Source organism: Rothia sp. SD9660Na, from assembly GCF_030064065.1.
Classification (GTDB): domain Bacteria; phylum Actinomycetota; class Actinomycetes; order Actinomycetales; family Micrococcaceae; genus Rothia.
Genome location: NZ_CP125946.1, coordinates 1,200,608 through 1,258,278, shown reverse-complemented (window position 1 = coordinate 1,258,278; position 57,671 = coordinate 1,200,608). Strand labels below are relative to the sequence as shown.

Annotated in this window: 53 protein-coding genes (2 of these 53 running past the window's edge); 24 read left to right on the top strand and 29 right to left on the bottom strand. The window is 59.2% G+C overall.

What is annotated here, in order from left to right:
* The 13 genes from arc to QM007_RS06060 all read left to right on the top strand — a co-directional run.
* A protein-coding gene (gene arc, locus QM007_RS06120; protein WP_283489153.1) for a proteasome ATPase crosses the window boundary here: on the top strand, positions 1 to 1,018 show its 3' portion. It extends 668 nt beyond the left edge of the window; 1,018 of the gene's 1,686 nt are visible here — the last part of the coding sequence; the start codon falls outside the window, past its left edge; the stop codon is at positions 1,016 to 1,018.
* A gap of 2 nt (positions 1,019 to 1,020) precedes the next feature.
* Positions 1,021 to 2,613 carry a depupylase/deamidase Dop gene (gene dop, locus QM007_RS06115; RefSeq protein WP_283489152.1) on the top strand — a complete coding sequence of 531 codons (1,593 nt, stop codon included), beginning with the start codon at positions 1,021 to 1,023 and terminating at the stop codon, positions 2,611 to 2,613.
* Positions 2,614 to 2,652: 39 nt separating this feature from the next.
* Positions 2,653 to 2,850 carry a ubiquitin-like protein Pup gene (locus QM007_RS06110; RefSeq protein ID WP_283489151.1) on the top strand — a complete coding sequence of 66 codons (198 nt, stop codon included), beginning with the start codon at positions 2,653 to 2,655 and terminating at the stop codon, positions 2,848 to 2,850.
* Positions 2,851 to 2,901: 51 nt separating this feature from the next.
* Positions 2,902 to 4,338, top strand: coding sequence for a Pup--protein ligase (pafA, locus tag QM007_RS06105; RefSeq protein ID WP_283489150.1), 1,437 nt, complete (start codon positions 2,902 to 2,904; stop codon positions 4,336 to 4,338).
* 105 nt (positions 4,339 to 4,443) lie between these two features.
* Positions 4,444 to 5,418: an FKBP-type peptidyl-prolyl cis-trans isomerase gene (locus QM007_RS06100; RefSeq protein ID WP_283489149.1), complete on the top strand. Its 975-nt coding sequence runs from the start codon at positions 4,444 to 4,446 to the stop codon at positions 5,416 to 5,418.
* Positions 5,419 to 5,456: 38 nt separating this feature from the next.
* On the top strand, positions 5,457 to 5,858 hold the full coding sequence (locus tag QM007_RS06095) for an FKBP-type peptidyl-prolyl cis-trans isomerase (RefSeq protein ID WP_237185669.1): 402 nt from the start codon (positions 5,457 to 5,459) through the stop codon (positions 5,856 to 5,858).
* 72 nt (positions 5,859 to 5,930) lie between these two features.
* Positions 5,931 to 7,880, top strand: a complete 1,950-nt coding sequence (locus QM007_RS06090) for a helix-turn-helix transcriptional regulator (protein WP_283489148.1) — start codon at positions 5,931 to 5,933, stop codon at positions 7,878 to 7,880.
* 146 nt (positions 7,881 to 8,026) lie between these two features.
* A complete protein-coding gene (locus QM007_RS06085) occupies positions 8,027 to 8,341 on the top strand; it encodes a hypothetical protein (protein ID WP_283489147.1) in 315 nt (104 codons plus the stop codon).
* Between the two features lie 5 nt (positions 8,342 to 8,346).
* Positions 8,347 to 8,601 carry a Sec-independent protein translocase subunit TatA gene (gene tatA, locus QM007_RS06080; protein WP_283489146.1) on the top strand — a complete coding sequence of 85 codons (255 nt, stop codon included), beginning with the start codon at positions 8,347 to 8,349 and terminating at the stop codon, positions 8,599 to 8,601.
* A 101-nt stretch (positions 8,602 to 8,702) separates the two neighbouring features.
* Positions 8,703 to 9,551 carry a twin-arginine translocase subunit TatC gene (gene tatC / locus QM007_RS06075; RefSeq protein WP_283489145.1) on the top strand — a complete coding sequence of 283 codons (849 nt, stop codon included), beginning with the start codon at positions 8,703 to 8,705 and terminating at the stop codon, positions 9,549 to 9,551.
* A gap of 107 nt (positions 9,552 to 9,658) precedes the next feature.
* Positions 9,659 to 12,499: a DEAD/DEAH box helicase gene (locus QM007_RS06070; RefSeq protein WP_283489144.1), complete on the top strand. Its 2,841-nt coding sequence runs from the start codon at positions 9,659 to 9,661 to the stop codon at positions 12,497 to 12,499.
* Positions 12,500 to 12,533: 34 nt separating this feature from the next.
* Positions 12,534 to 13,583, top strand: coding sequence for a hypothetical protein (locus QM007_RS06065; protein ID WP_283489143.1), 1,050 nt, complete (start codon positions 12,534 to 12,536; stop codon positions 13,581 to 13,583).
* Between the two features lie 114 nt (positions 13,584 to 13,697).
* Positions 13,698 to 14,432, top strand: a complete 735-nt coding sequence (locus QM007_RS06060) for a polyprenol monophosphomannose synthase (protein WP_283489142.1) — start codon at positions 13,698 to 13,700, stop codon at positions 14,430 to 14,432.
* 64 nt (positions 14,433 to 14,496) lie between these two features.
* Here the strand turns inward: QM007_RS06060 and QM007_RS06055 are convergent, their stop codons facing one another.
* The 3 genes from QM007_RS06055 to QM007_RS06045 all read right to left on the bottom strand — a co-directional run bounded on the left by QM007_RS06055 (position 14,497) and on the right by QM007_RS06045 (position 16,542).
* Complete coding sequence (locus QM007_RS06055; protein WP_135011868.1) at positions 14,497 to 14,835, bottom strand: RNA polymerase-binding protein RbpA; 339 nt, start codon at positions 14,833 to 14,835, stop codon at positions 14,497 to 14,499.
* Positions 14,836 to 14,928: 93 nt separating this feature from the next.
* Positions 14,929 to 16,053 carry an SPFH domain-containing protein gene (locus QM007_RS06050; RefSeq protein WP_283489141.1) on the bottom strand — a complete coding sequence of 375 codons (1,125 nt, stop codon included), beginning with the start codon at positions 16,051 to 16,053 and terminating at the stop codon, positions 14,929 to 14,931.
* A gap of 30 nt (positions 16,054 to 16,083) precedes the next feature.
* Complete coding sequence (locus tag QM007_RS06045) at positions 16,084 to 16,542, bottom strand: NfeD family protein (RefSeq protein WP_283489140.1); 459 nt, start codon at positions 16,540 to 16,542, stop codon at positions 16,084 to 16,086.
* Between the two features lie 228 nt (positions 16,543 to 16,770).
* Between QM007_RS06045 and QM007_RS06040 the strand changes: the two genes are divergently transcribed.
* Positions 16,771 to 17,154 (top strand): DUF3054 domain-containing protein, encoded by a 384-nt coding sequence (locus QM007_RS06040; protein ID WP_283489139.1) that lies wholly within the window; start codon positions 16,771 to 16,773, stop codon positions 17,152 to 17,154.
* 67 nt (positions 17,155 to 17,221) lie between these two features.
* On the opposite strand, the gene trpD is transcribed toward QM007_RS06040, so the two are convergent.
* Entirely contained in the window at positions 17,222 to 18,262 is a 1,041-nt protein-coding gene (trpD, locus tag QM007_RS06035; protein ID WP_283489138.1) for an anthranilate phosphoribosyltransferase, read from the bottom strand.
* A gap of 238 nt (positions 18,263 to 18,500) precedes the next feature.
* Here trpD and ctaE point away from each other — a divergent pair, with 238 nt between their 5' ends.
* Genes ctaE through qcrB form a run of 4 tightly spaced genes read left to right on the top strand, consistent with a single transcriptional unit; the run spans position 18,501 to position 22,791 of the window.
* Positions 18,501 to 19,139, top strand: coding sequence for an aa3-type cytochrome oxidase subunit III (gene ctaE / locus QM007_RS06030; RefSeq protein ID WP_185172915.1), 639 nt, complete (start codon positions 18,501 to 18,503; stop codon positions 19,137 to 19,139).
* A 52-nt stretch (positions 19,140 to 19,191) separates the two neighbouring features.
* Complete coding sequence (gene qcrC, locus QM007_RS06025; RefSeq protein ID WP_237193731.1) at positions 19,192 to 19,986, top strand: cytochrome bc1 complex diheme cytochrome c subunit; 795 nt, start codon at positions 19,192 to 19,194, stop codon at positions 19,984 to 19,986.
* A 49-nt stretch (positions 19,987 to 20,035) separates the two neighbouring features.
* Positions 20,036 to 21,127 carry a cytochrome bc1 complex Rieske iron-sulfur subunit gene (gene qcrA / locus QM007_RS06020; RefSeq protein WP_283489137.1) on the top strand — a complete coding sequence of 364 codons (1,092 nt, stop codon included), beginning with the start codon at positions 20,036 to 20,038 and terminating at the stop codon, positions 21,125 to 21,127.
* Positions 21,127 to 22,791, top strand: coding sequence for a cytochrome bc1 complex cytochrome b subunit (qcrB, locus tag QM007_RS06015; protein ID WP_283489136.1), 1,665 nt, complete (start codon positions 21,127 to 21,129; stop codon positions 22,789 to 22,791). The genes qcrA and qcrB overlap by 1 nt, the downstream gene beginning before the upstream one ends.
* 825 nt (positions 22,792 to 23,616) lie before the next feature.
* Here the strand turns inward: qcrB and QM007_RS06010 are convergent.
* The 5 genes from QM007_RS06010 to QM007_RS05990 all read right to left on the bottom strand — a co-directional run bounded on the left by QM007_RS06010 (position 23,617) and on the right by QM007_RS05990 (position 28,678).
* The gene (locus QM007_RS06010) at positions 23,617 to 24,018 is read right to left on the bottom strand and encodes a cytochrome c oxidase subunit 4 (RefSeq protein WP_283489135.1); all 402 of its coding nucleotides are present in this window, start codon (positions 24,016 to 24,018) and stop codon (positions 23,617 to 23,619) included.
* Between the two features lie 9 nt (positions 24,019 to 24,027).
* Positions 24,028 to 25,728 (bottom strand): aa3-type cytochrome oxidase subunit I, encoded by a 1,701-nt coding sequence (gene ctaD, locus QM007_RS06005; RefSeq protein WP_283489134.1) that lies wholly within the window; start codon positions 25,726 to 25,728, stop codon positions 24,028 to 24,030.
* A 10-nt stretch (positions 25,729 to 25,738) separates the two neighbouring features.
* The gene (gene ctaC, locus QM007_RS06000) at positions 25,739 to 26,608 is read right to left on the bottom strand and encodes an aa3-type cytochrome oxidase subunit II (RefSeq protein ID WP_283489133.1); all 870 of its coding nucleotides are present in this window, start codon (positions 26,606 to 26,608) and stop codon (positions 25,739 to 25,741) included.
* A gap of 233 nt (positions 26,609 to 26,841) precedes the next feature.
* Positions 26,842 to 27,198 carry a HesB/IscA family protein gene (locus tag QM007_RS05995; RefSeq protein ID WP_283489132.1) on the bottom strand — a complete coding sequence of 119 codons (357 nt, stop codon included), beginning with the start codon at positions 27,196 to 27,198 and terminating at the stop codon, positions 26,842 to 26,844.
* 85 nt (positions 27,199 to 27,283) lie between these two features.
* Positions 27,284 to 28,678, bottom strand: coding sequence for a M20/M25/M40 family metallo-hydrolase (locus QM007_RS05990; protein ID WP_283489131.1), 1,395 nt, complete (start codon positions 28,676 to 28,678; stop codon positions 27,284 to 27,286).
* Between the two features lie 100 nt (positions 28,679 to 28,778).
* Here QM007_RS05990 and QM007_RS05985 point away from each other — a divergent pair, with 100 nt between their 5' ends.
* The gene (locus tag QM007_RS05985; protein ID WP_283489130.1) at positions 28,779 to 29,348 is read left to right on the top strand and encodes a DUF3043 domain-containing protein; all 570 of its coding nucleotides are present in this window, start codon (positions 28,779 to 28,781) and stop codon (positions 29,346 to 29,348) included.
* Between the two features lie 104 nt (positions 29,349 to 29,452).
* On the opposite strand, the gene QM007_RS05980 is transcribed toward QM007_RS05985, so the two are convergent.
* From QM007_RS05980 to hrcA, 12 genes are all read right to left on the bottom strand, one after another.
* Positions 29,453 to 30,538 carry a quinone-dependent dihydroorotate dehydrogenase gene (locus tag QM007_RS05980; protein ID WP_283489129.1) on the bottom strand — a complete coding sequence of 362 codons (1,086 nt, stop codon included), beginning with the start codon at positions 30,536 to 30,538 and terminating at the stop codon, positions 29,453 to 29,455.
* Between the two features lie 46 nt (positions 30,539 to 30,584).
* Positions 30,585 to 31,364, bottom strand: coding sequence for an isoprenyl transferase (locus QM007_RS05975; protein ID WP_283489128.1), 780 nt, complete (start codon positions 31,362 to 31,364; stop codon positions 30,585 to 30,587).
* A gap of 3 nt (positions 31,365 to 31,367) precedes the next feature.
* On the bottom strand, positions 31,368 to 32,135 hold the full coding sequence (recO, locus tag QM007_RS05970) for a DNA repair protein RecO (RefSeq protein WP_283489127.1): 768 nt from the start codon (positions 32,133 to 32,135) through the stop codon (positions 31,368 to 31,370).
* Between the two features lie 111 nt (positions 32,136 to 32,246).
* Entirely contained in the window at positions 32,247 to 33,989 is a 1,743-nt protein-coding gene (leuA, locus tag QM007_RS05965) for a 2-isopropylmalate synthase (RefSeq protein WP_283489126.1), read from the bottom strand.
* A 209-nt stretch (positions 33,990 to 34,198) separates the two neighbouring features.
* Positions 34,199 to 35,614, bottom strand: coding sequence for an LCP family protein (locus tag QM007_RS05960; protein WP_283489125.1), 1,416 nt, complete (start codon positions 35,612 to 35,614; stop codon positions 34,199 to 34,201).
* 154 nt (positions 35,615 to 35,768) lie between these two features.
* Positions 35,769 to 36,851: a GTPase Era gene (locus tag QM007_RS05955; protein WP_283489124.1), complete on the bottom strand. Its 1,083-nt coding sequence runs from the start codon at positions 36,849 to 36,851 to the stop codon at positions 35,769 to 35,771.
* A 39-nt stretch (positions 36,852 to 36,890) separates the two neighbouring features.
* Positions 36,891 to 38,168: a hemolysin family protein gene (locus QM007_RS05950; protein WP_283489123.1), complete on the bottom strand. Its 1,278-nt coding sequence runs from the start codon at positions 38,166 to 38,168 to the stop codon at positions 36,891 to 36,893.
* 3 nt (positions 38,169 to 38,171) lie between these two features.
* Positions 38,172 to 38,672 carry an rRNA maturation RNase YbeY gene (gene ybeY, locus QM007_RS05945; protein ID WP_502949098.1) on the bottom strand — a complete coding sequence of 167 codons (501 nt, stop codon included), beginning with the start codon at positions 38,670 to 38,672 and terminating at the stop codon, positions 38,172 to 38,174.
* Positions 38,673 to 38,682: 10 nt separating this feature from the next.
* Complete coding sequence (locus QM007_RS05940; protein ID WP_283489121.1) at positions 38,683 to 39,783, bottom strand: PhoH family protein; 1,101 nt, start codon at positions 39,781 to 39,783, stop codon at positions 38,683 to 38,685.
* A gap of 82 nt (positions 39,784 to 39,865) precedes the next feature.
* Positions 39,866 to 40,624 (bottom strand): 16S rRNA (uracil(1498)-N(3))-methyltransferase, encoded by a 759-nt coding sequence (locus tag QM007_RS05935; RefSeq protein ID WP_283489120.1) that lies wholly within the window; start codon positions 40,622 to 40,624, stop codon positions 39,866 to 39,868.
* 9 nt (positions 40,625 to 40,633) lie between these two features.
* Positions 40,634 to 41,764 (bottom strand): molecular chaperone DnaJ, encoded by a 1,131-nt coding sequence (gene dnaJ / locus QM007_RS05930; protein ID WP_283489119.1) that lies wholly within the window; start codon positions 41,762 to 41,764, stop codon positions 40,634 to 40,636.
* 46 nt (positions 41,765 to 41,810) lie between these two features.
* Positions 41,811 to 42,803, bottom strand: a complete 993-nt coding sequence (gene hrcA, locus QM007_RS05925; RefSeq protein WP_283489118.1) for a heat-inducible transcriptional repressor HrcA — start codon at positions 42,801 to 42,803, stop codon at positions 41,811 to 41,813.
* 177 nt (positions 42,804 to 42,980) lie between these two features.
* Here hrcA and QM007_RS05920 point away from each other — a divergent pair, with 177 nt between their 5' ends.
* Positions 42,981 to 43,838 carry a DUF3097 family protein gene (locus tag QM007_RS05920; RefSeq protein ID WP_283491011.1) on the top strand — a complete coding sequence of 286 codons (858 nt, stop codon included), beginning with the start codon at positions 42,981 to 42,983 and terminating at the stop codon, positions 43,836 to 43,838.
* 158 nt (positions 43,839 to 43,996) lie between these two features.
* On the top strand, positions 43,997 to 44,413 hold the full coding sequence (locus QM007_RS05915) for a DUF4870 domain-containing protein (protein ID WP_283489117.1): 417 nt from the start codon (positions 43,997 to 43,999) through the stop codon (positions 44,411 to 44,413).
* Between the two features lie 88 nt (positions 44,414 to 44,501).
* Here QM007_RS05915 and hemW read toward each other — a convergent pair whose 3' ends face one another.
* Positions 44,502 to 45,752: a radical SAM family heme chaperone HemW gene (hemW, locus tag QM007_RS05910; protein ID WP_283489116.1), complete on the bottom strand. Its 1,251-nt coding sequence runs from the start codon at positions 45,750 to 45,752 to the stop codon at positions 44,502 to 44,504.
* Entirely contained in the window at positions 45,752 to 47,608 is a 1,857-nt protein-coding gene (gene lepA, locus QM007_RS05905) for a translation elongation factor 4 (protein ID WP_283489115.1), read from the bottom strand. Before lepA ends, hemW begins: the two co-directional genes overlap by 1 nt.
* A 143-nt stretch (positions 47,609 to 47,751) precedes the next feature.
* Here lepA and QM007_RS05900 point away from each other — a divergent pair, with 143 nt between their 5' ends.
* Together QM007_RS05900 and rpsT are read left to right on the top strand one after the other, a co-directional pair.
* Positions 47,752 to 48,345 carry a type II toxin-antitoxin system PemK/MazF family toxin gene (locus QM007_RS05900; RefSeq protein WP_283491010.1) on the top strand — a complete coding sequence of 198 codons (594 nt, stop codon included), beginning with the start codon at positions 47,752 to 47,754 and terminating at the stop codon, positions 48,343 to 48,345.
* A 322-nt stretch (positions 48,346 to 48,667) separates the two neighbouring features.
* Positions 48,668 to 48,931 (top strand): 30S ribosomal protein S20, encoded by a 264-nt coding sequence (gene rpsT / locus QM007_RS05895; RefSeq protein ID WP_185172890.1) that lies wholly within the window; start codon positions 48,668 to 48,670, stop codon positions 48,929 to 48,931.
* Positions 48,932 to 49,033: 102 nt separating this feature from the next.
* Here the strand turns inward: rpsT and holA are convergent, their stop codons facing one another.
* From holA to leuS, 6 genes are all read right to left on the bottom strand, one after another.
* On the bottom strand, positions 49,034 to 50,041 hold the full coding sequence (gene holA / locus QM007_RS05890; RefSeq protein ID WP_283489114.1) for a DNA polymerase III subunit delta: 1,008 nt from the start codon (positions 50,039 to 50,041) through the stop codon (positions 49,034 to 49,036).
* A gap of 54 nt (positions 50,042 to 50,095) precedes the next feature.
* Entirely contained in the window at positions 50,096 to 51,025 is a 930-nt protein-coding gene (locus QM007_RS05885) for a ComEC/Rec2 family competence protein (protein WP_283489113.1), read from the bottom strand.
* Positions 51,022 to 52,371, bottom strand: a complete 1,350-nt coding sequence (locus tag QM007_RS05880) for a ComEC/Rec2 family competence protein (protein WP_283489112.1) — start codon at positions 52,369 to 52,371, stop codon at positions 51,022 to 51,024. The genes QM007_RS05885 and QM007_RS05880 overlap by 4 nt, the downstream gene beginning before the upstream one ends.
* Before the next feature lie 239 nt (positions 52,372 to 52,610).
* Complete coding sequence (locus QM007_RS05875; protein ID WP_283489111.1) at positions 52,611 to 53,072, bottom strand: helix-hairpin-helix domain-containing protein; 462 nt, start codon at positions 53,070 to 53,072, stop codon at positions 52,611 to 52,613.
* 651 nt (positions 53,073 to 53,723) lie between these two features.
* Positions 53,724 to 54,632, bottom strand: coding sequence for a DegV family protein (locus QM007_RS05870; protein ID WP_283489110.1), 909 nt, complete (start codon positions 54,630 to 54,632; stop codon positions 53,724 to 53,726).
* 126 nt (positions 54,633 to 54,758) lie between these two features.
* Complete coding sequence (leuS, locus tag QM007_RS05865) at positions 54,759 to 57,254, bottom strand: leucine--tRNA ligase (protein ID WP_502949047.1); 2,496 nt, start codon at positions 57,252 to 57,254, stop codon at positions 54,759 to 54,761.
* Between the two features lie 176 nt (positions 57,255 to 57,430).
* Between leuS and QM007_RS05860 the strand changes: the two genes are divergently transcribed.
* Positions 57,431 to 57,671, top strand: partial view of an alpha/beta fold hydrolase gene (locus tag QM007_RS05860; protein WP_283489109.1) — the 5' end (the start) only. 677 nt of this gene lie beyond the right edge of the window; the window shows 241 of its 918 coding nt (coding positions 1-241); its start codon is at positions 57,431 to 57,433; the stop codon falls past the right edge of the window.

The window sequence follows — 57,671 nt, the reverse complement described above, 5'->3', positions numbered from 1 at the left end:
CGGTGGTCTGGGTGACCAGATTGACCTGATTAGGGACGCCGTTGAGCTGCCTTTCTTGCACCCCGATATTTACCGCCAGTACCGCCTGACCCCGCCCAAGGGTATCTTGCTGTATGGCCCTCCCGGCAACGGTAAGACCCTGATTGCTAAGGCTGTGGCTAACTCTCTGGCTGCGCGGGCTGCGGAGCGCTCTGAGAATGGTAAAAAGACCGGCTACTTCTTGAACATCAAGGGCCCGGAGTTGCTGGATAAGTATGTGGGTGAGACCGAGCGTCAGATTCGCGATATCTTCTCTGCTGCCCGCGACAAGGCACGAGCGGGCCACCCCGTGGTGGTTTTCTTTGACGAGATGGAGTCGCTCTTCCGCACCCGCGGTTCGGGTCGGTCTTCGGATGTAGAAACCACCATCGTGCCCCAGCTTCTGGCTGAAATTGACGGGGTTGAGAGTCTGGATAACGTCATTGTGATTGGTGCGACCAACCGCGAAGACATGATTGACCCGGCTGTGTTGCGCCCGGGGCGTTTGGACGTGAAAATTCGTATTAACCGCCCCAACCGGGCTGGCGCTGCCGAAATTTTCGGGCTGTACCTCACCGAGGATTTGCCCATCAGTCAGGCTGAGGTGGCAAGAGCTGGGTCCCAGCAGCAGGCGGTTGCCAGCATGATTGAGACGGTCATTGACCACCTCTTCTCCGCTGAGCCGGCGAACCGCTATATCAGCGTTGACCTAGAGAACGGCGTGAGCCGCTGGCTCTTCAGGGGCGATTTCCTCTCGGGCGCCGTAATCCGCAATATCGTCGATCAGGCGAAGAAGCTGGCGATTAAGTCCTACCTGTCTACCGGGGCTGAGGGCATCAGCACCGAGCACCTGCTTGAGGCCGTGCGCGCAGAATTTGAAGACCAGGTCGAAGTGCCCCAGGCCAGCGAAATTGAGGACGTCCTCTCCACCCTCAACATTCGTCTGCGCGTTCTCAACGCAGCCCCGGCTCGTGCCGTCGATACCGGAGCGGGGGTCTAGCGATGACTGTTCGCCGTATTATGGGGGCCGAGACCGAGTACGGGGTGCACGCCCCGGCAAAGCCCCACGCCAACCCCACGGTACTCTCTGCCTTTGTGGTTAACACCTACGACACCCTTTTCAAGCAGGAGCTCTCAGCTGCCCTTGAGACCCGCTGGGAGTACGGTTCAGAAGCACCGCTAGCCGATGCCCGCGGTTTTGACATGCCGCGCGAGCAGGCCCACCCCACCCAGCTAACCGATACCGCCCACGTGCTTACCAGCGAAGACATCGCAGCAGAAGCCCTGAGCGAGGCCGGGCATTTTGCTGAGCGTATCGACTGGGACGCGGTCACCATGAACTCGATTCTGCCCAACGGGGCCCGTTTCTACGTGGATCATGCCCACCCCGAGTACTCCTCGCCCGAGGTGACTAACCCGCGCGACGCCGTCCTCTGGGATGCGGCAGGCGACCACATCGCCGCACAAACCGTAGCCACCATTGAAAAGGTGACCGCTAGCCAGAGCTCGGCTATGCCCGCGGTCAACCTCTACAAGAACAATACGGACGGTAAGGGCCAGTCTTACGGTTCCCACGAGAACTATCTGGTGCCCCGCACCGTCGATTTTGAGTACCTGGCAGCTAGCCTGCTGCCCTTCTTCGCGACCCGCCAGGTCATGGTGGGGGCAGGACGGCTGGGCTTGGGCACTTCCGGGGAGCAGGCAGGTTTTCAGATATCCCAGCGCGCTGACTTCTTTGAGCGCACCGTCGGGCTGGAAACCACCGTCCGCCGCCCGCTGATTAACACCCGCGACGAGCCCCACGCCGACAGCAACCGCTACCGCCGCCTGCACGTGATCACCGGCGACGCTAACTTATCGCACACCTCCAACCTGCTCAAGTTCGGCACCATGTCCCTGGTGCTGAACCTCATCGAGGCCAAGACCGCTCCCACCATCAAACTGGCTGATCCTGTTGCTGCCATGCACACGGTCAGCCACGACCTGACCCTGAGCGCCCAGCTGCCTCTCGCGGACGGGGGCAGCATGAGCGCCCTGCAGATTCAGCGGGCCTACCTCGAGGCTGCCATTGCGCTAGAGACCAATCCCGATGAGGCAACCGCTGAGATTCTGCAGCTCTGGGGCGAGGTGCTAGAGGCCCTGGCAGATAACCCCCTGTCCCTGGCCGACCGCCTGGACTGGGCTGCCAAGTACGCCCTACTGAAGGGCTACGTTGACCGGGGCCTGAGCTGGGATAACCCCAAGCTGGCCGCCATCGACCTGCAGTATTCGGACGTCCGCCCCGGCAAGGGCCTCTACCACAAGCTGGTAGCCCTGGGTCGCATGAAGACCCTCTTCAGCCCCGAAGACATCGCCCGGGCAGCAGCCGAACCACCGCGCGATACCCGCGCCTACTTACGGGGTAAGCTCATCACCACCTGGCCCGATGAGGTCGTGGGAGCCAACTGGGACACCCTCTCGGTACGCAACCCGCTTTCCATCGACCTGCATCGCCTGACCATGGATAACCCCGAGCACTTTACCGCCGAAATCGTTGAACCCCACCTGGGGCTAGAGCACGCAGACCAGCTTTTTGCCCTACTGTCCGGCCAGTAGCACAGCTAGCCCTCATACCCCCACAGAAAGAGAGACATCATGGACCGCATCCAGCGCCAGAACACCACTTCAACCACCTCCCAGCAGGTAGAAGAGGTAGCCATCGCCCAGCAGAACACCGAGGTGAACGAGCAGGCAGTATCAGACATCGATGACCTGCTGGCAGAAATTGACGGCGTGCTCGAAGAAAACGCCGAAGACTTCGTCAAGGGCTTCGTCCAAAAGGGCGGCCAGTAGGCCCAGCCCCCACCAGCAGCCAGCATTCGCTCTAACGCCTAAGGAAGACCCGTGGAACGCAGAATATTCGGCATCGAAACCGAGTTCGGCATCAGATACATCCCGAAAGGGCTTGGCCCCCTGGCCCCAGAAGAAGCCGCCCGCAAGCTCTTCAAGCCGGTGGTAGACACCTGGCGTTCCTCCAACGTCTTCCTGCCCAACGGCGGGCGACTCTACCTCGATGTGGGGTCCCACCCCGAATACGCCACGGCCGAGACCGCCTCGGTCCGCGATGCCCTGATTCAGGACAAGGCGGGGGAGTACCTGCTCAATGACCTGGTCAACCAGGCAGAAGATTCCCTCGAAACAGAGGGCTATCAGGGGCAGATCTTCCTCTTCAAAAACAATGTTGACTCGGCGGGCAACTCTTTCGGATCCCACGAGAACTACATGCTAGAGCGCAAGGTGGAGTTCTCCCGCCTGGTCCGCTCCCTCATTCCTTTCCTGATTACCCGCCAAATTGTGGTGGGGGCGGGTAAGGTACACCCGGCAGGCCCCCCGCAGTGGGGCGGACGTCCGCTCGGGGCAGAGGGGCAGCCCAGCTTCTCCTTCTCCCAGCGCGCCGACTACATCTGGGAAGGGTCTTCCACCGCCACCACCCGGGCCCGCCCCATCATCAACACCCGCGATGAGCCCCACGCCGATGCCTCCCTCTATCGTCGCATGCATGTGATCAACGGGGATTCCAACATGTCTCAGGCCACCACCTTGCTTAAGCTCGGTGCCACAGATCTGGTTCTGCGCATGCTTGAGGACTACTACCCCCTTGAGAACTTCGAAATCAAAGACACAGCCACCGCCCTGCGCGTCATCTCCCACGACCTGACCGGCACAGCCACCTTCCCCCTGGCGGACGGCCGCCGTGAAGCCAATGCCCTTACCCTGCAACGCCACTACCACAGTGCCGCCTGCCGGTACGTGGAAGAAAAGGGGGCCCACCATAAGGACGTACCCTACATTCTGGATCTCTGGGGCCGGGTCCTGGACGCGGTGGAAAGCGGCGATACCTCCCGTATCGATACCGAAATCGACTGGGCCATCAAAAAGAAGCTGCTTGATACCTACATCGCCCGCGGGGCCAGCGGCTACGACGACCCCAAAATCCAGCAGCTTGATTTGGCTTACCACGATATCGACCCTACCCGCGGTGTCTTTGGCCTGCTGACTCGCAAGGGCCTGGTCAAGAACCTGGTCAGCCACGATGAGATTGCCCACGCCACCGTACATCCGCCTGCCACCCGGGCGGCCTTACGCGGTCGCTTCATCAGTGCCGCCCGTAAGGCAGGGGAGCCCTTTACTGTGGATTGGGTCCACCTCAAGCTCAACAACCAGCCCCACCTGACCGTCATGTGCAAGGACCCCTTCGCCACCGAAAGTACCGCCATGGACGACCTGCTGGCAACCCTCAACCTCGGGCCGGGCGATACCTGGTCCCCGCCCTTTATTTAGGCTATAGGGCGAATTACCAGACCCCACCCAGCTCTATCCGCTAGTATGTACGCGGTGAAGAAAAGCGTTCTGCTGAAGAGCGCAACCTCAAGGAAAGTGAAACCAGTGAAGAAAAAGTCAGCCCTTTTCGCATCCAGCGGCGCCGTGCTCGCCCTCGTCCTGTCTGCCTGCGGCGGCTCCGGTAGCGGCAGCAGCCTCTCAGATGTCGACTACTCCATGAACGGGGCAACCGCAGAACCCTCGGTTTCCTTCGCAACCCCCTTCGCAGCCAACGGCACCGAAGCCTACAAGATTGAGGACGGCAACGGCGCCACCATCGAAGACGGCGACAGCCTGCTCGTTGACGCTACCGTCTTCAACGGGGCCGATGGCACCTCCCTGGGCACCACCTACACCGACGCACCCATGATTATCCCCGTGGGCGAAGATCTGAAGAACGCTGCCCCCGAGCTCTACGACATTCTGATCGGCTCAAAGGTCGGTATGTCCTTCTCTTACTCCACCAATATCGATACCGCCTCCACCTCAACCGCTGAGGCAACCCCCACCGTTTCAGCAGGCACCGCCACCAACGTTGAGGTCTACACCGTCTCCGGTAAGCTGCTCAAGAGCGCTGAAGGCACCGAGAACGAGAAGAAGTCATCCGCCCTGGAAAGCTTCTCCCTGGCCGATGACGGCACCGCCACCCTGACCCTGTCAGCAGACCGCGGCGATGCCCCCACCGAGCTTTACACCGAAGACCTCATCACTGGCACCGGTGCAACTGTGAGTGAATCCGATACCCTCTACGTCAACTATGTTGGCGTGACCTGGTCAGATGGCGCCCAGTTCGACGGCAACTTCGGCGCTACCCCCACCGCCCTCTCCCTGAACGGCGTCATTGAGGGCTGGAAGCAGGGCCTGGCCGGTAAGACCGTCGGTTCCCGCGTCCTGCTGGTCATCCCCAGCGAGCTGGCCTACGGTGAGGACGCCGCCACCAGCGGTGCCCCCGAAGGCGCCCTGGTCTTCGTGGTAGACATCCTGGGCTCCTCACCCACCCGCACCGCTGCAGCATCAGCTAGCGCCTCAGCCAGCGAATAAGGCCTCTGTTATCACTCGATTAGAAAAGGTAAAACCTCATGTCATTTGGTCAGCGTAATCTCGACCGTAGCAAGCCCGAAATCGACTTCCCCGAAGGTGGCACCCCCGAAGAGCTCATTATCATCGATGAGATTGAGGGTGCTGGTGAGGTCGTTGAGGCTGGCGATACCGTGTCAGCCCACTACGTGGGTGTAGCTTTCTCCACCGGTGAAGAGTTTGACTCTTCCTGGGGTCGCGGTGAGCCCCTGCGTTTCCAGGTCGGTGTCGGTATGGTGATCCGCGGCTGGGACGAGGGCCTGCTAGGTATGAAGGTGGGCGGCCGCCGTCGTCTGGAGATTCCCAGCGAGATGGCTTACGGTTCCCGCGGTGCCGGTTCTGCTATTGGCCCTAACGAATCACTGATTTTCGTGGTTGACTTGGTAGACGTCATCAAGCGTTAATTCTCGCTGTGGGCCTGTTCCTGAGCGTGTTTGGCCCCCGGTTCGATAGAGCCGGGGGCTATCTTTATGTATGTGACTTCTAAAGCTGTTGAACGTGCTGCTGCCTTACTTGATGTGCTCTCGTCTGCCCCTTGGGGGCTGGACCGGGATGCTGTGCGCCAGCGGGTGCCGGGCTATGACCAGGCGGCGACCGATGCTGCGTTTGAGCGTATGTTTGAGCGCGATAAGCAGGTTTTGCGGGCCCTGGGCGTTGAGCTGGTAGCTGAGCGGGCTGATCGTTCTCGGCTGGGTTATGTGTATCGGCTTGAGGCTAGGTCGCAGGCGGTGGCTGATTTTTCTGCCTTGGACGTGGTGGTGCTGAGCCACTGTGCGCGAGCCTGGGAGGGTACCGAGGTGGAGCGGTTGGCTCGTGCTGCCCTGCTCAAGGTGGGGGCGAGTATGGGCCAGCGTCTGGGTGGTGAGCTGGGGGAGCCTGCCCGGTTTACCACGGTTCCCGGGGTTGCTGAGTGCCTGGCGGCGGTGGCTGAGGGTAAGGGTGTGAGTTTTCGCTATGCCGGTAGGGACGAGGTGCGCGCGGTTGCCTGCTGGGGCCTGGGTTTGCGTTTTGGTCACTGGTACTTGGTGGGCTGGGATCGGGCCCGTCAGGGGCGGCGTATTTTTAGGCTTGATCGGGCAGTGGGTTTGTCTGTTTTGGCTGTTGAGGGGCCGCAGCCCCCTGCCTCTTTTTCGATGGTGCGGGAGTTGGCCGCGCTTGAACCTGAGCAGGTTCCGCAGGTAGCTACCGTGCCCCTGCTGCCCGGGAAGGGGGTGGACGGGGTGCAGCTGGCTCCGTCCTACGGGGTGGTGGAGTCTGCCCTGCAGGCGATGAAGGGCGGACGCACCCACCGGCTTCCGGAGGGCACGTCGGCTCTTGGTGTGGTAGGGGACTACCAGCAAAAGGTCGCTGATGAAGAGGAAAGGCTTCGGCAGGTTTTGCGGGCTTGGCATGCCCCGGTAGCCGATATTGTTCTTCCTGAACGGACTAAGGCCTGGAAGCCCGTAGCTGCTCAGCGGGCCCGTGAAAGTGCTTCTGACCAGCTCATGAGGCTTCTGCTCATGGTGTCCCTGATTGAGAGTACCGGGGGCCTGCCCCTTGCTACCCTGGCAGATTTCTTTTCAACGACGGAGCAGAAGGCTCGTACCCAGCTGGAAGGCTTAGCCAGCAGTGTTGGGTTTGAGTCCTTGGATCTAGACATTGACTCGGCTGGGTTTGTGACCCTGCGGGGGCAGCAGGTGTTGACCCGCGGTGTGTCACTGACTGCAACCGAGGCCCTGGTGCTGAGCCTAGCTCTTGACCTATCGGCCAGCCTCGATACGGAGTCCTTTTACAGCCACCTGCGCCAGAAGGTATGGGCCTCGGTTGCTGGGGAGACTGCCCCCGGCCTTGCTCCCATGCCTGAGCGGGTGGGCGTCTACCGGGCTGACCTTGACCCAATGATTCAGCGGGCTCTCGACGACAAGATACCGCTCGAAATTACCTACCGTTCCCACCGCTCAGTGACCCACCGCGTGCTTGAACCACTGGCTCTCATCGTTGATAACGGGCCCCGCTACCTGCAAGCCTGGTGTCGCTTGAGCAGGCAGGTGCGGCACTTTAGGCTTGACCAGATCTTGAGTATGGCCCCGGTCGAGGGTGATAGCTTCACTCAGCAGGTGCTGACTGGCCTTGAGGCGGGGGAGGACGCGTCCGCCCCCGTTAGCCCTCGCAGCTGGCTCACCCAGCTGACCAGCGGCCAGGTAGCTGCCGAGACCATGATTCTGGCTGTGGCTAAAAGCCTGCCGGTAGCCCAGCGCGAAAAAACCCACAGTACCCTCTACCGCTACGCCCTTGAAACAGCCGAAGAAAACGGTGTGACCTTCTACAAAATACCTGTCGCCCACACCGCCTGGGCCCTTCACCTGCTCATTGACCTGGGCCCGACCGTCCGCCTGCTCACCCCTGCCTATCTGCGGCAAGACCTACTAGAGCTACTGGGTGACTAGGGGGCACAAACAACTGACCCGCACATTACACACCCACATCCCAGCAGAATCGGTGCAAGCCCACAGCAAAATATTCTCAAAACTAAAGCCGCTTGGGATATATAATTGTCACTATGCCTTGGTGGTTTTGGATAGTTTTGTGGACCGTGCTCGTAGTGAGCTCGCTCTGCCTGCTAGCCTGGCTGCTATACCGCGTCTTCCGCAAAGCCTTAGGGGCACTCGATGCCGCCCAAGACTGGGAGTCCAGCATTACAGATGCACTTGGGCAGGCTAGCCACGCCCAGCCCCTCAGAGAAGAACCTCAACCGGCTCTTTTCACCCCGGTAGGAACCGCCTACGCAGACTACATCCAGGGCAAAAACACTCGAACGCTCGACCGAGCCCGCCGCCGCTCACAGCGCCGCGACGAACTCGGACAGCCCCAACTCGTCGGAGACCTCAAACGTCTTCAAGAAAGGTGACGCTCGTGCTCGGTAACCTCGGACCCGTCCATCTCATCATCCTCCTTGTCATCATCATCCTGCTCTTTGGTGCCCCCAAGCTCCCCGGCATGGCCCGCAGCCTCGGCCAGTCCATGCGTATCTTCAAGTCAGAAGTTGACGGCCTGAAGAACGACTCCAAGAAGAACAACGAAGCAAACGGTGGTACCAACGGCTCAGTCGTTTCCGGTGAGGTTATCAACAACCCCACCACCGACCAGAACAAGGGCTCACAGAACTAAGTTCTCGCCCCTAGAGCGTTCGTGAGTTAACCGCCCGACCCGTGCCCTGGCCACCCAGGGCACGGGTTTATGGGCTCCCAGAGTTTCAGTAGAAGGCACCTATGGCTAAATCAACCAGCCGAAAGAATAACCCCCAGGCCACCATGGCCCTCGGCGAGCACTTTCGCGAATTCCGCAACCGCCTGATTAAAGCGGCTGTTGCTACCTTTATCTGCGCTATCGGCGGCTTCTTCCTCTACGAGCCCTTCATGGAGGCCATCAGCGCCCCGGTCTACGCCATCAACACCGAAGCTGGCCGCACCGCTGCCCTGAACTACTCCACCGCAACATCTCCCTTCGACCAGATGGTGCGTATCTCCCTCTACATCGGTCTGGTCATTGCAAGCCCCGTCTGGCTCTACCAGCTCTGGGCCTTCATCACCCCGGCCCTCTACCGTAAGGAAAAGCTCTACACCCTGGGCTTCACCTTCACCGCCATCCCCATGTTCCTCTTCGGAACCGGCCTGGCCTGGTGGGTGCTGCCCACCGCCGTCCGCACCCTGACCATGTTCAGCCCCGACGGTGCCACCAACCTCTTTACCGCCGACGTCTACGTCAGCTTTGTGGTCAAATTCCTGTTGGTCTTCGGCATCGCCTTTGTGTTGCCCGTCATTCTGGTAGGTCTTAACTTCATCGGCCTGATTAGGGGTAAAACTATTCTGAAATCTTGGCGCTGGGTTGTTGTTCTTGTTGCCCTACTCGCTGCTATGGCTGCACCAGGTAACGACATTATGTCCATGCTCTACCTCATGGTTCCCCTGATTTTCTTCTTCTTTGTCGCTATAGGTATCGCTATGCTCAACGACAAGCGCCGCGACCGTCGCAACGCCAAATTGGCAGAAGGCCTTACTGACGACGAGCTCAACCGAGCCACCAGCCTCGAAGAACTCGACCAGCTCGGTCGCTCCTAAACTTATCCGTCCCGGCAGGCCGTGCCGGGGCGGTTTTTTGTTCGCGCTGGAACGAAAGCTAACTGCGGGGTGCCCCTGGCCGAAATCTACCGCCTAAGATTAGACGTATGGCTAGCTACGCTGAACAGTACCTGCGCGCCAAAGAACGCGCCACCTTCTCAAAGACCGCCCTCTACCGCTTTGAGCAGACCCTGAGCTTTGACCTGGATGACTTCCAGCGCCGGGCCTGCACCTCGGTTGAGGAAGACAGGGGAGTGCTGGTCGCTGCCCCCACAGGGGCGGGCAAGACAATCGTGGGGGAGTTCGCTATCTATCTGGCCCTCTCCCAGGGCAAAAAGGCCTTCTACACTACGCCTATTAAGGCTCTGAGTAACCAGAAGTACAACGACCTGGTGGCAGCCTACGGTGAGGACGCCGTGGGGCTGCTGACCGGCGATACCTCCATTAACTCCGAAGCCCCCGTGGTCGTGATGACCACCGAGGTTCTCCGCAACATGCTCTATGCAGACTCCGCCACTCTGGCCAATCTGGGCTATGTGGTGATGGACGAGGTACATTACCTAGCTGACCGCTCCCGCGGGGCGGTGTGGGAAGAGTGCATTATTCACCTGCCTGAATCGATCTCTGTTATCGCCCTATCGGCCACTATCTCTAACGCCGAGGAGTTCGGTGCCTGGCTCGATACCGTGCGCGGGCAGACCGACATTATCGTTTCTGAACATCGCCCGGTTCCCCTCTGGCAGCACGTGATGGTGGGCCGCCACCTCATGGACCTTTTCGCAGGCGACACCACCGTAGAGGACGCCGCAGCCGCCACCGACCTGCCCGAGGTCAACCCGGAGCTGGTGCGGGTAGGACGCCGCCCCCGCCCTTCTCGGGGCCCGGGCGGTAAGTCCTTCTCCCGCCTGGGCAAGGGCAAACGCAGTCGTAACCAGGGCTATCAGTCCCAGGTCTATGATCGCGAGCGCCGCAGCGGCGTGGACGAGGCGAGCGCCCCCGTCCGCCCCCAGCGCATTAGCCGCCCAGAGATGATTCGCTCCCTCGATAAGGCGGGCCTGTTGCCCGGTATTTGTTTTATTTTCTCGCGGGTGGGCTGCGATGCTGCGGTGTCGCAGTGTATCGATGCCGATATTCGCCTAACAACCGAGGCTGAGGCCCAGGCTATTCGGGCCTATGTCGCTGAGGCTACCGCTAGCCTTGAGACCAGTGACCTGGCGGTGCTGGGTTTTTACGAGTGGCGTGAGGGCCTGATGCGGGGTGTAGCGGCCCACCATGCGGGCCTGCTGCCGGTCTTCAAGGAGGTTGTTGAGACCCTCTTCTCGGAGGGGCTCATTCGCATGGTCTTTGCGACCGAGACCCTGGCGCTGGGTATCAATATGCCGGCCCGGTCGGTGGTGCTAGAGAAGCTGACCAAATTCAACGGTGAGACCCACGTGGATATCACGCCGGGGGAGTACACCCAGTTGACCGGACGCGCGGGCCGCCGCGGTATCGACATTGAGGGGCACGCTGTGGTCATGTGGCGCCCCGGTCTAGAGCCCCAGCAGGTAGCGGGCCTAGCCTCGAAGCGTACTTACCCCCTCAACTCCTCTTTCAAGCCCACCTACAATATGAGCGCCAACCTGATTGCCCAGTTTGGCACTGAGCGCACCAAGAAGATTCTGGAAAGTTCCTTTGCCCAGTTCCAGGCCGATAAGTCGGTGGTGGGGGTAGCTTCTCGGGTGAGGAAGAACGAAAAGGCTCTAGCAGGTTTTGAAGAGGCGATGACTTGCCATCTGGGTGACTTTACCGAGTACGCACGTATCCGCCGAGATCTTTCTGACCTTGAGAAAAAGGCCGAGAAGGGCCGTAGTCGTTTGCGGCAGTCTCAGGCGGTGGCGTCCGTCCTTGATCTGCTGCCCGGCGATATTATCGAGATTCCCCGAGGCCGTAATGCGGGCCCCGCCGTGGTGCTGGCCAGGGCCGAGTCTCTGGACGACCCTCGGCCGTCCATTCTGACGATGGCGGCGCAGCTGCGCCGCCTTGACCCCCGCGACCTTGACGGGCCTGTTCTGCCGGTTTCAAAGATTAAGGTGTCAAAGAAGTTCACCGGTAGGACTCCCAAGGATCGCCGGGACATGGCCTCTCGTATGCGTGAGGCCCTCTATCAGGGGCTCCCTGCCCGCTCGGGATCTCAGAAGAAGTACTTTAACGAGCGCGAGCGCGGGGACGAACAGAAGATTGAAGAGCTGCGCCGGGCCCTGCGCAGCCACCCCTGCCACGGGTGCTCTGACCGCGAGAATCATGCCCGGTGGGCTGAGCGCTGGTACCGACTGTCGCGCGATACAGATGGTCTGCGACGTCAGATTGAGCGCCGCACTAACACTATCGCCCAGGTCTTTGAGCGCATCACCCAGCTACTGGCTAGCTACGGTTACGTTGAGACGGTGGAGGGGCGTCGTGTGCTCACCGCCCGAGGTGTCTCCTTGCGTCGGGTTTACGGTGAAAAGGACCTGCTGACCTCCCTCTGCCTCGAAGACGGTTTCTTGCAGGGCCTTGACCCAGCTTCTACTGCTGCGGTGGTTTCAGCCCTGGTCTATGAGGCTAAACGCGATGAGTTGGGTCTGCTGTCTCGCTACCCTGGTCACGGGGTTGAGGGGGCGCTGATGACCGTGCTGAAGCACTGGAGCAAGCTTAACGACGCCGAAAAACTCCACCGGCTACCGCAGACCGCCTCGCCTGATTTCGGCATGGTCTGGCCCGTCTATAAATGGGCGGGGGGCAAGAGCCTCGCCCAGGCTATCGATAGTACCGACCTGGCCGCTGGCGACTTCGTGCGCTGGACCAAGCAGGTCATCGACAGCCTTGATCAGATTGCCCACGTGGCTTCGTCTGACCCCCAGCTGCGCACCCAGTGCGAGGCCGCTATCAACCTGCTGCGCCGTGGCGTGGTAGCAACCCAGCTTTAGTCTGTTTTACTGTCAGTATTGTGAAAGGACGGCAATGATGCCCGCAACTGTCATGCTCGATGGCTCTGTCTACAGCCCCGCTGACCCCTTTGCTACCGCCCTGGTCATGAACGAGGGGCAGGTGGAGTGGGTGGGGCAGGACGCCGGTGCCCGCTCCATCGCGGATTCCTCCATGACCGTGCAGGAGCTGGGCGGACGCCTGGTCACCCCCAGCTTTGCTCTGGCGGCGGCTTCTACAACTGGGGCGGACGCTCCCGCCCTGCTCGATGAGTTAGCGGCAGCTGGCTACGGTTATGCCCGCCTGCTGCTCACTGATTTCGCGCAGGAGCTCCCGGCAGCTCACCCTGCGGTAGCTGCTGACTACTACCTTCCCGTAGGCAGCCTTGAGGGGAGCAGGGAGCTGTCTGCGGGCGTCCGCGGAATCTTTGTCTCATCCCCGGGAGAGCTCAACCCGCAGGTTCTGGCGTCCCTGGCTGAGCAGCGTCTGCAACTGATGCTGGTGGTCACCGATGAGTCTCAGGTAGGGGAGTACCTGGCAGTGCTGGAGCCTCTGGATAGCCTCACTCGTTTACATATCAGCCCCAGCCTAGAGGGTCTCACCGAGCTAGCCCAAAGCGACCTGGAACAAGCTAAAAACCTACAGGTCGCCCTCGGTTTCTCAGGCGACTTCGACCGCTCCGGTGAAGCCTTTGGCCGGGCCCTGGCTGCGGGGGCTGCAGTTACCCTAGGGTCAGACCCCGGTGCCCGGCCCTCACGGTTGGGCTGGGAGCTGGTGAATTCCGCCGTTAACCCCGCTCAGACAGAACAGGCCGTGTCGGCTCGCGCCGCTTTTTCCGCTTGCACCCGCGCTGTCTACCGGGCGGCGTCCGCCCCTAACCCCTTCACCGGCCAGCTCGTGCCCGGAGCCCCCGCCCACTGCGCCCTCTGGACCATCACCGAACTCATCGTGCAGACCCCCGACAGCCGCATCGCAGCCTGGAGCACCGACCCGCGCGCCCGAACCCCTCTGCTCCCTGTCCTGGCCCCCGATGTACCCCACCCCGACCTGGTCAGCCTGTACCGCAGCGGCCACAAAGTGGGCTAGGCGTCACCTCAGACCCAGGCCCGCGATACACGCTCGGGCACCTGCACCCTATATAATGAAAAACTGGTTTACACCCCGTCCCACGATTCGGATGGGCCATGACAAGGAGACCGCATGCGAGTACTAACCGTAATCCCTACCTACAATGAGAAGGAAAACCTTCCCATTGTAGTAGAGCGCCTGCGAGCAGCCGTACCCGACTGCGACATCCTCGTTGTCGACGACAACAGCCCCGACGGCACCGGCCAGCTTGCCGGCTCCATGGCAGCAGAAGACAGCCACATCAACGTTCTCCACCGCACCGTCAAGGACGGATTAGGTGGCGCCTACCTGGCAGGCTTTGACTGGGGCCTAGAAGCTGGCTACGACGTGCTCGTTGAGATGGACGCCGACTGTTCCCACCAGCCCGAACAGCTGCCCCTGCTCCTGCAGGCTATCGAAAGTGGAGCCGACCTGGCTATAGGTTCCCGTTACGTATCCGGCGGCAAAACCAAGAACTGGCCCCTGCACCGCCAGATCCTTTCCCGCGGCGCCAACCTTTATACCCGCCTGATTCTGGGCACCAAGGTCAAAGACATCACCGCTGGCTACCGCGCCTACCGCCGCGAAGCCCTGCAGAAGCTCAACCTCGAAGGCATCGACTCCAAGGGCTATGTCTTCCAAGTCGATTTGGCCTGGCGCTCCGAGCAGGCCGGCCTGAAAATTGTAGAAGTACCCATCACCTTTGTAGAGCGTGAAATCGGCAGCTCCAAGATGGACGGCAACATCATCGTTGACTCCATGACCAAGGTAACCCGCTGGGGCCTGACCGCCCGAGCAGAGCGCGTCCGCTCCCTGATTAAGAAGTAATAGAAGTTAATAGACCAAGGGCCCCGCCAGTTATCTGGCGGGGCCCTTTACTTTCGGGGCTAGCCTAGAGGGCGTGACGCTCCCGGTAAATCTCAAGACGCTGCTGCAGGGTCTCTTCAAGTTCTTCTACGCTACGGCGCTCCAGGAGCATGTCCCAGTGGGTACGAACGGGCTTTTCAGCGTTCTCTTCGACCTTGCCGTCGCCAGAAACCAGGAAGGCTTCCTTGCCGGACTTGGCGGTCCAGGTTGCGGGAATCTCAGCTTCCTGCGCGAAGGTAACGAAGACTCGTTCACCGTCTTCGGTGCGGTATTCCACACGCTGGCGGGGAGCCGGCTCCACGCCTGATTCGGTTTCCATTGACTGTGAACCCAGGCGCATACCGCGCAGGCTGCGATCGCTCATTTTCTTCCTCCATTAACGGTGACTGAAGTGCTTGCAGGTCTGTAACTGCTCAAAGGCGGGTAAACCGTGCAGGCCAAATACCCATTATAACCCTTAGGTGCCAGGGGTGTGGGGGTCTGTGCCCTCAGCTGATTCGCTGGTAGGGAGCTCGCCCTCCTGAGGGATTTCAACGCCGCTGTCGAGCTTGTCGAGGTTGGGGTTGAGGTCTTCAGGGGTCACGCGGATCACCGGGGTGTCAACCAGGGGAGAGGACGGGGGAGTCGCAGGGGTAGATTCCTCCTCGGTCTCCGGTGCGCCCTCGTTACCCAGGGGTGAGAAGGCGTTACCGATACCGCGCAGAGCATCACCCAGCTCGGTAGGAATGAACCAGAGCTTGTTAGCATCGCCTTCGGCTAGCTTGGGTAGGGTCTGCAGGTACTGGTAGGTCAGCAGCTTCTGGCTGGGGTTCGAGGCGTGGATAGCATGGAAGACCTTCTGGATAGCCTGGGCTTCACCGTCAGCGCGCAGGATAGCTGCCTTAGCGTCACCCTCAGCGGTTAGAATCTGGGACTGCTTTTCACCTTCAGCTCGTAGAATCGCAGCACGGGAGTCACCTTCGGCGGTTAGAATCTGGGACTGCTTCTGGCCTTCTGCTGTCAGAATTGCGGCTCGGCGGTCACGCTCTGCTCGCATCTGCTTTTCCATGGAGTCTTGGATGGAGTGCGGGGGCTGAATTTCCTTGATGTCGACGCGGGAGACGCGGATGCCCCAGCGGCCGGTGGTGCTGTCGAGAACCCCTCGTAGCTCGCTGTTGATCTGGTCGCGGGAGATCAGGGTTTCTTCCAGGTTGAGACCACCGACAACGTTGCGCAGGGTGGCGCTGGTTAGCTCGTCTACTGCCTGGATGTAGTTGGTGATTTCGTAGGTTGCTGCCTTGGGGTCAGTCACCTGGAAATAGACCACGGTATCGATACCGACGACCAGGTTATCTTCGGTGATAACGGACTGGGCGGGGAAAGACACGACCTGTTCACGCAGGTCAATGAGGGGCAGGACGCGGTCGATAAAGGGAACGGTGACGTGGAAGCCGGGGTTGAGGGTGGTGTGGTACTTACCCAGACGTTCGACGATGCCAGCACGGGCCTGGGGAATAATGCGCACAGCCTTAAGTAGGGTGATGAGCACCAAGAGGACGAGGGCTGTCAGCAGGATAGTTGTGGTGATGGTTGAAGCTGTCATAGGTTACGACCTTAATCTTTAAGTTAAAGGTTATTTTTTGGTGTGAGGGGCTAGGTAGGCGGTTGCACCGCGAATAGCGACCACGGTTGCAGTTGATCCTTCGGGCAGAACTAGCTGGTTGCTTTCAGGGCGGGCCGTCCAGGTATCACCGGCGATACGGGCAAGACCGGCTTGCTCGGTGACTGTCTGGGTAATAAGAGCGTCCTGGCCAACCAGTCCATCGGAGTTCATTGCGATATTGGGTGAGCTTTGATGGAAACGCTTGATAAGCGGCGGGCGGAGCCCCAAGAGAAGGGCGATACTAACAATCGCAAAGAGAACAACCTGCCCAACGAAAGAATCGAGGAAGGTGGTGCTCAGTGTTGCCGACAGGGCAGCTAGGGCCATCATCAGAAAGACGAAGTCGAGCATCAAAATCTCGATAATGGCTAGAACAATCGCGGCGGTGAGCCAGAAAGCCCAGAGGTTCTGAGCGAACCAATCAATCATGTGTACCTCCCACAGGTCGATGTGTGTTGGTACTTATCTATTCTCCCTGATGCTGTTTCGCTGTGCTAGTCATTACGTGAGATATAAGGAGATTTGACCATCTCAGCAAGGTTTTCTATAAAGCCGATAATATACATTATGTAAAGTAGAGCTAAAAATGCTCCCCCTAGACGCTCTTGACTAGACCCGCAACTGCTGAGCTTGGCACTCCTGCGTTAGAGTAAAACTATGCTCAGTTCAGTTGATTCAGGTAAATATTTTTCCCAGCCCATCCGTGCCCTGGGTGACCTGGCCCTCGTCCTTCTTTTTATTACTATCGGGCTCATCAGCCACCAGGAACCGCTGTCCCAGCTGTTAGCCACCGCCGCACCTTTCTTGCTGGCTGCCTGTGCTGGCCATATTGGTGTGTGGGCCGTGAGTTCCAGGCGGCAGCTTCCCCTTTTGCTCGAAGGTTTTATGATGTGGGCCAGCACCTTGATGCTTGGACTAGGCCTGCGCCTCTCCTTTGGTGATACTGCCGCAACTGCTTTTGTTCTTGTCTCAGCTTTTACCCTCCTGGTTTTCCTGATGGGCTGGCGTCTTGTCCTTTGGTTTGTGCGCCGCAGGGCCTAAATTTCTCGATGTAGACAGTCTTTAAAAGGTGTGGCCCCAGACTTTCTGGGGCCACACCTTTTTGTTGTTATTTACTGTTGCTGTAAGCGATCCAACATTCAAGCACATCCTTAGCTTTACCTGATTCCACTGAATGGCGAGCGTCCTGTAGGGCTTCCTCAAAGCGCTCTGCGAAAGGCCTGTTGTTGACCGGGCGGTAGGCTGTCAAGCCTGCTGCGGCATTCAGCAAAACCGCGTTGAGGATTGGACCGGGAGCCCCGTCAAGAACCTGGTGAACGACCTGCGCGTTATGCTGGGCGTCTCCCCCGCGTAGATCGTCCAGACTGGCGCATTCAATACCAAAATCGGTGGGGGTTAGTGAATGGTGCTCAACTCCCCCATTGAAGGTTTCCCAAACTTGCGACTCACCGGTAATGGTGATTTCATCCAGGCCGTCATTCCCGTGGAAAATCAGAGCATGGTCGCCGCGGGAAGCGAAAACGGCGGCAATTTTCTCGGCCATCTCGGGGTCTGCTACACCGATAGCTGAAGCCCGGACCCGAGCGGGGTTGGTCATGGGGCCGAGATAATTGAAGGCTGTAGGTACGCCAATGGAGCGGCGGGCAGGCGCTACGTGCCGCATTGAGGGGTGGAAGACCTGGGCGAACAGGAAGGTGATACCAGCAGCATCCACAGCACCTGCCACATCTTTAATGTTTAGGTTTAGATTTATGCCTAGCTCAGCCAGTACATCTGCACTTCCACTTGATGATGAAGAGGCTCTGTTGCCGTGCTTGATGACGGGCACGCCCGCCCCCGCAATTACCAGTGAGGCCATAGTGGAAATATTGACGGTATTTTGCTGGTCCCCCCCGGTGCCCACAATGTCTACAGCATCTCGGGTGACTTCTATGCGTTCTGCCTTGTCAAGCATGCCTTGTGCTAGCGCAGCAAGCTCTTCAGGGGTTTCACCTTTAACATGAAGTCCAACCAGGAAAGCTCCGATAATAGCTTCCGGGGTTGAACCCGCCATGATGTCTTGCATGGCCCAGTTAATCTGGTCTGACGAAAGGTCCCGCTGGGCTACGAGCTGATTGAGAATGAGTTTCCACGTGATGGTGCCTGTCATGGCTCACATTCTACGGTTCTTTTAGCCCCCGAGCGAGCTCGTGAGACGGATGCCCGCTGGGACTTTCCACACCAGGGTGGCTGGTCGTTGGGTTACGCAAGTTTTACACACAACGTGTCGCCAAGCCTGTGCTAAAAACCCCTAGATTAGGGGGAAGATATGCAGGATTTACAACACACCTCCTAGCAAACCCCCTTACCTATTGGTTCACGGGCACTTTTACAGACATAATGTCTATGTGACAACTGCAACCCATACCCCAAGTAAGTCGGCACATGCCGCTCTGAATCGACCCAACCAGGTGTCTGTCGGCACCGTCGTTTGGCTTGCCTCAGAGCTCATGTTCTTCGCCGGCCTGTTCGCAATGTACTTCACTCTGCGCGCTTCTCGCCCCGACATTTGGGCTGAGAACACCCCGCTGCTTGAAGTCCCTCTCGCTCTCGCCAACACCATCGTGCTGGTGCTGAGCTCTGTTACCTGCCAGTTTGGTGTTTTCAAGGCTGAACAGCTCAAGCCCCGTCGCACCGGTTCCCTCTTCAATGTCCGTGAATGGGGCATGGTTGAGTGGTTCCTGCTCACCTTCATCATGGGTGCGTTCTTCGTATCCGTCCAGGCTTACGAATACGCAAACCTTGTAGCTGAAGGTATGACTATCGCCTCAAGTGCTTACGGCTCAGCTTTCTACATCACCACCGGTTTCCACGCACTCCACGTAACCGGCGGCCTGATCGCCTTCCTGCTGATCATCGGTCGTGCCTATGTTGCTAAGCGTTTCGGTCATTACGAAGCAACCTCAGCAATCGTTGTTTCTTACTACTGGCACTTCGTAGACGTCGTCTGGATCGCCCTGTTCCTTATCGTCTACTTCCTCAAGTAACCGGTAACCGCTAAAAGTAAACCAACTAGCACACACACAAAGGAACAACGACGTGAAGGCACTTTCTCAAAAGCGACGTCATCCGCTCGCAGCTCTCGTGTTGCTTGCCCTTGCCCTCCTCCTATCTGGTGGCCTCTACGCAGTTGCCACGGCTACTAACGAGGCTCAAGCCGCTACAAGCACCACCTACACTGCAGAAGACATCTCAGAAGGCCAGAAACTCTTTCTGGCCAACTGTGCAACCTGCCACGGTACTAACGCAGAAGGCTCAGTAGACGGCCCCTCACTGATCGGTGTTGGTGCAGCTGCTGTTGACTTCCAGGTAGGCACCGGCCGTATGCCCATGCAGATGCAGGGCGTTCAGGCTCAGCTGAAGCCCGGCCAGTTCAACGATGAGCAGACTAAGCAGCTCGCAGCCTACGTTGCATCACTCGGTGCAGGCCCCACCATCCCCGAAGAAGAGTACCTCGATGTTTCCAAGGGTGATGCAGCCAACGGTGCAAAGGTATTCCTCGCAAACTGCGCTATGTGCCACAACGCTGCTGGCGTTGGTGGTGCTCTGACCCGCGGTAAGTTTGCTCCTACCCTGATGGGCGTTTCAGAAAAGCACATCTACGAGGCTATGGAAACTGGCCCGCAGAACATGCCTGTCTTTAACGACGCAAACATCACCCCCGAAGAAAAGCGCGATGTCATTACCTACCTGAAGTCCCAGGAAGTTAACGCATCTGTTGGTGGTTTCAAGCTTGGCTCACTCGGCCCCGTGTCTGAAGGTCTTCTGATCTGGACCCTCGGCCTGGTCATCGTCATTGCATTCACCCTCTGGCTGACTTCACGAGCTGCATAAGCTCACGCACACACATAAATTTCGTACCAAGGAAGATTTGAGGCAACACATGGGAAACCATAGTGACGGCGCACATGAAAAGGTTGCCGTAGTTACCTCTCAAGAGGCAAGTCAGGAGAAGTTCACTAACCCCGGACTTCCCCCGCATGCTCCCCGACTCACCGACGTCGATTCCAAAAAAGCTAAGGGTGCCGAGCGACAGGTAGTTCTGCTATTCGTCATCTCCATGCTGGGCTCCCTGCTTTTCTGGATTGGTTACTTCGGTGTAGAGGTAAGCGGCAACTTCTACGATGTCATGAACCCCGAAGCAAACAACATGCTTCGTCTGCAGAACCTTCTGCTGGGTCTCGGCATCGCTTTTGCCATGTTCGGTATCGGTATCGGTATCGTCCACTGGGCACGCTCACTCATGCCCGACCACGAAATGGTCGAAGAGCGTCACGCGGTTACTTCTGAAGAGGACCGCGCAGAGGCTCAGGAAATCGTTGAAACCATCATCGAAGAATCAGGCATCAAGCGTCGCCCGCTTCTTCGTAACACCCTCATCGGTTCCGTCATCCTCGCTCCCCTGACCTTCGTCACCCTGTTCCGTGACCTGGGCCCCGCAGACCCCTCAGTACTCAAGTACACCCTGTGGGACGAAGGCGTCCGCCTCGTGCGCGACCCCTCCGGCACCCCCATCAAGGCTGCCGACGTTACTCTGGGTTCTGCCTACCACGTCCTGCCCGAAACCCTCTCTAGCCTGACCCACGAGAACGGCTACCTCGAGGAAAAGGCCAAGGCCGTTGTACTGCTCATGCGTCTGGATCCCGCTGACATCAAGAAGGTCACCCCCGGTCGCGAAAACTGGAACGTTGACGGCATCTACGCCTACTCCAAGGTTTGTACCCACGTAGGCTGCCCCATCGCTCTGTACGAGCAGCGCACCCACCACCTGCTCTGCCCCTGCCACCAGTCAACCTTTGACGCGGCAGAAGAGTGCAAGGTTATCTTCGGCCCCGCAGGTCACGCCCTGCCCCAGCTGCCCATCGCAGTTGACTCCGAAGGCTACCTGATCGCCCAGAGTGACTTCCACGAACCCGTTGGCCCCGGCTACTGGGAGCGTGCAAAGCACATCAAGGAAATGGCAGGTGAAGCATAATGTCGACTTCAATGCAGTCTGATTACAAGGCAAAGACCTCAACCGGTCGTATCGCCCACTACGTTGATCAGCGTGTTGGTGCTTCAGGCATCATCAAGGAATTCGGTCGCAAAATCTTCCCAGACCACTGGTCTTTCATGTTCGGTGAAGTTGCGCTCTACAGCCTGGTTATCCTGATTATCTCAGGTACCTTCCTGACCTTCTTCTTCAACCCCACCATGGTGTCGGTAACCTACGACGGTTCCTACGTCCCCATGAAGGGCACCCACATGTCTGCCGCTTACGCCTCTACCCTGGACATCTCCTTCGACGTCCGTGGTGGTCTGCTCATGCGTCAGATTCACCACTGGGCAGCTCTGATGTTCATGATGGCCATGACCGTGCACATGCTGCGCGTCTTCTTCACCGGCGCCTTCCGCCGTCCTCGTGAACTGAACTGGGTTGTTGGTTGCACCCTGCTCATCATCGGTATCCTGGCTGGTTTCACCGGCTACTCACTGCCCGATGACGTGCTCTCAGGTAACGGTCTGCGCATTATTGACGGTATTTTCAAGTCAATCCCGCTGGTTGGTACCTACATCTCGCTCTTCTTCTTCGGCGGCGAGTTCCCCGGTACCGCTGTGATTGGTCGCCTCTACACCCTGCACATCATGATTATCCCCGCGATGCTTCTGCTGCTCGTGGCTATTCACATGTTCATGGTTGTACTGCACAAGCACACCCAGTACCCCGGCCCTGGCCGCACCGAGAACAACGTCGTTGGCTTCCCCGTAGGCCCCGTCTACGCAGCCAAGGCTGGCGGTTTCTTCTTCATCGTGTTCGGTATCATCGCCTTCCTCGGCGCAACCTTTACCATCAACGCGATTTGGAACTACGGCCCCTACGACCCCTCACCGGTACAGGCCGGTACCCAGCCTGACTGGTACGTAGGCTTCGGCGACGGCGCCCTGCGTCTGTGGCCCGGCGTCTGGCCCTGGCCCTGGGAATTCGAGTTCCTCGGTGGCACCTGGGTTCTGAGCGTCCTTCTCCCCTTCGCTCTGATGGCTGGCTCAGTCATGATGGCCATGGTCTTCTGGCCCTGGATCGAGCAGTGGGTAACCAAGGATAACCGCGTCCACAATATCCTGGATCGCCCCCGCAACGCCCCCTTCCGTACCGGTGTGGGTGTAGCAGGCATCATTGGCTACGCAGCGCTGATGATTGCGGCAAGCTCCGACCTGATCGCAACTCACTTCCACGTATCGCTGAACGACGTTGCCTACTGGCTCCGCTTTACCTTCGTATTCGGTCCCCTCATTGGCTTCTTCATCACCCAGCGCATCTGCCTGGCTCTGCAGCGTAAGGACCGTGAGCTCGTACTGCACGGTATCGAAACCGGTAAGGTCGTCCAGCTCCCCCACGGTGAGTTCATCGAGGTTCACAAACCTCTCGATGAATACCGCCGCTACGAGCTGGTCTCCTTCGAGTCACCCGAGCCCATCCCGGCTCAGCCCAACAAGAAGGGCAAGATTGGCCTGATCGAGAAGACCCGCGCAGGTCTCTCAAAGATCTGGTTCGAAGACCGCGTAGTTGCCGTAACTCCCGCTGAGCTCGAAGCAGCTCACCATGAGCACCACGGTGTACATGAGGTTGACGGCCACAAGGCTGACTCAATCGAAAAATAACATACGGTTGTAGTAACAGTGTGGGGCACCCCTAACGGGGTGCCCCACACGTGTTTTAACGGGCTAACGCTAAGTTATCCATAACCTGGCCAATCTTCGCCTCTACGGGCTTCCTACGCCTTGCAAGCGCCAAAGACTAGTCGGTGGGCGGGTTTGGGGCTGTTGCCCTGCACGGCTATGACAGTTCTGAAATAAGTAGCGCACTCCCGAGGCTGCGTGTGCGGGGCCCGCTCTGCGCAAGAAGCAGGGGGATAAGCTGGCTCTCCCCTAGCTCAAGGGAGGCCTTATCCTTTGAACGAACTGCTTTTCTGTATATCGAGGGTGCAGGCCAAAGCGCGCCGTTTCAACCGGGGGTCGTGTCGCCGAGCGCCCGCCACAAGGAATGGCCTCCCAGCTCAAAGAGCCATGTTGGCGGGCGCTCTTGGCTGGTAACCACATCAGTTAAAGATTCTTTAAGCGGTTCGGCGTGTCGCACCCCTAGGGTGGGCTGGCAGGGTCAGGCTGGCTCTGTGCCGTCCTGTGCCGTCCTGTGCCGTCCTGTGCCGTCCTGTGCCGTCCTGTGCCGTCCTGTGCCGTCCTGTGCCGTCCTGTGCCGTCCTGTGCCGTCCTGTGCCGTCCTGTGCCGTCCTGTGCCGTCCTGTGCCGTCCTGTGCCGTCCTGTGCCGTCCTGTGCCGTCCTGTGCCGTCCTGTGCCGTCCTGTGCCGTCCTGTGCCGTCCTGTGCCGTCCTATCACACTCCCCTCAGTGCTCTAGAAACGGCACAAAAAAGGGTGGGGCCCCTATCCGAGAGGATAGGGGCCCCACCCTTTGAGCCAGGTAAGACTTTTAGTGGGCGTGGTCGCCGCGGTTGTATTCGTAAACCCAACCCAGAACAGCTGCTGCTGCGAAGGGGATGGCGATGAGTACAATCCACCAGTCGATAGCCAGACCTACAACAACGATGGTGCAAGCAGCACCGATGAAGAGGGGCCACCATGACCACGGTGAGTAGAAGCCGTAGTCGCCAGCGCCATCAGCGATTTCACCTTCGAGGTTCTCGTAAGGCATGTCGGGGTGCTTCTTGTCGGTGAAGTTCAGGAAGTACCAGAGGAAGAGACACATCACGGCGGTAGCCAGAATCGCGGGGAAACCGGCCCACTCGGTGAAGTCAGTCATCAGACCGTAGACGATGCCAACGGGAATCAGGAAGACGCCGATGAAACCGAAAATCTTAGCAAGAAGTTTCACAGTGGCCTCCTAGCGTGCAGTTGCCTGGCGGGCTGCTGCAGCGATGTCGTTGTTGGTGGACAGTTCAGGGTGGTGCAGGTCAAGTGCAGGACGCTCTGAACGGATACGGGGCAGGGCGGTGAAGTTGTGACGCGGGGGCGGGCAAGAAGTTGCCCATTCCAGTGAGCCACCGAAGCCCCAGGGGTCATCAACCTCAACACGCTTACCGTTGCGGGCGGTGGTGTAGACGTTCCAGAACCAGGGAATCATGGAGATTGCCAGAATCATGGAGCCTACGGTTGAGAGCTGGTTCATCCAGGTGAAGCCATCTTCAGGCATGTAGTCTGCGTAGCGGCGGGGCATGCCGTCGACACCGAGCCAGTGCTGGATGAGGAAGGTCATGTGGAAGCCGATGAAGAGCAGCCAGAAGTGAATCTTGCCCAGGCGCTCGTTCAGCATCTTGCCGGTGAACTTGGGCCACCAGAAGTAGAGTGCTGCGAACATACCAAAGACGAGGGTACCGAAGATGACGTAGTGGAAGTGAGCGACCACGAAGTAGGAATCTGACAGGTGGAAGTCTAGCGGCGGGGTTGCCAGGATAATACCGGTAATACCACCGAAGAGGAAGGTAATCAGGAAGCCGATAACCCAGAGCATGGGGGTCTCAAAGGTGATGGACCCCTGCCACATGGTACCGATCCAGTTGAAGAACTTCACGCCGGTAGGAATACCGATCAGCATGGTCATGAAGGAGAAGAAGGGCAGCATGACCGCGCCGGTAACGTACATGTGGTGTGCCCAAACAGTAACTGACAGAGCCGCAATAGCGATGGTTGCAAAAATCAGACCCTTGTAACCGAAAATCGGCTTACGTGAGAAGACGGGGATGATTTCTGAAACGATGCCGAAGAAGGGCAGAGCCAGAACGTAAACCTCGGGGTGACCGAAGAACCAGAAGAGGTGCTGCCAGAGGACGGCGCCACCGTTTTCGGGGTCAAAGATGTGGCCACCGAGACGGCGATCCATACCGAGGGCGAACAGGGCGGACGCCAGCGGCGGGAAGATCATGATGATCAGGATTGCGGTAATCAGGGTGGTCCAGGTGAAGACCGACATACGCCACATGGTCATGCCGGGGGCGCGCATGCAGAGGATGGTGGTCAGGAAGTTAACGCCACCCATGATGGTGCCGAAGCCCTGAAGAGCCAGGCCGAAGATCCAGAGGTCACCGCCGACAGAGGGGCTGTAGGTGGTGCTGTTCAAGGGGGCATATGCGAACCAGCCGAAGGACGCTGCACCCTGGGGGGTGAGGAAGCCAGCGATGGCTACCAGTGAGCCGAACAGGAAGAACCAGAAGGCCAGGGAGTTCAGGCGGGGGAAGGCAACGTCGGGTGCACCAATCTGCAGGGGTACCAGGACGTTAGCGAAACCGGTGAACAGCGGGGTACCAAACATGAGCAGCATCAGGGTGCCGTGCATGGTGAAGAGCTGGTTGAACTGTTCCTTGGTTTCGAGGAACTGCATACCGGGGGTGAAGAGCTCCAGGCGCATAAGCAGAGCCATGACACCGGCAAAGCAGAAGAAAATAAACGCGGCGATCAGGTACATGTACCCGATGGTCTTGTGGTCGGTGGAAGTCAGCCAATTGACGATGATTCGTCCCTTGGACTTAGGAACCACCCGCGGGACAACGCTACCGGTTGTCTCAGCTGAATACTCAAGAGTAGTCACGGGTTACCTCTTAGTTGTTGGTGTTCATGTTGGGGTTACGGTTGTACTCGTCACCCAGACGGCCAATGTTGCCTTCATCTTCCAGTGACTGGATGTAGGCGTCGTAGTCTTCCTGGCTGACAACTTCAACGTTGAAGAGCATCTCTGAGTGGTACTCACCGCAGAGTTCGGCGCACTTACCCTGGTAGCGAGCGGGCTCGGAACCGGTGGTGAAGTACATGTGGTTGGTCATGCCGGGAATGGTGTCGCGCTTCTCAAGGAAGGCGGGAATCCAGAAGGAGTGGATGACGTCACGGGACTTGAGCTGCAGGTCTACGGTTGAGTTGACCGGCAGGTAGAGGGTGGGGAGGGTTTCCTCAACGCCTACGTTGCCTTCTTTGTCGAGGCGAGCCTGGACGCCGGCAAAGTAGACGTTTTCGTCGAGGTAGTTGAAGTCCCATGCCCACTGCTTACCGTAAACCTCGATGGTGACATCGGCGGTTTCAGACTTGGGAGCGGTGATGTCGCGCTCGGCACGGTCTGAGAAGGTGAAGAAGCTGACGATCAGGATGATCGGGATAGCGGTGTAGAAAATTTCCAGCGGAGCGTGGTAGCTCACCTGGCGGGGGTAGCCGGTTTCGTACTTGCGACGGCGGTAGGCGATGATGCACCAAAGCATGAGGCCCCAGGTCACAAGACCCACAGCCAACGCGGCGATCCATGTACCAATCCAGAGGTCCATGATGGTATCGGCGTTATCGGTTACACCACGCTGAGTGGGCAGCCAGCCCACTGATGCCTGTTCTGAACAACCGGTCAAGAGCAGCGCTGAAACGGCTGTGGCAGCGGCTACTGCCTTGCCCTTAAGCCCCTTGCTGCTGGTTCGATGCTGCGAACTCACAGACGGCCCTTCCTGTAGCGATGTGCGTGTCACCTGGTGCTGTGTGTGGACAGCATTAACCCAGGTGTTAATTCTTTCAATACGAGCTTACCCTCAAACGGGCGTTTCTGGTGACAACCTGTCAACGAACTGACGTGTCATTACATAAGTATTTCATGTTTGGGTGGGCTGAAACAGAAAAGTGGGGGTATGCCGGAGCATACCCCCACTTCTGAAGCGGGCTGGACGGACGCTTAGTGGAAGGAATCTCCACAGGCGCAGGAGCCCTGGGCATTGGGGTTATCGATGGAGAACCCCTGCTTCTGAATGGTGTCTTCGAAGTCGATGGTTGAGCCGTCCAGGTAGGGAACACTCATGCGGTCAACGATGACTTCTACGCCGTCGAAGTCACGGACGGCGTCGCCGTCGAGCACGCGCTCATCGAAGTAGAGCTGGTAAATCAGGCCTGAACAACCGCCGGGCTGGACGGCGATGCGTAGGCGCAGGTCGGTGCGTCCTTCCTGCTCAAGCAGGGAACGAACCTTACCGGCTGCAACCTCGGTGAGGTTAACGCCGTGAGTGGGGAGATCTTCAAGTACTGCCTCAGACATAAGCAATCCTTTCGTGGGGTGTTTTGATGTCAATCTTACGCCACTTGGGTGCGGGGCGCGAGATGTTCGCAATCAAGTGAATTCCCTAGTTGGCGGTGTGAGCTGCCGCCAGCATGAGGGCTTCAGCCAGGATTGCCTTTTGGAAGTCGGGGATAAACAGAGACTCATTGGCGCTGTGGGCACGGGTGTCGGGGTCTTCGATGCCGGTAATCAGAATGTGGGCCTCGGGGTAGACCTCGGTAAGGGTCGCAATGAAGGGAATGGACCCGCCCATGCCGGTGGTGACAGGCTCAACCCCCCAGGCCTCCCCCAGCGCCGCCAGGGCTAGCTGGGCGCCGCTGCCAGAAAGGTCGGCCTGGTAGGGCTGACCGGAGTCTTCGGCATGGTAAGTCACCTCTGCCCCGTGATGGTTGTGGCGGGCAAAGTGCTCGGCAAGTGCCTGGTGGGCCGCAGCGGGATCCTGGCCGGGAGCCAGACGGACGCTGATGCGCGCCTTGGCTGTAGCAGCAATAGTATTTGAGGACTCGGCAACCGAGGTGATGTCCATGCCGATGACAGAGATAGCGGGTTGGGACCAGAGGCGGGAGGAAATGGAACCCTGACCTGCCAGTTTCATGCTGTCGAGAATGCCAGAATCAGTGCGGAAATCAGCCTCAGGGTATTCAACGTCAGGTTCAGGTGCAGTAACCAAACCTTCAACTACAACTGAACCTTGAGTATCATGCAGGGTGGCTAGTAGCTGGATAAGGACGGTATTGGCGTCCAACAGGGGCCCGCCGAACATGCCGGAGTGAACCGAGTGGCTGCTCACACGTACAGAAATATCACCGCTCGCTACACCACGCAGGCCCGCGGTAAGGGCCGGTACGCCGGTTTTCCAGTTAGCCGAGTCTGCTACAACGATGTAGTCGCCAGCAAGCTTGTCGCGGTAGGTATGCAGGAAGCTATCAAAGCTGGGGGAACCGGCCTCTTCCTCACCCTCGATAAAGAGGGTAACGCCAACCTTAAAGTCGTCGCCCAGTACTTCACGCGCAGCCTTATAAGCGGCCAGATGGGCGATGACGCCGGCCTTGTCGTCCGCAGCTCCGCGGCCGTAGAGACGATCGCCCTTACGAGTGGCGACAAAAGGCTTGGTCTCCCAGAGGGAGCGGTCGCCAGCTGGCTGTACATCGTGGTGGGCATACAGCAAGAAGGTGGGGAAACCAGGCGCAGCCGGTGAGTGGGCTACGACCGCAGGCATACCCTGCTGGCCTTCCCCGTAGGTTGCTGAGAGAATCTCAACGCTTTCAAAACCGGCTTCCTCTGCCAGGCTCTTCACCTTTTCAGCACTGCGCTGTACTTCGGTAAGATCAAAAGACTCCCAGGCGACAGAAGGGATCGCCACGAGCTCAGCTAGATGTTCAAGCTGAGCTTCAAAGTTCTCCTCGATGTAGGTTGCTAGAGCCGGGCGGGCAGAAAAATCAAAATCGTGTGTTGTCATACATCTCAGAATACGCTCTGACTGTATATCTACGCACGAACTTGGTTATTCTTAAGGAGTGTTTGGTCGTAATAAGAAATCATCAGAAAATGCTGGTTCTGTGGTTGCCGACGCTACCCCGGTAGCAAGCGAAACCCCTGAAACCACCCAGCCGGGGTACACCGCGCCCAAGGGGCGTCCTACTCCCTCCCGTAAAGAACGTGAAGCTGCCCGCCGCACTCCCCTGGTTCCCGCAGACCGTAAGGCTGCAAAGGATGCCCAGCGTGAAGCTGACCGTGAGTTCCGGGCAAAGCAGCAGCAGGCCCTGCAAACCGGCGATGAGCGCTACCTGCCCGCCAACGATCGTGGCCCCCAGCGCCGCTACATCCGCGACTACGTTGATGCCCGTTTCAACGTAGGTGACATCATGATCATCGTTATTCTAGCTGTCTTCATCGTGGGCCTTTTCTCCCCCAGCATGCAGCAGTACACCATCTTGCTGATGTGGGGCATGATTTTGCTCTGGGTTATCGACTACATAATTATGTGGCGCGGGCTCAAGAAGAAGTTGACCGAAAAGTTTGGCTCCATTGAGCCCCGCTCCGGCTTCTACGCCTTCAACCGCGTCATGATGGTTCGTCGTTTCCGCCTACCCAAGCCTCAGGTTAAGCGCGGCGAATACCCCAAGTAAGGCCACGGCGGAGTAAATCCGCTAGCTTTCAACCTTAAATTCAAAGGGGCGCTACCTCTTACGAGAGGTAGCGCCCCTTTGTGTCATGATCTCACGTGTCTAGTCTAGCGGGTTTTCCGCAATTTCAATAGTCCGCGATTAATATGAGCTGCCCATAGGGGGCCTTCGTAGATGAAAGCAGAGTAACCCTGCACCAGATTGGCGCCCGCATCCAGGCGGTCGGCGACGTCCTGAGCGGTGGTAACGCCACCTACCGAGATAAGTGCCAGCTGGTCCCCCACCTCAGCCTTCAGCAGGCGGAGAACCTCAAGGGAACGCTTCTTGAGGGGCTCGCCTGAGAGGCCACCCGCACCAATTTCCTCAACCTTAGCTTGAGGGATAACCAGGCCCAGCCCATCACGGGCAATCGTGGTGTTCGTGGCGATAATGCCGTCTAACCCCAGACGCAGAGCCATCGCGGCAACGTCCTTAATATCTTCATCGGCCAGATCAGGAGCAATCTTCACGACCAGGGGCACACGGCGACCCTGCACGACGCGGTCGGCTTCAGCACGTACAGCCTCAAGTAGAGGTTCAAGGGTCTCAATCGCCTGAAGGTCACGCAGCCCCGGGGTATTCGGCGAGCTGACATTCACAGCAAGATAGTCAGCCTGAGGTGCAAGAACCCGAGTGCTCACCAGGTAGTCCTCAATGGCGTCCTCAAGGGCTACCACCTTGGTTTTACCAATATTGACACCAATGACGGGGCGTACCTTACCCCGATATTCGGCTTCAAGGTCCGCACGGGCAGCTGCAACACGGGGCCCAGCTGCTGCCGCACCGTCGTTATTGAAGCCCATGCGGTTAATAATGGCCTTATCATCTACCAGGCGGAAAAGACGGGGCTGGGGGTTACCCGGCTGAGCCTGACCGGTAATCGTACCGATTTCAATGTGCCCAAAGCCCAGGTTACCAAGCGCCGGAATTGCCTTACCGCCCTTATCAAAACCAGCGGCAACACCGAAGGGGGAAGGGAAGGAAAGGCCCATGACCTCGGTAGCCAGTGACGGGTGAGGCGCAAAGTAGCGCCCCCCCAGACGAGAAATACCGGTGCGGCGAAGGGTCTGCACCCCCCACATGCCCACATGGTGCGCCTTCTCGGTGTCCATGGGTTTGAAGAAGAGTTTGAACAGGGTTGGGTAGATCCGCATATCGGACCCCTTTCAGCCGCGGCTTTCGCCTAGTGTGGGAGGAAACTTAGGGTTGGGTCACCTTATCAACGGCCCCACCGTAGCGGCGGTCACGGCGAGCGTATTCTTCTACCGCCTGCCACAGTACCGTACGGTCAACATCGGGCCAGAGCACGTTCATAAAGACCATCTCGGCATAGGCGCTCTGCCAGAGAAGGAAGTTAGAGAAACGCTGTTCACCAGAGGTGCGGAGGAAAAGATCAACGTCGGGCAGGTCAGGCTCGTCGAGGTAGTTCTGGAAGATTTTTTCGTTGACGTGCTTGGGCTTGAGACGGCCAGCTGCGACGTCCTCGGCAATCAGGGCGGCGGCGTCCGCAATTTCTGCCCTACCCCCGTAGTTGACGCACATAGTCAGGGTGCACAGGGTGTTGTGCTTGGTTTCTTCTTCGCACTTTTCGAGCAGGTTGATAACCGACTTCCAGAGCTTGGGCCGACGGCCAGCCCAGCGGATACGAACCCCCCAGCTCTTGAGGGTCTCTAGCTGACGTTCTAGAACCTCAGAAGAGAACCGCATGAGGAAGGCAACCTCGTCGGGGCTGCGGCGCCAGTTCTCGGTTGAAAACGCGTAGGCAGAAACATAGGGAATACCCATTTCGATAGCACCAGCTACTACATCGAGCAGGGCTGCTTCACCAGCCCGGTGGCCCTCATTGCGGGGTAGGCCGCGTTCGTTGGCCCAGCGTCCATTGCCGTCCATGACCACGGCCACGTGCTGGGGCACGAACTTGCGCGGAATCGTAGGGGCTACAGCGCCGCTGGGGTGGCTGTAGGGCTTCACCGGTGTCATCTACTAGATTTCCTTCTCTAGGGTGGTCAGGGTTTTGAGCGGCCGCTCAAGCTGCCACTGCACATAGTCCATGATATGCCGTTCTGCCCTCTGCCGGAGTGCGGGTGGGTGCTCATTCAAAATACCGGGCCAGTCGCCGGTGGCTAGAGCCGCTAAATAGGCCGGTTCTTCAGGAGCCAAGGGGCTGAGCTGGGGGAAGTCCCCGGTGCGCGCACACCCGGTACACAGCACCCCCAGGGAGGGGGAAAAATAGGTGAGGTCATCCAGGCTGCCGCAGGCGGCACAGGCACCAATGGCCATACTCCAGCCCGCCCTGTGAAGGGCTCGTAGCAGGTAGGAATCAAGGACGCGGTGGGGCGGGTAGGTGCCCCGCGCTAGGGCTGAGAGGGCACCGGCTAACAGCGTGAACTGCTCCTCTAAGCACTCTTGCTCGTGGTTGAGAAGTTGCTCTGCCACCTCGGCTAAGACAGCCGCGACCGTGTATCGGGTGTAATCGTTGATAATCAGCCCCAAATAGGCTCGGCGGGTAACAACCTGCGAAATCGTGGCGAGGTTTTTGCCGGGGGCCACCGAAATATCGACCAGCATAAAGGGCTCGAGTCGGGCACCAATCTTTGAGCTACTCTTGCGCACCCCCCTCGCTACTGCATGTAGAATCCCCCGCTGCCGGGTAGCCAGGATAATAATGCGGTCGTGCTCCCCCAGATCCTGGGTACGCAAAACAATAGCGTTATCACGAATGGTCTTAGTCGTAGATAGCGCTGAAGTCACGTCTTTATTCTCCCACATTCAGTGTGCCAGGTCTCTACCCTGACCTGTTATACGGGGTACTGTCAAAAGGTGGGCCGTACCGGAAGTCCCGGCACGGCCCACACTTAAGCTCTACTCAGCAGAGTCACGCAGCGCGCGGTTCACCGCTGAAATCATCGCCTTGAGTGAAGCACGGGTAGTTGAACTGTCGATACCGACACCCCACAGCACCCGGCTACCCACCGCCGCCTCAATGTACGAGGCTGCCTGGGCGCTCGCAGCAGAAGCCAGGGTGTGCTCTGAGTAGTCGAGCACGCGGACGTCCACGCCCTCCTTGGCCAAAATTGACTGCAGGGCCTCAATGGGGCCGCTACCCTGACCCATACGATTGTAGGTATGGCCAGCAATATTTAGGCCCACCCGCATGGTGGTCTCTCCGTGCTCCTCAGAGTCAATAGAGAGCGATTCAATGCGGTACTTACCCCAGCGGGCGTCCGCCTCCCTGCTCGGCAGGTACTCATCGGCAAAAATATCCCACAGGGCCTTGCTCTCAACCTCGCCACCCTGGGCATCGGTCTGAGCCTGCACAATAGCAGAGAACTCCTGCTGGGCGCGCTTGGGCAAATCGAGCCCAAAGTCCTTCTTGAGCAGATAGGCCACACCACCCTTGCCCGACTGGGAGTTCACACGAATCACAGCCTCGTAGGTGCGGCCCAGATCCTTGGGGTCAATGGGCAGGTAGGGAACAGCCCAAACCAAATCATCGACGCTCTTACCCTGCTCGGCAGCGTCCTTCTCCATACGCTCGAAGCCCTTCTTGATGGCGTCCTGGTGGGAGCCTGAGAAGGCGGTAAAGACCAGGTCGCCGCCGTAGGGGGAACGCTCGTGGACGGGCAGCTGGTTGCAGTACTCAACGGTTCGACGAATCTCGTCGATATCGGAGAAATCAATTTCGGGGTCGATACCCTGGGTGTACATGTTCAGGCCCAGGGTAATCAGGTCGACATTGCCGGTGCGCTCGCCATTACCAAAGAGGCAGCCCTCGATACGGTCTGCGCCGGCCAGGTAACCCAGCTCGGCCGCAGCTACACCGGTGCCCCGGTCGTTGTGGGGGTGCAGGGAGAGAATAACGTGCTCCCGGTTGGTCAGGTTGTGGCTGACCCACTCTACGGAGTCGGCATACACGTTAGGGGTAGCCATCTCAACGGTGGCCGGGAGATTGATAATAACCTCGTTACCTTCGCCAATACCCAGCTCATCGGTGACAGCGTTGCAGACCCGCACCGCGTACTCCAGCTCGGTGCCGGTGAAGGACTCAGGCGAGTACTCGTAGGTGATCTTGGTGTCGCCAGCCAGCTGCTCTTCGTACTTCTTGCAGAGACGGGCACCGGTGAGGGCAATATCCAAGATGCCGTCCTGGTCCTGGTTGAAAACCACGCGGCGCTGCAGTACAGAGGTGGAGTTGTAGAAGTGGACGATAGCCTTGGGGGCCCCGTCGATAGCCTCAAAAGTCTTCTGAATCAGGTGCTCACGGCACTGCACCAGCACCTGAATGGTGACGTCGTTGGGAATGTGGCCCTCCTCGATGAGGGTACGCACGAAGTTAAAGTCGGTGGCTGAAGCTGAGGGGAAGCCAACCTCAATTTCCTTGTAGCCCATCTTGACTAAGAGCTTGAACATGGCCAGCTTGCGCTCGGTATCCATGGGGTCAATCAGGGCCTGGTTACCGTCACGCAGGTCAACAGCGCACCAGCGGGGGGCCTTTGTCATAGTCTTGTTAGGCCAGGTGCGGTCGGGCAGGGAAACCTGAATCTGCTGGTCAAATGGCACGTACTTGTGCACAGGCATGGGTGAGGGCTTCTGAAAGTTTTTCATCGTGATGACCTTAGATGTTGAGATCGGTGAGGAAGGGGTATCGTCCCGGGTAGCACTGACCCGTATCGAAGCTACACCCGGGGCGCTTCGATACGGCAGATAAGGAGTACCAGTGTCATCTCACTCATACTGTCACGGTATCACGCAGCGACGGGCGGCGGCAGAACCTGCCGCCACCCGTCCACTATATGGAACTACTGGGTGGGTGCTTAGTAGCTGAAGGACTGCTGGCAGGTTACCTGATCAGCGGTCTGGCCGGTAGCCCCGGCCGCAATCTCCGAGGTGGGTGCGGCAATGGCATCGTCCTCAGCCAGGTCCGACCCCAGAATAACGGCAATACCTACGTACTGATCCGAGGGGGTTAGCGAGGTGATACCGAAGAGGTCGGCAATAGCCTGGGCCTCAGCGTCGTAGCCGTAGGGGTAGTAAATTGCCGACTCGGTGTAGACCGCATCGGTGGTATCTACCGTGACCGAGGTAAAGCCAACCTGCTCAATCTTGGGAGCCAGTTCTTCAGCACGGTCCTCAACACCGGTGGCATCGGTAACGCTCACACCCAGCGAATAGGTCAGCTCAACAGCCGGGGCGGATGATTCACTCGCACTAGCAGAGGCAGTGGCCGCGGGGGCAGGCTCGACCAGGGATTCATCATTCTGAAGTTTGGTGAAGAAATCCTCTGCATCGGCAGAGAGCTGGAGCTTGTTCTCGTCGTAGACGTAGGTCTCGTTGGGGACGGTTGCAAAGACGACCTTGCTTAGGTCGATGTTGGCAAAGATAGAGCCGATGCTCACCAGGTTACCCAGGTTAGTCAGTTCCTTATCGACTGTGACGTTCTGGGTAATAGCTTCAGCGATGTTGAGTAGCATGGCCGGGTTGGTGAGAGTTCCCTCAGCCTGGACCTTCCGTAGCAGGGAGGCGAGGAAGCTCTGCTGGGCCTGGATGCGGGCGGTATCGCTGCCGTCGCCGAAGCCGTGGCGAGAACGTAGAAAGGCCAGGGCCTGTTCACCCTCAACACTTGAGGTTCCGGCGGGGAGCTTGAGCCCGCTGTAGGTGTCGTCAATCGGCTCGGTTACACAGACCTCAACGCCACCCACGACACTCGATAGAGCCTTAACGGCGTTAAAGTCCACCAGCATGAAGTGGTCGATAGCCACGCCAGTAAGATTGCTGATTGTGGCCACGGTGCAGCCGGGACCACCGCGTTCGAGCGACTCGTTAATCTGGGTTTCTTCGGTGGCCGGGTAAACCTCACCGGTTTCGGCGTCCGTACACTTGGGGATATCCACCATCAGGTCGCGGGGAAAGGAGATGACGTTGACGTTTGAACGGTCTTCGCTCACCTGAACCAGCATCATCACATCGGAACGGGCCCCGGATGCGGCATCCTCAGCAGTACCGTAGGCCCCGTTGTTACCGGCACGGGTATCGGAACCAATCACAAGAATATCGAGAGGGCCACTGGCAAGGTTCAACGACAGCTCACCAATGTTCATCTCTGCGGTCTGCACGTTGCTGTGCAAACGCACCAGGGCAAAACCGCTAAAGGCAACCACCATAGCGAGAAGGGCAACGCACGATAGCGCTATCCACTTGACCCGCTGGGACTTGAGGGGCTGGTTGCTCATATGACGCCCCAGGGGCGTAACAACTCGCTGCGGGGGCTGACCCTGTGGCGCCATAAAAGGTATCTCCGATTCGTCTACGGTACGGGGGTGACCGATTCTTCAGCCCAGCTTAGGGGGTAAAACTGGGAGGAAGCTCCTGATGAGAAGGGAAAACTTAGAAGCCCAGCTTGCCCAGGGCACGGGGGTCGCGCTGCCAGTCTTTGGCTACCTTCACGTGAATGGAGAGGAAGACCTTGGTGCCGAGCAGGGCCTCAATGTTCTTACGGGCGGTTTGACCGATCTCTTTCAGGCGAGCTCCCCGCTTGCCAATGATAATTCCCTTTTGGGAGTCTCGCTCCACAAAGAGGTTCACGTGAATATCGAGCAGGGGGTTATCCTCGCTGCGGCCCTCGCGCAGTTCCATCTCTTCAACGGTGACGGCTACCGAGTGGGGCAGCTCGTCCTGCACGCCTTCCAGAGCCGCTTCTCGCACCAGCTCAGCTACCAGGGTGGCCTCAGGCTCGTCGGTCAGCTCGCCGGTGGGGTACAGCGGGGGTGAGTCAGGCAGGTAGGAAGAAAGGAGCTTCGCGACCTCTTCTACCTGGTAGTCCTTGACCGCAGAAACCGGGATGATATCTGCCCAGCCGCCACGGCCGTCATTAACGGGAACAGACGCAGCTTTACCCTTATCGCGGGTAGCTGCCGGGCCGCTGCCCTTACGGAAGGGAAGCTCCTCCCCCTTCTTCTTGCGTTCCTGACGTTCGCGGCGCTGCTGGCGGGCTGCCCGCTCAGCGCTCATAACCTCATCGCCCAGCGCCGAAACGGCAAGGAGCTGCTCGGTCAGCTGCTCGTGCCCCACCTTATCGGCCTTGGTGACGATAGCGACGATAGGCTTGTTACCCGAAGCCGCCAGCTGCTGCGCAATGTAGCGGTCACCAGGGCCGATTTTTTCATCGGCAGGAATGCAGAAACCAATGACGTCGACCTCAGAGAGAGTCTGCGCCACCATGTCGTTTAGACGCTCACCCAGCAGGGTACGGGGACGGTGCAGGCCGGGGGTATCAACCAGCACCAGCTGGAAGTCCTCCCGGTGCACAATACCGCGGATGGTGTGGCGGGTAGTCTGCGGGCGGTTGGAGGTAATAGCGACCTTCTGCCCGACCAGCGCATTGGTGAGGGTTGACTTACCGGCATTGGGGCGGCCTACCAGAACGGCAAAGCCCGCAGTGTAGTCGTCGGGGAAGGAAGCAAACTCCATGCAGATACTCCAATGATGGGATTAAGTAATGTCTTGGCTTTACTTTACAGGGTGTTGCGGCGCAGGGTCTGCCCAAACAGAGAGCGTGCCAATCTTATTGCGGCGCCCACGAGAACCAATAGCCTTAATGTGAATACCCTCAACAACAACTTCGCTGCCGATAATCGGTACCCGGCCCAGGTGCTTAGCTAGCAAACCGCCGACCGTATCGACGTCCTCATCATCAAGTTCTAGGCCGAAGAGCTCGCCCAGCTCCCAGATGCTCAGGCGGGAGCTGATCTTGAAGGTACCGTCCTCTTGCAGGGTGATTTCGGGCTTCTCGTTGTCGTACTCGTCAGAGATATCTCCGACCAGTTCTTCAATGAGATCTTCTAGGGTTACAAGACCGGCGGTTCCGCCGTACTCATCAACGACCACTGCGACGTGGGTAGACTCGCGCTGCATTTCTTTGAGCAGATCCATCACGCGCTTGGATTCTGGCTCATAGCGGACCGGGCGCATCAAAGAGGTGATACCCAGGCTCGCAAGGTCTGCTCCCGCCTCGCGCGAGGCGGCCAGGGCGTCCTTGAGGTAGAGCATGCCACGCACATCGTCAAAGGACTTCCCCAGCACCGGCACGCGGGAGTAGCCCGACCGCAGGAAGAGGGAGATAGTGTCGTCCAGGCTTTCGGTCACGTCAACCGTCACCATATCGGCACGCGGCACCATAATTGAGCGGATGCGGGTCTCATCGAGTTCAAAGATGGACTGCACCATCTCGGCCTCGTCGTCCTCAATAGCCTCAGAAGAACTTGCGCGGTCAACGAACTCAAGAATCTCATCTTCAGTGAAAATGCCGGTAACCTGCTCGGAGTCCTTGGGGCTGACCTTGCGGGACAGGGCGGTGAGAGCGGACGAGAAAGGGCGGGTGAGCACGCCTAGCCCGTAGACCACCCCGGCCATCGCCGAGAAGACCTGGGTGTGCTTGGTGCGGCCCACCAGGCGGGGAGCGACCCCGAAGAAGGCAAAGACCATAACGGTCATGACCAGCAGGGTGACCAGGACGCTCACCCAGGTGCGGCTGAACAGATCATGGACCAGCAGGAAGAAACAGACGACCGAAGACACCTCAGCCAGCACCCGCCAGATACGCAGGGACCGGAAGTAGGGCTCGGGGTCAGCGAGAATAGCCCGAATACTCTTGTTCTCGGGCTCCTCCCCCAGGCGCTGGGCCTCTGAGCGGGGCAGGTAGGTGTAGGACGACTCAACGGCGGTGAGCAGGTAGCCCACTAGGACTAAGAGCAGGACGGCACAGGCCAGCAGAGCAGAAGAAAGCACCGGTTAGTGCCTCGTCTCTACAGGTGCCGGGCGCCCCAGAAACTCTTCAAGAATGGTGCGCTGAATACCGAACATTTCAGCCTCTTCTTCCGCCGTAGCGTGGTCAAAGCCCAGGCAGTGCAGGATGCCGTGGGTGGTGAGCAGGCAGAGCTCATCGAGGGTGCTGTGGCCGGCGTCCGCCCCCTGGCGGGCGGCAACGGGCGGGCACAAGACAATATCGCCGAGGACGCCGGTGGCCAGCTCCTCGTCGGTGCCGGGGGTCAGCTCGTCCATGGGAAAGCTCATCACGTCGGTAGGGCCGGGTAGATCCATCCAATCGATATGGATGCGCTCCATCTCCGCTTCCCCCACAACGGCGATGGACAGCTCGGTCTCGGGTGAAACCTTCATGTGGGAAAAGGCGTGGGCAACTAGTTTCTCCAGCACCTCGGTATCGACAGCCTCAAAAGACTCACGCACAAAGTCGCTCGCCTCTGCGCCGGGCTCTTCAATATCAAACTCAATATTCACGTATCTAGGCCTTCTCCTCGGGGGTTACATCGATACCTGACTGCTGGAGCAGCTTCTCGGCGGCGGCCTCAATCGTCTGGCGCTTAACCTTGCGATTGCGGCGGCGCTCCATCGAGGTCTTGGCATCGTCCCACTTATCGTAGGCACTCACAATATCCGAGACCAGGGAGTGGCGTACCACGTCCTCGGCCTGCAGAACCGCGAAATGGATATCGTCAATACCCTCCAGAATCTGGCGAATCTGCTTCAGACCTGAGGCCTGACCACCGGGCAGGTCTACCTGGGTGACGTCACCGGTAATCACCATCTTGGAGCCAAAGCCTAAACGGGTCAGGAACATTTTCATCTGCTCCACCGTAGTGTTCTGCGCTTCGTCCAAAATGATGAAAGCGTCGTTCAGGGTACGGCCGCGCATATAGGCCAGGGGCGCTACCTCAATGGTCCCGGCCTCCATCAGACGGGGAATGGTCTCTGGGTCCATCATGTCGTGCAGCGCATCGTAGAGCGGGCGCAGATAGGGGTCAATCTTCTCGTTAAGCGACCCAGGCAGGAAGCCTAGGCGCTCGCCAGCTTCGACAGCTGGGCGGGTCAGAATGATGCGGTTGACTTCCTTTGACTGGAGGGCCTGTACCGCCTTAGCCATGGCCAGGTAGGTCTTACCGGTACCTGCTGGGCCGATACCAAAGACCACGGTGTTGGCATCGATAGCATCGACATAGGACTTCTGGTTAATGGTCTTCGGGCGAATATTCTTGCCCCGGGAGCTCAGAATATTCTGGCTAATCGCGGTAGCTGGGTGTGAGAGGCTGGCGGTCATCATGCCCATGATGCGCTTGACCACCTCGCCGGTGATCTGGGTGTCGTTCTCTACCAAAATGGTGAGTTCAGCCAGCAGACGGACGGTGGTGGCTACGGTTTCTGAGGGGCCGGTAACGATGACGTCTAGCCCCTTGGGGCGAATAGTGAGACCGGGGAAGGCCTGCTCGATCAGGGTGATATTTCCGTCGTGGGGGCCAAGCACCGCGACCATCTCTTCGGTTGACCGGAAAGAAAAGGTGCGGGCAACAGAGAGGGGGCGGCTACTAGCCGTAGATGAGGTAGTCATAGATGCCCGTGCGGGCTGTCAGAGCTCCTTGAAATACAAAGCGTACGCGGTAGTTCTTACTTTACCTGTAGCAGAACGGGGTTTACCAGCGTCCTAGCGCAACGTTGAGGGCAGAAATAGCGGCTGCACCGGCGGTAGAACTACGGAGGATTTCTGGGCCAAGCAGCACCGTGTGGGCCCCGGCTTCCGTAAGCAGGTCGAGTTCTCGGGGGCTGATACCACCTTCGGGGCCAACGATGAAGTAGACCTCTTTCACCCGATCGATCAGGTGCTTTTCAAGAGCTTGGGTGAGACGGTAATCTGCCTGCTCGTGGAGAACCAGGAAGAGCCCGTCCTCCCCCAGCTCGTGGGCAAGGTCGGCTAAATCTGCGGTTGAGTGCTGCTCGTAGACCGGGGGTAGCAGGGCCCGGCGGGACTGCTTAGCTGCTGCCCGAACGGTATTCTGCCACTTAGCCCGTGCTTTGACGGCCCGCTCCATCTTCCAGCGCACAATCGACCGGTCGGCACTCCAGGGCACAATACCGTGGGCACCCAGCTCAGTGGCCATTTCAATGGCCTGGATATCCCTATCCCCCTTAGCCAGGGCCTGCACCAGGTATATCTCTACCCCCACCGTATCTTCGGTAAGCTCGAGGACCTCAAGCACAGGGCCGTCCTGACCCAGCTCAGTAACCCGGGTGATAGCGCGGTTGCCCTCACCGTCTACCACATCGAGCCCTTCCCCGAGCTCCGGACGTTTGACGAGGGCGTGGTGCCCCTCGTCGCCGGTCAGGTGCAGGGTGGCACCTGGCGTCAGGGCAGCCAGCTCGTCAGGTTCGATGTAGTAGACAGCGTTGCTCATGGGGTCGTCCTATTTGAGGTGGTCTTTGAGGCGGGAGAAGAAGCCGCCCTGCTTGTGGGTGACGGTTTCGCTGACCTGCAGGTCCTCGCCGCGAAGCTCGGAGAACTGCTTGAGCAGGTTCTTCTGCTCCTCGGTGAGGTCGGTGGGGGTGCGCACCTCAATCTGCACGCGGATGTCGCCGCGGCCGCCGCCGCGCAGGTGGGTGACGCCCAGGTCCTTAAGGGTGACCACGTCACCTGACTGGGTTCCGGTGGGAATCTGAACCTGCTGGGGGCCGTCGAAGGTGTCGAGAGTGATGGTGGTGCCCAGGGCCGCGGCAGTCATGGGCACACCTACGGTGGCTACCAGGTCATCGCCGTCGCGGCTGAAGGTGGGGTCGGGGTTGACGCGCAGCTCAACGTAGAGGTCGCCATTGGGGCCGCCTGCGGTGCCGGCTTCGCCCTGGCCTGCCAGGCGGATGCGGGCGCCGTTGGTGACGCCGGCGGGAATTTTGATGGTGAGGGGCTTGCGTTCCCGCACGCGGCCTTCGCCGTAGCATTCAGCGCAGGGGTGTTTGATGACGGTGCCGAACCCGCGGCAGGTGGGGCACTCAACGGGCTGCACAACGGTGCCCAGAATTGACTGGACCTGGCGCTGCATGTAGCCCTGGCCGTGGCAGGTGTCGCAGGTTTCGGGGTGGGTGCCCTCAGCGGTTCCTTCGCCCTTGCAGAGGTCACAGGTGACGGCGGTATCAACGGTGATGGGCTTGTTGGCGCCAAAGACGGCATCTTTGAGGTCAATCTTGACGTTGATGAGGGCGTCCTGGCCCTGGCGGACGCGGCTCTGGGGGCCGCGCGGGGTAGAGTTGAAGAAGGTATCGAAGATGTCTTGGAAGCCGCCAAAGCCCCCGCCGAAGCCGCCTGCTCCTGCACCGAAGCCACCGGCGGTGCCGTTTTCGTTGCCGGTCTGGTCATAGATGCGGCGCTTTTCGGGGTCAGAGAGCACATCGTGGGCGAGAGAGACGCGCTTGAACTCCTCGGCAGCTTCTTCCGAAGGGTTGATGTCGGGGTGCAACTGGCGGGCCTTCTTACGGTAGGCCTTCTTGATTTCTTCGGGGCTGGCATCGCGTGAGACGCCGAGGGTTTCGTAGTGACTGCTCACTGGTTCTCTCTTTCGATGGGCTGGTTTAAAGGGGGTAGGCGCAGGGCTAGGCCTGGCCCAAAATCTTGGATAGGTAGCGGGCTACGGCGTTGACCTTGGAGACGGTGCTGGTGTAGTCCATGCGGGTGGGGCCAACGACTCCCACGTGGGCAGCTCCCCCGGGCCCGTAACTACTGGCGATGACGGAGGTTTCGGCCAGGGATTCGCTGCGGTTCTCAGAGCCAATACTCACGGCAAATCCGCGTTCATCGTGCTCTAGGTCGGTGAGTAGCTTGAGGAGCGCAACCTGCTCTTCTAGGGCATCGAGTACCGGGGCGATGCTGCCTCTGAAATCTACGGTCGAGGCAGCAAGGTAGGAGGTTCCCGCAATCAGCACCTGCGATGAGGCCCCCTGGGCTGCAAGTAGGTGCAAGGCCTCGGTAAGGGGACCGAGCAGGTTAGTACCGGGGACGGACGCCGGTGCTGCGGCTATGCTGTCGAGCGTACGGTTGGCGTAGAGGTCAAGGAGTTGCTGGCGGGCTACTGCAAGCTCTTCGGGGCTGTGGGCGAGGGTGAGGGTGCGCTGGTTAACATGGCCGGAGTCGGTGATAAGGATTAGCAGCACCGTGGAGCTGGAGAGGGAGACCAGCTCGATATGACGCACACTGGCAGCCGGGCCGGTGGGGTACTGCACCATAGCTACCTGATGGGTGAGTGATGAGAGTAGACGCACGCTGGTCTTCATCATCTCATCAACGCTTTCGGCACTATCGAGTAAGGTGCGAATCGCCCGTTTTTCAGCGTCAGAGAGGGGTTGTAAGGACGATATCTGGTCAACGAAAAGGCGGTAGCCTCGGTCGGTGGGCACCCGCCCGGCGCTGGCGTGGGGGGCCTGGATGAGACCCTGTTCTTCAAGGGCTGCCATGTCGTTGCGGACGGTGGCGCTGGAAACCCCCAGCTGGTGCCGCTCAAGCAGGGTTTTGGACCCCACGGGCTCGCGGGTGTGCACGTATTCTTCGACGATGGCTTGCAGAACTTGCAAGCGTCTCGGGTGGTTCACGGCACCTCCTGGGCTCATAGGTCTTCGTTAGGCGGGCGAAGAGATCTGCGGGGCTAAGTTAGCACTTGATGACCTTGAGTGCTAAGTTACCCGTTAACTCTAATACCACTGAACTAGAATCAGAACTCGGTACGCTGATGGCTAATGCCCCTGGATGAGAGAGTGAGAGACACACCGATGGACTACCGCGATACTTGGGGTCAGGCCGACCTCACCTCCCACCGCCCTGCCCTGCCCAAGGTACCTCTTACCCCCGGCATGGTGTTAGAGGACGCCGCCACCGGCTTTGTGGGGGCGGCAGTGACCCTGCGGGCTACGGCGTCCGGCCCCCAGGTGGGCCTCGAAGACCGGCGGGGCCGAATCAAGTTCTTCCCCCTGGGGCCGGGGTTTTTGCTTGAGGGTCGCAGCATTGACCTAACCAAGCCTCAGCAGAAGCCTAAGACCGCTACACGGCAGGTTTCTCGGTCGGGGTCGGTTGCGGTGGAAAACGCTCTAGCGCGGACGGCCAGAGCCAGCCGTATCTGGGTGGAGGGCGTACACGATGCCGAGCTCATTGAAAAGGTCTGGGGCCACGACCTACGGGTTGAGGGTATCGTGGTGGAGCCTCTGCACGGGGTTGATGACCTCGCTGGTGCTGTTGCAGCCTTTGGCCCAGCTCCCCACCGCAGGCTAGGAATTCTGGTAGATCACCTGGTGGCGGGAAGTAAGGAAGAGCACATCGCACAAGAGGCCATGGCCGTAGCAGGTGCCCGCGATAACGTGCTGATTGTGGGCCACCCCTTTGTGGATATCTGGCAGGCCGTCAAGCCCCAGGTATTGGGCTTACAGGCCTGGCCCGAAGTTCCCCGCAGGGAAGATTGGAAGACCGGCATACTGCGGCGTTTCGGCCGGGCGGCAGAGACCCCCGGGGATGTCCGCGCCGGCTGGGATTCCATCCTCAAGAGGGTCAACTCCTACACCGACCTTGAACCAAGTCTCTTAGGGCCCGTAGAACACCTCATTGACTTCGTCACCCTGGATGGGTCAGCAGGCTAGAGCGGGTACAGCCGGTGTGACAAATATCGTCCTGCTCCCCCATAAATTCGTAGGCTTCACATATACCGCCCTCCCCCGGCTTTGACTAAAATTGTGACTGGTGGGCTTAAAAGCCTGCACATCACTCATTCGCCCTTCAACCTCAAAGAGAAGAATTCTTGAAGACCGCATCAGCACCTTCCTCGACCGCCTACAAGGGGTCACCTGCAACCGCTGCACACCTGTCTGTTAGCGCAGACCGCAATATCGCAACCGCTGCACACTTTGGGGGCGTGCTAGGTTGTATTCCCGCGGCCGTCATCTACTACCTCTACCGAGGCCGTGGCCCCTTCACCGAGCAGGAATCTCGTGAAGCTCTTGACTTCACCCTGCTACCCACCCTGGTTCTGGCTATCTCTATTATGCTCAGCAACATTCCAGGTATTGGCTGGCTCTTCGGCCTCATCGCTGCCCTGGCCTGGACCTACTTGGCTATCTCAGCTCTGATTGCCGGTGTGAAGGTAACCCACGGCAACCCCTACCAGTACAAGGGCAATACCCGTCTTTTCAGCAAGCTCACTCGCCGCGGTAAGTAGGCACCCGGGCCGCTAGAACATGAAGGGGGCGGTCTGACTCAGCTGAGTCAGACCGCCCCCTTCGTTTCCCCTGGCAGGTCAAACGTAGTTAGCTGTCGATATCGGGGAGGAGCTCCCTGGTCACCGCGTCGCCTAGCAGGCGCCCCTGGAGGGTGAGCTGCACGCGTCCGCCCGCTCTAGCCTCGGGGTCAATCAAACCCTGCCCCTGAAGCCAATTCAGTGACGCCTCGATTCGGGCAGCATCGCCACCCTCCAACAGGCGGGAAGTCTCTAGGCCGTCAATAACCCTAACCTGTAGCATGATGTCCTCAAACCTACGGGTCTGCTCCCCCAAAACCTCGCGGGCAGCAGCCGGACTTTGACCAGCACGGACTCGGCTGGCATAGGGGACCGGGTGCTTGACGTTCCACCAGCGGGTGCCGTTCACATGCGAGTGGGCGCCGGGGCCAATGCCCCACCAGTCCTGGTTACGCCAGTAGGCATAGTTATGGCGGGAACGATACTCCGGTGACTTGGCATAGTTCGACACCTCATACCAGTGGTAGCCAGCCTCATTGAAGATCTGTTCAGCCAGCAGGTACATATCCGCCATCAGGTCCTCGTCGGGCATGGTGTAATCGCCCCGCCGAATCTGGGCAGCCAGCTTGGTACCCTCTTCAACGATGAGCGAATAGGCAGAGATATGGTCGGGGGCATACGACACCGCAGCCCGCACTGACTGCTCCCACTGCGCTAGGCTCTCCCCTGGCGACCCGTAAATTAGGTCAACCGACACCTGAAGCCCAACCTCCTTAGCCCAGGAGACCACCTTGGGAACATTCGCCGGAGTGTGGGTACGGTCGAGCACCTGAAGCACCTCTGGGACTACTGACTGCATACCGAAGGACACCCGGGTAAAGCCACCGGCCTTCAGAGTCTCAAGGTCCTCGCGGGTCACCGAGTCAGGGTTAGCCTCGGTGGTTACTTCAGCACCCTCTTCTACACCAAACAGCTCAACCGCTTCGCGCAGAATCCTCACAAGGTCAGCTGCGGGCAGCTTGGTGGGTGTACCCCCACCAAAAAAGACCGAGTAGAGCGGACGGTCAGCTACACCCGACTCGCGCAAAACCTGCCGGGCAAAGCGCAACTCGGCGATGGCGTCCTCGGCATAGGTGCCCAAGCCTACGCCATTGCCGAAATCCTCGGTGGCATAGGTATTGAAATCACAATAACCGCACCGCACCGAACAAAAGGGCACGTGCACGTAGAGAGAAAAATCGCGCTCAACGCCGAGGACGGCAGAATCAGCGGGGATTCTGCCGTCCAAGGGAGCCGGAGCGCCCAGAGGCTGGGCCGGCATTACTTCTTGCCCTTGTCCTTACCTTCTTCACCGGAAGACAGGGCAGCGATGAAGGCTTCCTGGGGAACCTCAACACGGCCCACCATCTTCATACGCTTCTTACCTTCCTTCTGCTTCTCCAGCAGCTTACGCTTACGCGAAATATCGCCACCATAGCACTTAGACAGAACGTCCTTACGCATAGCGCGGATATTCTCACGGGCAATAATGCGAGAGCCAATAGCAGCCTGAATCGGCACCTCAAACTGCTGGCGAGGGATCAGCTCGCGCAGCTTGCCGGTCATCATCACGCCATAGGAGTAGGCCTTATCACGGTGGGTAATGGCCGAGAAAGCGTCAACCTTCTCGCCCTGCAGCAGAATATCGACCTTGACCAGGTCGGCCTCTTCCTCACCGTCAAACTTCCAGTCCAGCGAGGCGTAACCGCGGGTTTTGGACTTGAGCTGGTCAAAGAAGTCAAAGACAATTTCGGCCAGGGGCAGACGGTAGCGCAGCTCCACGCGATCCTGGGAGAGGTAGTCCATGCCACCCATGGTGCCGCGGCGGGACTGGCACAGTTCCATAATCGCGCCCACAAACTCGTTCGGGGCAATGATGGTGCAGGCTACCATCGGTTCGCGAATGGTTGCGACCTTACCCTCGGGGAACTCGGAGGGGTTGGTCACGCGCTGGGTGGTGCCGTCCTCAGCCACCACATCGTAGATAACGTTGGGGGCAGTAGAAATCAAATCGAGGTTGAACTCGCGTTCCAGGCGCTCACGCACAATTTCAAGGTGGAGCAGACCCAGGAAGCCACAGCGGAAACCGAAGCCCAGAGCCGCAGAGGTCTCAGGCTCGTAAATCAGGGCGGCGTCGTTGAGCTGCAACTTATCGAGGGCGTCACGCAGGGCCGGGTAGTCAGAGCCGTCAATCGGGAAGAGGCCCGAGAAAACCATGGGCTTGGGGTCCTCGTAGCCACCTAACTCTTCTGCAGCAGGCTTGTGGGCACCGGTGACGGTATCACCCACGCGAGACAGGCGGACGTCCTTCACACCGGTAATCAGGTAGCCCACCTCGCCCACGCCCAGGCCGTCGGTCGGCTTGGGCTCGGGAGAAATCACACCGATTTCCAGCAGGTCATGCTCGGCACCGGTAGACATCATTTTGATCTTCTGGCGGGGTTCCAGCTTGCCGTCCACCACACGAACGTAGGTGACCACACCGCGGTAGGAGTCGTAGACAGAGTCAAAAATCATGGCGCGGGCGGGGGCATCAGCCTGACCCTCGGGCGCGGGCAGAAGCTCAACGATGCGGTCCAGCAGCTCGGGTACACCCTCACCGGTCTTACCCGAAACCCGCAGCACATCTTCAGGCTCAACGCCAATCAGGTTAGCCAGTTCCTCGGCATACTTATCGGGCTGGGCTGCCGGAAGGTCAATCTTGTTGAGCACCGGAATAATGGTCAGGTCATTTTCCATAGCCAGGTAGAGGTTAGCCAGAGTCTGAGCCTCAATACCCTGAGCAGCATCCACCAGCAGCAGTGCACCCTCACAGGCAGCCAGAGAACGGGAGACCTCGTAGGTGAAGTCCACGTGACCGGGGGTGTCAATCATATTCAGGGCATAGTTGATACCACCCACCTCCCAGGGCATACGAACAGCCTGGGACTTAATAGTGATACCGCGCTCACGCTCGATATCCATACGGTCAAGATACTGGGCCTTCATCTCGCGCGGAGTAACCACGCCGGTGGCCTGCAGCATGCGGTCCGCCAGGGTGGACTTACCGTGGTCAATATGCGCGATAATGCAGAAGTTACGGATAACGGAAGGGTCAGTGGCCGCCGGTTTGGGCGGGTTGGTCGCCAAGGGTGACACGTGTGTTGGGTCCTTTCACGACTCTCAGAAAGCTCATGGGAGCCTACCGGGTCTCTGACGGTAGAAATCAGTTAACCAGTTTCTCACATTTAGCCGGTGCGTGTCTGCCCGCGCGCCGAGGAGCAGCGATTATTGTAGTGACCATGAAGATCAACATGCGAACCATCCAGCAGGCACTAAACATCGGCCAGCGCATCTACCGGGAATGGAACAAGTACCAGAACCAGAAGAATAAGCAGCAGGGCGCCGGCACCCGCCCCTCAGCCCCCTCCAACCCCTACGCCACCGGCTACCCGGCAGGAAACGGGGCAGCAGCGTCCGCCCCCTCCATCGGAAGCTGGGAACAGGGCGGCTACCCCGGCGACTACTTCGGCTCGGTAGCCTTTGACTACTCCCCCGCTCTTGACGGCGACGCTGACCCCGGCGAAGTCGTCTGGGCCTGGGTCCCCTTCGAAGAGGACTACAGCCAGGGCAAGGACCGCCCTGTCCTGGTCATTGGCCGCTCCGGTTCTTACCTGCTGGGGCTCATGCTCACCAGTAAGGACCACTCCAACTCCCGCACCGCCGACCCCAACTACCTGGACATCGGCGCAGGTGTATGGGACAAGGAAGGGCGCGATTCCGAGGTCAAACTCAACCGGGTGATTCAGCTCAACCCAAACGGTATCCGCCGTGAAGGAGCCATCATGGACAGGGCAACCTTCGACTTCATCGCCGAAGCCTACCGCCGTCGCTAAGAGACTTACTCAAAGGGGTTATACAGGCTCGCGCTCGCTGCCGACCCTCTCGCCGGTTCGCTTCGCTCACAGGCGATTCACGCCAGCCCCGAGCCAGCAGCGTCGCTACGAGCCTGCTCCACCCAATCTGGCAGAATCTAAGAAATTGTTGCTTATATCTCTGCCCTAAGGAGGGGCGGAGCTGATAAAATTAACCCTTGTGTGTCCGATGGTCATCGGGCACTGCTGACTGGTTGCCATAGGCATCCCCACGCCGCTCAGTCGATGACCGGTCAGCGCAGCCCTCACCGACCAATTAGACAAAAACAGAAAGTTTTTAATCGTGGCTAACATCAAGTCCCAGAAGAAGCGCATCCTCACCAACGAGAAGGCTCGTCTGCGCAACAACGCAATCAAGTCAGATCTCAAGACCTCCATCCGTAAGGTCAACGAGGCAGTTGAAGCTCAGAACGTTGAAGCTGCAACTGAAGCTCTTCGTGTTGCGAACCGCAAGCTGGACAAGGCTGTTTCTAAGGGTGTTCTGCACAAGAAGAACGCAGCTAACAAGAAGTCCGGTCTGACCGTTCTCGTCAACAAGCTTTCCTAAGTTCTATATTCCGGCCCCTCTAGCCGGCGTCTAAGAGCGAAGTGACGCAAGGTCCCGCTCCCTTTCATGGGAGCGGGGCCTTGTGCTTTCTGGCCCTGTATGCTAGTGAGTGCGGGAGGCCTGGGAAATAGCCAGGACGGCTTTTTCTAAGGGGTAGAAGGAGTCAAGATTCTCGCCCTTGAGCTGGGCATCGGTATCGGCCAGCAGAGCCAGGACGCGGGCCAGGTCGGCAGGTGCATACCTGCGGGAATCGCGCTGCGCAGCTTCTACCTGCCAGGGTGTCATCTTGAGGTCGCCCGCCAGCTGGTTGGAGCTACCGCGCACCCCGTGCACTTTGGCGATGTTGCGCATGCGGGCAGCCAGGGCACCCAGGATAGGGATAGGGTCACTTCCGGTATCGATTGCCTGGCGGAGCAGTTTAATGGCTTCCCTGCTGTTGCCCGCTACCGCAGCATCGCCCACCTTAAAGGCCGTGACCTCGGTACGGCCGCCGAAGTAGCGGTCGATAGTATCTACGGTGATGGTACCCGGATCATCTGCAATGAGCTGGCGGGCAGCCGACGCTAGTTCTGAGATATCACTAGTTGCTGCCGCGAGAGCTGCAGCTGCGGGCGGGTCAATAGAGCGCTGGGCCGAGCGGAACTCGTACATGACGAAGTCCAGCCGGTCGCGTTCATTCTTAAGGGCCTTACACTCGACCACCGGGTAGGACTTATTGGCCTTGATGGTATCAATGAGCTTTTTACCCCTGTTACCGCCTGCATGGTGCAGTACCACCAGGGTGGAGTCGTGGGGCGCGGAGGCATAGGCAAGAGCGTCCTGCAGGAAGGCGTCGCTCATGGAAGCCACCTGGGTGACCTCAATGATTTTGGGTTCGTCGAAAAGGGAGGGGCTGGCAAGGACGTCTAGCTGCCCGGCCCGGTAATCTTTGGCCGAGAGACTGGTGAGTTCGTAGCTGCCGTGGGCCTCTTCAAAGAGCTGGCGGAGCCGCTGGGTAGCCCGGGAGGCAAAGTACTCTTCGGGGCCGTAGAGCAAAACGAGCGGAGCAAGCGGAACCGATCGCCAGCCGTTATCTGGCCCAGCTGAGCGGTTGCGGGGTGTGCGTGCCATGTATCCTCCTTGGGTGCCTTTCTATCTTGTCAGATAAAGCGGTTTTGTGCAGGTTTAGCCCGAGGCGATGACCTCAATCCCCCGGTCACTGGTGGTCAGTGCCAGATGCCCCGAAAGGTCTGTGCGGGCAGCGGGGATAGAACGCCGGTTCAGGAAGCTGAGAATACTCTCATGCGGGTGCCCGTAGCTGTTACCGGCCCCCACGGGGATGAGCGCTAGGGAGGGGCTGGTTGCGATGATCAGGTCGGTACCGCTGCCTACCGAGCCGTGGTGGGCAATTTTAAGGACGTCGGCAGGCATCTGACTCGCTGATTCGGCAAGAAGCCGGTGGGCGGCGTCCGCCTCAAGATCCCCCGTGGTAAGCACGGTCAGCGGCCTCTGGCTGGTCTCCCTGGCAGGTAATGACCAGTGGATGACGAGGGAGGAATTGTTAACCCAGCTAGAGGAGCCGGTTGCGCCGGGAATTCGTTGGGCCTGCTCCGGGGGCCAGAGCACCCGGCCCAGGGGCTGATCGGCTGCCTCGTGCCACCCTGCGTTAACGGACGCTGAGGGGAAGGCCGAGCCCGCAGCAAGCCGATAGGCAGCTGTTCCTTGAGTGACCGGGGTCTGCTCCCCCTGTCTGCTGTAATGGGGCGACGTCACTAGCGTCGGCTGGGCGAAGTCACTTTGAACCTGTCGTAGCGCCCCATCATGGTCGCTATGGGCATGGGTAATGAGCACAGCTTCCAGCTGGTCTACTCCGGCCCAGTCTAGGCAGGACTTGAGCGCCGAGTAATCGTCGCCGGTGTCAAGAAGGTAGGCCGACTGCTGGCCGGTGCGGATTAGGTGGGCGTCCCCCTGTCCTACATCGCAGGTAATCCACTGCCAGTGCTCAGGGGCCCGGTAAGAAGCCGGCCAGCGGTCGTGCAGCAGGAAAACCGCTAGACCTATCACGAGCACTAGGAGGGCAAGATCGACCAGGCTTTTGTTTCTCCTGCGGTTCACGGCCTGCCCCCTAGCAGTCGAGGCAAGCGAGCTGCGGGCAGGGAGTTGAGAGACCTGTCCGCTGAGAGAACTAGCCAGCTGATACCCACAACGGCCAGTAGGGTCAACCCTAGAGTAAGCGGTGAAAGCGCTAGGGGTAGCTGGCTTGCCGGTAGCTTGTGGCACCAGGCAGCAACCGCTAGCAGCCCCTGGGTAAGAAAGCCACCGATACTCATGAGGGCATCGAGCAGGGGGTGAGCTAGCCCCAGGGCGTAGCCGATGAGGGCCAGTAACCCCAGCACGGTAATAGGTGCTACCAAAGGAGCGACCAGAAGATTAGCTAGGACCGTATAGGGGTAGATGGACTCGGAAAGTATCAGGATAACCGGCGCGCACCAGAGGCTAGCTGCACAGGGTAGTGCTACCAGGTCAGCGAGCAGAAGGGGCAGCCCCCTACTGAGGAGCCGCGAAAGAGCAGGCGCCAGTATCAGGAGGGAAGCTGTAGCCACGACCGAGAGAATAAAGCCGTAGTGAGTGGCAAGGGTCGGCGATGCCAGAAGAAGGGCCATCACGCAGGTTGAGAGGAAAGCCAAACGGTAGGCTCCGTGGCCAAGAATCAGACCTAGAGCTCCCAGCAGGCCCATCGTCCAGGCTCTGAGTACCGAACCGTCAAGCCCTACCAACAAGACGTAGGCCGATGACGCGGCTACTCCGACTGCTATGAGGGCAGGGCGCCGGGGCCACAGCGGGTAGAGCAGACGGTAGGCGACGACAAAAATCAGGGTAATGTTAGCCCCTGAAACAGCTGTCAGGTGCGTTAGACCGGCCACTCGCAAAGATGAAAGAGCCGGTGCAGGAAGTGAAGAATCATCGCCGTAGGCCATGCCCAGGAGCAGGCCAGCCTGTTCGGTACCCAGATGTTCAACTGCCCTATCGCGTAACCCGCTCTTAAGCTCGAAGAGAGGGGCTACAGAAGCCGGTTGCTCCAGTAGGCTCACAGCTCCCTGCAACCGGTAGTAGGTTCCGCTGACCTTCAACTCCCCCACCGCACTGACAGTGCTGCCCGGAATAAAAAGTTTATCTGTATAGATGCTGAGCGGTACCCGCTGGGCCCAGGCCCTTGAAGCCTGTTTTATCTCCACGGTTTCTACCTGCAACCTATACCCACCCGTCGGAGCAGGCCGGGCCTCAGTTATTTCAGCAGTCACGCGGATTCCCTGCCCGTTCAGAGCCTGCATCAGCTCCCACTGTTGAGGGTAGCCCCTGGCCTGAAGGGCAACAGTCTGTAAGGCAGCGAGCAGGCAGATTAGCGCCAGAGTATATGACACAAAGACCGGTGCCTGGGCCAGTGGGCCTTTCACCTTCACAACACTTTTCCGGGCTAAAAGCTGCGCACTGCACCAAGAGCCCAGAGCAAGGCAAGCGAGCAGGGCCCCAACCCAGAGCGCCCACCGGGCCCCGACAAGAATCCACAGGGCGGTAAAACACCAGAGCCCCACAGCAGGTGCCACAAGACGGGCATCGGTCAGGCGGGGTTGCACCCGCCGATGTTCGGCCCGTTCAGTTTGAGCCTGTTGCCAGCTCCACCCAGCAGCTAGAACCTTTTTCATACCGTCACCAACGGGCGGAGAGCTTCGAGAGTGGCTGGCCCAATGCCCGAAACCTGGTCCAGCTCATCCACCGAGCTGAAACCCCCGTACTGCTCCCGCCAGCTAATAATCGATGCAGCTAGCACCGGGCCGACCTTCGGCAGGGTCTGAAGCTCCTCGACGCTTGCCGTATTGATATTCACTAGCCCGCCGACGTCCGCACCCCTGTCTGTACCGGGAAACGTACCAGCCGATCCGTTAGCGACCTCTGTGCCGCCCGCCGAGCTAGGTGCTGCCTCACCCTGCACCGGAATATACACCTGGCTCCCGTCACTAGCAGGGGCTGCCAGGTTAATCGCCGATGTATCCGCATCGCTCCTGAGACCACCGGCAGCTGTGACCGCATCATTTACCCGGCTCCCAGAATCCAGCTCGTAGACTCCCGGAGTCAGCACCGCACCGGCAACATGAACCACCACAGGCGCACCTCCCCCATGAGCGGCAACTGAAGTAGCGGCCGACCCGGTGCTCAACCCCTGCCCTGTATCATCGCCCGGCACCGGGCTGCCCCCGTCAGCAGGCACCACATCACCCCCAGAAGGAGCCACAGGAACCGCCGACACAGACGAGCCGCCACTAGAAAACACCACAGGCCACAGAGCAACCAGACCCAAGACAAGAGCAAGAATCACCAGCGCACCCGTAGGTACCCGCCACCGGGTCACCGAAGCCTGCGGACCAAGACCGGGAGTCTCCGAACCGGAAGACGCCAAAGCACGCTCAAGAAGCGCTCGATGGCGGGGGCTCCGGGAGGCGCTCGCAGGAGCAGGGCCGTGGCGCCTGCTGCGCAAGAGATAATCGGTCTGACTCGGTTGACCTGCATAGGTATCGGCAGGTTCAACCGAAACAGACGGTGGGGTATCAGCGGGGTACCTAGAGTTCTGAGACATGGCCCCAGGCTAAGAGCTTCTAATCGTCAAGGCCAAGGCCGACGGCACCTGTGGATAAAGCCTCTCCCACCAGCCTGCGGAAACTAGCCCCAGAAACCTCGAAGGTGGTGCACCCAAGTCACAAGATGACGCGACCCAGGCCCCTATCCACAGGGTCTCTGCACCATCTTGAACATAACTCTAGAAAATAACGGCTGCCAGGGCCCCTAAGCCCGCATGGGCAGAGAGCACCGGGGGCAAGGGCGTTAGCACGGACCCAGAGGCGATAGACCCCAGGGTCTGTTTAAACTCCCGCGCCTGCTCTTCATTACCGCTGTAATGGATAGCAACCACATGCCCCTGGCGTCTGAGCAGGTTGGCTGACTCCCTATCTTTTAGAGGCACATCCAGGGGTAATTCACCGGCCCGCTCGGCGCTGGCCTGTTCGGTCAAAGCCGCAAGCCGTTCAATCGCCTTAGCTGTAGTGCGGGGGCGCTCAACGTAGTGCAGTTTGCCATCGAGCACGGTAGCCACAGGGCGAATCTGAAACATCTGGCCCACCATAGCTAGAGCGGGGCTGACACGTCCGCCCCGTTTAAGAGCGTCCAGGGTAGGGATAAAGAAAAAGAGCTCGGTAGAAGCACAGAGCTCCTCGGCCAAAGCGGTGGCCTGCTCTAAGTCCTGCTCTCGGGCAAGGAGGCGGTGCAGACGGAGCACGGGCTCGCCCAGCCCCATCGCCAGATTGAGCGAGTCAACCACCACCACCGGCACATCGACCAGTTGCGCCGCTAAACGGGCCGCATCGCAGGTACCCGATAGTTCCCCCGATAAATGAACCGAAATAATCGCAGAGTAGCCCTGGGCTGCCAGTTGCTCGTAGGCGTCCACCAGGGTACCCGGCGCAACGCCGGAGGTCAGCACCTGCTCCCCCTGAACATGAGCTAAAGCGATAGCGGCATCTATCTGATCGGCCGGTAGGTTATTCAAAGCGCGGTCGCCTACGGTGACCGGTAGCTCAACCAGACTAAACCCGCCTTCGGCCTTGAGCTGTTCAAGGGTAGTGGCGGGTAGGGCAGCAGATGAATCGGTGACCAGGGCTATAGAACGCACCTCACTACTCTACCGCCTCGTCAAACCCTTGGAGTGACTCAGTCCATAGCAATCACTCAAAAGATAGAAAAAAAATCGGGTGCCCCCGCTATAGAAGGAGCACCCGATATATCTATCTGGATCCCACTAAATCACGATATTAACCAGCTTGGGGGCGCGCACAATGACCTTGCGCACCTCTGCGTCGCCCAGGGCTCGCTGAACGGCCTCTGACTCCAGAGCCAGAGCCTCTAGATCGGCCTCAGAAATATCCTTGGAGACCTCCAGGCGGTCCTTCACCTTGCCCTTAACCTGCACGATTGCGGTGACGGTATCGTCTACCAGCTGGGCCGGGTCGACCTCGGGCCAGCCGGCGGTCAGCACCGGGGTATCGTGGCCGAGCAGATGCCAGGTGTCCTCAGCAGTGTAGGGGGCGTAGAGGGAGAGCAGAATGGCAATGGTTTCAGCAGCCTCGCGGACGGCCGGGTCGGCAGCACCTGCACCGGAGTCGATAACCTTGCGGGTAGCGTTGACCAGCTCCATGGTCTTAGCCACGGCAACGTTGAACTTGCCGTTCTCTACCAGGGCATCGACGTCGTGGACGGTGCGGTGCACCAGCTTGTGCAGGGCAGCATCGCCGCTTGCGCCGTCCGCCCCCACCTCGCTGGTGACGTCCTGGGCAACGCGCCAGGCGCGGGCCAGGAACTTCTGCATACCTGCGGGGGAAACGTCGGCCCAGTCGACATCGTCCTCAGGCGGGGAGGCGAAGACCATGACGGTGCGGACGGCATCGACGCCGAACTTATCGAGCTGCTGGCCCAGGTCAACACCGTTACCCAGTGACTTAGACATAGCCTTACCCTGGTTGAGCACCTGGCCCTGGTTCATCAGGGCCTTGAAGGGTTCAGAGTGTTCAATTAGGCCCAGGTCACGGATGACCTTGGTGAAGAAGCGGGCGTAGAGCAGGTGCAGAATGGCGTGCTCAACACCGCCGACGTACATGTCGACCTGGTTCCACTTCTTCATCTGCTCGGGGTCAAAGATAGCTTGGTCGTAATTCGGCGAGACGTAGCGCAGGAAGTACCAGGAGGAATCCACGAAGGTGTCCATGGTGTCTGAGTCGCGCTTGGCGTCCTTTCCGCAGACGGGGCAGGGAACGGTGTTCCAGTCGGTGGCAGCAGCCAGGGGCGACTGACCCTTGGGCGCCAGGTCTTCACCGGCCAGGTTATCGGGAAGCAGGACGGGCAGCTGCTCTTCCGGAACCAGCTGTTCACCGTGCTCTTCACAGTGGATGACGGGGATGGGGCAGCCCCAGAAGCGCTGGCGGGACAGCAGCCAGTCACGCAGGCGGAAGTTGACCTTGCCGGTGCCCACTCCCTTCTCTTCAAGAATCTCGATAGCCTTTGAGATGCCGTCAGCCTTGTTCAGGCCATCCAGCGGGCCGGAGTTGATGTGCACACCATCGCCGGTGGTAGCGACGCCGGTTTCTGCTGGGTCGTCCTCACCGGTGTCGAGAACGGTGATGACGGGAATATCGAACTTGCGGGCGAAATCCAGGTCGCGCTGGTCGTGGGCGGGAACCGCCATCAGCGCGCCGGTGCCGTAATCAGCCAGGGCGTAATCTGAGGCCCACAGGGGCAGCTTATCGCCGGTCAGGGGGTTGATGGCGTAACGGCCCAGGAAGACGCCGGTCTTCTCGCGGTCGGTGGACTGGCGATCGATATCCGACAGAACCTTGATCTCTTCGCGGTAGGCTTCCAGGGCTTCCCGCTGGTCGTCGGTTACTAGGTCGAGGGCCAGATCGGCGTCGGCTGCCACGATGAAGAAGGTCGCGCCGTAGAGGGTATCGGGGCGGGTGGTGAAGACGTCTACGGTGGTGGCGGGCTTGTTGCCGGCAGTCTCAACCTCAAAAGTGACCTCGGCACCCTCGGAGCGGCCGATCCAGTTGCGCTGCATAGCCAGCACGCGGTCGGGCCAGTGGCCCTCCAGCTCCTTCATGTCGTCCAGCAGTTCCTGGGCGTAGTCGGTGATCTTGAAGTACCACTGGTTCAGCGACTTCTTGGTCACAGGGGTATGGCAGCGTTCGCACTCGCCGTTGATAACCTGCTCGTTGGCCAGCACGGTCTGGTCCTTGGGGCACCAGTTGACCTGGGAGTACTTACGGTAGGCCAGGCCCTTCTTGTAGAACTGCTGGAAGAGCCACTGGGTCCACTTGTAGTATTCGGGGTCAGAGGTGTGCAGGCGGCGGGACCAGTCGGTCATAATGCCATAGCGTTTGAAAGAGCCGGCCTGGGTCTCGATGTTCTTGTAGGTCCACTCTTTGGGGTGGGTGTTGTTCTTGATGGCTGCGTTTTCTGCGGGCAGGCCGAAGGAGTCCCAGCCGATGGGGTGCAGCACATCGTAGCCCTTTTGCTTCCAGAAGCGGGCGGTGACGTCGCCAATGGCGAAGGCTTCGGCGTGGCCCATGTGGAGGTCGCCGGAAGGGTAGGGGAACATGTCCGCTACGTAGCGGGTTTCCTTGCCTTCTTTGTTGGTGGGTTCAAAAACCTTGGTTTCTTCCCAGTAGGGCTGCCACTTGGCTTCCATGGAGCGGAAGTCCCAGGTGGTTTCGTTCTGTTCGGTGGGTTCTACCTCAGCAGTCACCGTGTTTCCTGTCTGTTGAGTGGTGCTTGCGCTTTTTGGGCGCGCACGAGTCTGAGCTGTCAATAGTTTGCTTCCTAGTGTACCGCGCTTGGGCTTGCTTTGCCCGGTGGCAGTTTGCCCACTGAGAAGTGGGTGGTGAGGCGGTACAGTGGTGGGGGTAGAGAGAAGGAGTCACCATGTCTGCAAGCCCCCACTCGGCCGGTGTTTTTGAGCCGGTACCCCAGCAAGTTCCGGCTGGGACGCGCTTCGAGGGCTGGGTTGGCGGCACCTATAGCCGCTGGTGGGTGTATGGAAAGGCGGACGCCACTCCCCTGGTTTTGGTGCACGGTTTTAGGGGCGATCACCACGGCCTTGAAATCATTGCCACCGGCCTGAAGGATTTTTGCGTGTATATTCCTGATCTGCCGGGCTTTGGTA

What these genes read in the sequence shown, in the direction of transcription:
- dop (WP_283489152.1), top strand. Translation starts at nt 1,021, where the DNA reads ATGACTGTTCGCCGTATTATGGGGGCCGAGACCGAGTACGGGGTGCAC.
- QM007_RS06110 (WP_283489151.1), top strand. Translation starts at nt 2,653, where the DNA reads ATGGACCGCATCCAGCGCCAGAACACCACTTCAACCACCTCCCAGCAG.
- QM007_RS06095 (WP_237185669.1), top strand. Translation starts at nt 5,457, where the DNA reads ATGTCATTTGGTCAGCGTAATCTCGACCGTAGCAAGCCCGAAATCGAC.
- tatC (WP_283489145.1), top strand. Translation starts at nt 8,703, where the DNA reads ATGGCTAAATCAACCAGCCGAAAGAATAACCCCCAGGCCACCATGGCC.
- QM007_RS06070 (WP_283489144.1), top strand. Translation starts at nt 9,659, where the DNA reads ATGGCTAGCTACGCTGAACAGTACCTGCGCGCCAAAGAACGCGCCACC.
- QM007_RS06065 (WP_283489143.1), top strand. Translation starts at nt 12,534, where the DNA reads ATGATGCCCGCAACTGTCATGCTCGATGGCTCTGTCTACAGCCCCGCT.
- QM007_RS06060 (WP_283489142.1), top strand. Translation starts at nt 13,698, where the DNA reads ATGCGAGTACTAACCGTAATCCCTACCTACAATGAGAAGGAAAACCTT.
- QM007_RS06055 (WP_135011868.1), bottom strand. Translation starts at nt 14,835, where the DNA reads ATGAGCGATCGCAGCCTGCGCGGTATGCGCCTGGGTTCACAGTCAATG.
- QM007_RS06050 (WP_283489141.1), bottom strand. Translation starts at nt 16,053, where the DNA reads ATGACAGCTTCAACCATCACCACAACTATCCTGCTGACAGCCCTCGTC.
- QM007_RS06045 (WP_283489140.1), bottom strand. Translation starts at nt 16,542, where the DNA reads ATGATTGATTGGTTCGCTCAGAACCTCTGGGCTTTCTGGCTCACCGCC.
- QM007_RS06040 (WP_283489139.1), top strand. Translation starts at nt 16,771, where the DNA reads ATGCTCAGTTCAGTTGATTCAGGTAAATATTTTTCCCAGCCCATCCGT.
- trpD (WP_283489138.1), bottom strand. Translation starts at nt 18,262, where the DNA reads ATGACAGGCACCATCACGTGGAAACTCATTCTCAATCAGCTCGTAGCC.
- qcrA (WP_283489137.1), top strand. Translation starts at nt 20,036, where the DNA reads ATGGGAAACCATAGTGACGGCGCACATGAAAAGGTTGCCGTAGTTACC.
- qcrB (WP_283489136.1), top strand. Translation starts at nt 21,127, where the DNA reads ATGTCGACTTCAATGCAGTCTGATTACAAGGCAAAGACCTCAACCGGT.
- QM007_RS05995 (WP_283489132.1), bottom strand. Translation starts at nt 27,198, where the DNA reads ATGTCTGAGGCAGTACTTGAAGATCTCCCCACTCACGGCGTTAACCTC.
- QM007_RS05990 (WP_283489131.1), bottom strand. Translation starts at nt 28,678, where the DNA reads ATGACAACACACGATTTTGATTTTTCTGCCCGCCCGGCTCTAGCAACC.
- QM007_RS05980 (WP_283489129.1), bottom strand. Translation starts at nt 30,538, where the DNA reads ATGCGGATCTACCCAACCCTGTTCAAACTCTTCTTCAAACCCATGGAC.
- QM007_RS05975 (WP_283489128.1), bottom strand. Translation starts at nt 31,364, where the DNA reads ATGACACCGGTGAAGCCCTACAGCCACCCCAGCGGCGCTGTAGCCCCT.
- leuA (WP_283489126.1), bottom strand. Translation starts at nt 33,989, where the DNA reads ATGAAAAACTTTCAGAAGCCCTCACCCATGCCTGTGCACAAGTACGTG.
- QM007_RS05960 (WP_283489125.1), bottom strand. Translation starts at nt 35,614, where the DNA reads ATGAGCAACCAGCCCCTCAAGTCCCAGCGGGTCAAGTGGATAGCGCTA.
- QM007_RS05955 (WP_283489124.1), bottom strand. Translation starts at nt 36,851, where the DNA reads ATGGAGTTTGCTTCCTTCCCCGACGACTACACTGCGGGCTTTGCCGTT.
- QM007_RS05940 (WP_283489121.1), bottom strand. Translation starts at nt 39,783, where the DNA reads ATGACTACCTCATCTACGGCTAGTAGCCGCCCCCTCTCTGTTGCCCGC.
- QM007_RS05935 (WP_283489120.1), bottom strand. Translation starts at nt 40,624, where the DNA reads ATGAGCAACGCTGTCTACTACATCGAACCTGACGAGCTGGCTGCCCTG.
- QM007_RS05920 (WP_283491011.1), top strand. Translation starts at nt 42,981, where the DNA reads ATGGACTACCGCGATACTTGGGGTCAGGCCGACCTCACCTCCCACCGC.
- hemW (WP_283489116.1), bottom strand. Translation starts at nt 45,752, where the DNA reads ATGCCGGCCCAGCCTCTGGGCGCTCCGGCTCCCTTGGACGGCAGAATC.
- QM007_RS05900 (WP_283491010.1), top strand. Translation starts at nt 47,752, where the DNA reads ATGAAGATCAACATGCGAACCATCCAGCAGGCACTAAACATCGGCCAG.
- holA (WP_283489114.1), bottom strand. Translation starts at nt 50,041, where the DNA reads ATGGCACGCACACCCCGCAACCGCTCAGCTGGGCCAGATAACGGCTGG.